General features: G+C 69.5%; 52 protein-coding genes, 1 tRNA gene, 2 rRNA genes and 1 pseudogene (1 of these 56 only partly in view). 31 read left to right on the forward strand and 25 right to left on the reverse strand.

The window, feature by feature from the left end:
- The 4 genes from H293_RS0131405 to H293_RS0131420 all read left to right on the forward strand — a co-directional run.
- Positions 1–149 (forward strand): 23S ribosomal RNA (locus H293_RS0131405); the annotation flags it as partial.
- Positions 150–219: 70 nt separating this feature from the next.
- A 5S ribosomal RNA gene (gene rrf, locus H293_RS0131410) occupies positions 220–336 on the forward strand.
- A gap of 114 nt (positions 337–450) precedes the next feature.
- The gene (locus H293_RS0131415; RefSeq protein WP_020121791.1) at positions 451–1,113 is read left to right on the forward strand and encodes a DegT/DnrJ/EryC1/StrS family aminotransferase; all 663 of its coding nucleotides are present in this window, start codon (positions 451–453) and stop codon (positions 1,111–1,113) included.
- 74 nt (positions 1,114–1,187) lie between these two features.
- Positions 1,188–1,263: transfer RNA gene (locus tag H293_RS0131420), tRNA-Thr, on the forward strand.
- 47 nt (positions 1,264–1,310) lie between these two features.
- Here the strand turns inward: H293_RS0131420 and H293_RS0131425 are convergent.
- Positions 1,311–4,064, reverse strand: a complete 2,754-nt coding sequence (locus H293_RS0131425; RefSeq protein WP_020121792.1) for a SpoIIE family protein phosphatase — start codon at positions 4,062–4,064, stop codon at positions 1,311–1,313.
- Positions 4,065–4,460: 396 nt separating this feature from the next.
- On the opposite strand from H293_RS0131425, the gene H293_RS0131430 reads away from it, so the two are divergent.
- The 8 genes from H293_RS0131430 to H293_RS0131465 all read left to right on the forward strand — a co-directional run bounded on the left by H293_RS0131430 (position 4,461) and on the right by H293_RS0131465 (position 18,245).
- Positions 4,461–9,932 carry a HAMP domain-containing protein gene (locus H293_RS0131430; RefSeq protein ID WP_106968453.1) on the forward strand — a complete coding sequence of 1,824 codons (5,472 nt, stop codon included), beginning with the start codon at positions 4,461–4,463 and terminating at the stop codon, positions 9,930–9,932.
- Positions 9,933–10,176: 244 nt separating this feature from the next.
- Positions 10,177–10,863, forward strand: coding sequence for a response regulator (locus tag H293_RS0131435; protein ID WP_020121794.1), 687 nt, complete (start codon positions 10,177–10,179; stop codon positions 10,861–10,863).
- Positions 10,864–10,981: 118 nt separating this feature from the next.
- On the forward strand, positions 10,982–13,705 hold the full coding sequence (locus H293_RS0131440; RefSeq protein ID WP_051138186.1) for a DNA translocase FtsK: 2,724 nt from the start codon (positions 10,982–10,984) through the stop codon (positions 13,703–13,705).
- 245 nt (positions 13,706–13,950) lie between these two features.
- On the forward strand, positions 13,951–14,787 hold the full coding sequence (locus H293_RS0131445; protein ID WP_020121796.1) for a helix-turn-helix domain-containing protein: 837 nt from the start codon (positions 13,951–13,953) through the stop codon (positions 14,785–14,787).
- A gap of 93 nt (positions 14,788–14,880) precedes the next feature.
- Entirely contained in the window at positions 14,881–16,377 is a 1,497-nt protein-coding gene (gene rimO, locus H293_RS0131450) for a 30S ribosomal protein S12 methylthiotransferase RimO (protein ID WP_020121797.1), read from the forward strand.
- Positions 16,374–17,213: a CDP-diacylglycerol--glycerol-3-phosphate 3-phosphatidyltransferase gene (gene pgsA / locus H293_RS0131455; RefSeq protein ID WP_020121798.1), complete on the forward strand. Its 840-nt coding sequence runs from the start codon at positions 16,374–16,376 to the stop codon at positions 17,211–17,213. The genes rimO and pgsA overlap by 4 nt, the downstream gene beginning before the upstream one ends.
- On the forward strand, positions 17,210–17,755 hold the full coding sequence (locus H293_RS0131460; RefSeq protein ID WP_028808359.1) for a CinA family protein: 546 nt from the start codon (positions 17,210–17,212) through the stop codon (positions 17,753–17,755). Before pgsA ends, H293_RS0131460 begins: the two co-directional genes overlap by 4 nt.
- Before the next feature lie 109 nt (positions 17,756–17,864).
- Entirely contained in the window at positions 17,865–18,245 is a 381-nt protein-coding gene (locus H293_RS0131465; RefSeq protein ID WP_007385114.1) for a helix-turn-helix domain-containing protein, read from the forward strand.
- 479 nt (positions 18,246–18,724) lie between these two features.
- On the opposite strand, the gene H293_RS0131470 is transcribed toward H293_RS0131465, so the two are convergent.
- The 4 genes from H293_RS0131470 to H293_RS58545 all read right to left on the reverse strand — a co-directional run bounded on the left by H293_RS0131470 (position 18,725) and on the right by H293_RS58545 (position 26,710).
- A complete protein-coding gene (locus H293_RS0131470) occupies positions 18,725–19,489 on the reverse strand; it encodes an SDR family NAD(P)-dependent oxidoreductase (protein ID WP_020121800.1) in 765 nt (254 codons plus the stop codon).
- Positions 19,490–19,521: 32 nt separating this feature from the next.
- Positions 19,522–20,385, reverse strand: a complete 864-nt coding sequence (locus tag H293_RS0131475) for an Fpg/Nei family DNA glycosylase (RefSeq protein WP_020121801.1) — start codon at positions 20,383–20,385, stop codon at positions 19,522–19,524.
- A gap of 110 nt (positions 20,386–20,495) precedes the next feature.
- Positions 20,496–25,463, reverse strand: a complete 4,968-nt coding sequence (locus tag H293_RS0131480) for an ATP-dependent helicase (RefSeq protein ID WP_020121802.1) — start codon at positions 25,461–25,463, stop codon at positions 20,496–20,498.
- 329 nt (positions 25,464–25,792) lie between these two features.
- Complete coding sequence (locus tag H293_RS58545) at positions 25,793–26,710, reverse strand: hypothetical protein (RefSeq protein WP_020121803.1); 918 nt, start codon at positions 26,708–26,710, stop codon at positions 25,793–25,795.
- A 79-nt stretch (positions 26,711–26,789) separates the two neighbouring features.
- Between H293_RS58545 and H293_RS0131490 the strand changes: the two genes are divergently transcribed.
- Positions 26,790–26,984, forward strand: coding sequence for a DUF3046 domain-containing protein (locus tag H293_RS0131490; RefSeq protein ID WP_028808360.1), 195 nt, complete (start codon positions 26,790–26,792; stop codon positions 26,982–26,984).
- A gap of 124 nt (positions 26,985–27,108) precedes the next feature.
- Positions 27,109–28,368, forward strand: coding sequence for an AI-2E family transporter (locus tag H293_RS0131495; protein ID WP_078612716.1), 1,260 nt, complete (start codon positions 27,109–27,111; stop codon positions 28,366–28,368).
- A gap of 11 nt (positions 28,369–28,379) precedes the next feature.
- On the opposite strand, the gene H293_RS0131500 is transcribed toward H293_RS0131495, so the two are convergent.
- Both H293_RS0131500 and H293_RS0131505 read right to left on the reverse strand, forming a co-directional pair.
- Positions 28,380–29,183 (reverse strand): hypothetical protein, encoded by an 804-nt coding sequence (locus H293_RS0131500; protein WP_020121806.1) that lies wholly within the window; start codon positions 29,181–29,183, stop codon positions 28,380–28,382.
- Positions 29,180–29,596 (reverse strand): hypothetical protein, encoded by a 417-nt coding sequence (locus tag H293_RS0131505; protein ID WP_020121807.1) that lies wholly within the window; start codon positions 29,594–29,596, stop codon positions 29,180–29,182. The genes H293_RS0131500 and H293_RS0131505 overlap by 4 nt, the downstream gene beginning before the upstream one ends.
- A 331-nt stretch (positions 29,597–29,927) precedes the next feature.
- Between H293_RS0131505 and recA the strand changes: the two genes are divergently transcribed.
- Complete coding sequence (gene recA / locus H293_RS0131510; RefSeq protein WP_020121808.1) at positions 29,928–31,052, forward strand: recombinase RecA; 1,125 nt, start codon at positions 29,928–29,930, stop codon at positions 31,050–31,052.
- Positions 31,053–31,715: 663 nt separating this feature from the next.
- Here the strand turns inward: recA and H293_RS0131515 are convergent.
- The 4 genes from H293_RS0131515 to H293_RS0131530 all read right to left on the reverse strand — a co-directional run bounded on the left by H293_RS0131515 (position 31,716) and on the right by H293_RS0131530 (position 34,980).
- Positions 31,716–32,102 (reverse strand): hypothetical protein, encoded by a 387-nt coding sequence (locus H293_RS0131515; protein ID WP_020121809.1) that lies wholly within the window; start codon positions 32,100–32,102, stop codon positions 31,716–31,718.
- Positions 32,068–32,868 carry a hypothetical protein gene (locus H293_RS0131520; RefSeq protein ID WP_020121810.1) on the reverse strand — a complete coding sequence of 267 codons (801 nt, stop codon included), beginning with the start codon at positions 32,866–32,868 and terminating at the stop codon, positions 32,068–32,070. The genes H293_RS0131515 and H293_RS0131520 overlap by 35 nt, the downstream gene beginning before the upstream one ends.
- A gap of 199 nt (positions 32,869–33,067) precedes the next feature.
- Positions 33,068–34,738 (reverse strand): AAA family ATPase, encoded by a 1,671-nt coding sequence (locus tag H293_RS0131525; protein WP_078612707.1) that lies wholly within the window; start codon positions 34,736–34,738, stop codon positions 33,068–33,070.
- Positions 34,735–34,980, reverse strand: coding sequence for a hypothetical protein (locus H293_RS0131530; RefSeq protein ID WP_158694455.1), 246 nt, complete (start codon positions 34,978–34,980; stop codon positions 34,735–34,737). Before H293_RS0131530 ends, H293_RS0131525 begins: the two co-directional genes overlap by 4 nt.
- 299 nt (positions 34,981–35,279) lie before the next feature.
- Here H293_RS0131530 and H293_RS53830 point away from each other — a divergent pair, with 299 nt between their 5' ends.
- From H293_RS53830 to H293_RS50325, 8 genes are all read left to right on the forward strand, one after another.
- Entirely contained in the window at positions 35,280–36,218 is a 939-nt protein-coding gene (locus H293_RS53830) for an NlpC/P60 family protein (RefSeq protein ID WP_020121813.1), read from the forward strand.
- A 2-nt stretch (positions 36,219–36,220) separates the two neighbouring features.
- Positions 36,221–36,394: a hypothetical protein gene (locus H293_RS58550; RefSeq protein WP_020121814.1), complete on the forward strand. Its 174-nt coding sequence runs from the start codon at positions 36,221–36,223 to the stop codon at positions 36,392–36,394.
- Positions 36,395–36,456: 62 nt separating this feature from the next.
- The gene (locus H293_RS61730) at positions 36,457–36,594 is read left to right on the forward strand and encodes a hypothetical protein (protein WP_397895595.1); all 138 of its coding nucleotides are present in this window, start codon (positions 36,457–36,459) and stop codon (positions 36,592–36,594) included.
- The gene (locus tag H293_RS53840; RefSeq protein WP_020121816.1) at positions 36,591–36,809 is read left to right on the forward strand and encodes a hypothetical protein; all 219 of its coding nucleotides are present in this window, start codon (positions 36,591–36,593) and stop codon (positions 36,807–36,809) included. Before H293_RS61730 ends, H293_RS53840 begins: the two co-directional genes overlap by 4 nt.
- Entirely contained in the window at positions 36,802–37,104 is a 303-nt protein-coding gene (locus H293_RS0131555; protein ID WP_020121817.1) for a hypothetical protein, read from the forward strand. Before H293_RS53840 ends, H293_RS0131555 begins: the two co-directional genes overlap by 8 nt.
- A complete protein-coding gene (locus tag H293_RS0131560) occupies positions 37,104–37,310 on the forward strand; it encodes a hypothetical protein (protein ID WP_158694456.1) in 207 nt (68 codons plus the stop codon). The genes H293_RS0131555 and H293_RS0131560 overlap by 1 nt, the downstream gene beginning before the upstream one ends.
- Before the next feature lie 84 nt (positions 37,311–37,394).
- Positions 37,395–38,438 (forward strand): helix-turn-helix domain-containing protein, encoded by a 1,044-nt coding sequence (locus H293_RS0131565; RefSeq protein ID WP_158694457.1) that lies wholly within the window; start codon positions 37,395–37,397, stop codon positions 38,436–38,438.
- Positions 38,439–38,495: 57 nt separating this feature from the next.
- The gene (locus H293_RS50325; RefSeq protein WP_020121820.1) at positions 38,496–38,933 is read left to right on the forward strand and encodes an ASCH domain-containing protein; all 438 of its coding nucleotides are present in this window, start codon (positions 38,496–38,498) and stop codon (positions 38,931–38,933) included.
- A gap of 74 nt (positions 38,934–39,007) precedes the next feature.
- On the opposite strand, the gene H293_RS0131575 is transcribed toward H293_RS50325, so the two are convergent.
- The 3 genes from H293_RS0131575 to H293_RS0131585 all read right to left on the reverse strand — a co-directional run bounded on the left by H293_RS0131575 (position 39,008) and on the right by H293_RS0131585 (position 41,281).
- On the reverse strand, positions 39,008–39,448 hold the full coding sequence (locus H293_RS0131575; protein ID WP_020121821.1) for a hypothetical protein: 441 nt from the start codon (positions 39,446–39,448) through the stop codon (positions 39,008–39,010).
- Positions 39,449–39,666: 218 nt separating this feature from the next.
- Positions 39,667–40,518 (reverse strand): helix-turn-helix domain-containing protein, encoded by an 852-nt coding sequence (locus H293_RS0131580; RefSeq protein WP_020121822.1) that lies wholly within the window; start codon positions 40,516–40,518, stop codon positions 39,667–39,669.
- Between the two features lie 19 nt (positions 40,519–40,537).
- Complete coding sequence (locus H293_RS0131585; RefSeq protein ID WP_020121823.1) at positions 40,538–41,281, reverse strand: DUF6879 family protein; 744 nt, start codon at positions 41,279–41,281, stop codon at positions 40,538–40,540.
- A 173-nt stretch (positions 41,282–41,454) separates the two neighbouring features.
- On the opposite strand from H293_RS0131585, the gene H293_RS0131590 reads away from it, so the two are divergent.
- From H293_RS0131590 to H293_RS0131610, 5 genes are all read left to right on the forward strand, one after another.
- Entirely contained in the window at positions 41,455–41,658 is a 204-nt protein-coding gene (locus tag H293_RS0131590) for a hypothetical protein (RefSeq protein ID WP_020121824.1), read from the forward strand.
- Positions 41,655–41,876 (forward strand): hypothetical protein, encoded by a 222-nt coding sequence (locus H293_RS60450; protein ID WP_020121825.1) that lies wholly within the window; start codon positions 41,655–41,657, stop codon positions 41,874–41,876. The genes H293_RS0131590 and H293_RS60450 overlap by 4 nt, the downstream gene beginning before the upstream one ends.
- Positions 41,873–42,058 (forward strand): hypothetical protein, encoded by a 186-nt coding sequence (locus tag H293_RS0131600; protein WP_020121826.1) that lies wholly within the window; start codon positions 41,873–41,875, stop codon positions 42,056–42,058. The genes H293_RS60450 and H293_RS0131600 overlap by 4 nt, the downstream gene beginning before the upstream one ends.
- On the forward strand, positions 42,055–42,267 hold the full coding sequence (locus tag H293_RS0131605; RefSeq protein ID WP_020121827.1) for a hypothetical protein: 213 nt from the start codon (positions 42,055–42,057) through the stop codon (positions 42,265–42,267). The genes H293_RS0131600 and H293_RS0131605 overlap by 4 nt, the downstream gene beginning before the upstream one ends.
- Before the next feature lie 96 nt (positions 42,268–42,363).
- Entirely contained in the window at positions 42,364–43,161 is a 798-nt protein-coding gene (locus tag H293_RS0131610; protein ID WP_028808362.1) for a DUF559 domain-containing protein, read from the forward strand.
- Positions 43,162–43,252: 91 nt separating this feature from the next.
- Here the strand turns inward: H293_RS0131610 and H293_RS0131615 are convergent, their stop codons facing one another.
- Complete coding sequence (locus H293_RS0131615) at positions 43,253–44,749, reverse strand: recombinase family protein (RefSeq protein ID WP_020121829.1); 1,497 nt, start codon at positions 44,747–44,749, stop codon at positions 43,253–43,255.
- A 55-nt stretch (positions 44,750–44,804) separates the two neighbouring features.
- Here H293_RS0131615 and recX point away from each other — a divergent pair.
- Positions 44,805–45,332: pseudogene (recX, locus tag H293_RS0131620) on the forward strand (recombination regulator RecX); the annotation flags it as partial.
- Between the two features lie 115 nt (positions 45,333–45,447).
- Here the strand turns inward: recX and H293_RS0131625 are convergent.
- The 7 genes from H293_RS0131625 to H293_RS0131650 all read right to left on the reverse strand — a co-directional run bounded on the left by H293_RS0131625 (position 45,448) and on the right by H293_RS0131650 (position 51,413).
- On the reverse strand, positions 45,448–45,981 hold the full coding sequence (locus H293_RS0131625) for a cupin domain-containing protein (RefSeq protein WP_020121831.1): 534 nt from the start codon (positions 45,979–45,981) through the stop codon (positions 45,448–45,450).
- A gap of 77 nt (positions 45,982–46,058) precedes the next feature.
- Complete coding sequence (locus H293_RS61735; RefSeq protein ID WP_309506048.1) at positions 46,059–46,106, reverse strand: hypothetical protein; 48 nt, start codon at positions 46,104–46,106, stop codon at positions 46,059–46,061.
- Between the two features lie 116 nt (positions 46,107–46,222).
- Positions 46,223–47,827: an FAD-dependent monooxygenase gene (locus H293_RS0131630; protein ID WP_020121832.1), complete on the reverse strand. Its 1,605-nt coding sequence runs from the start codon at positions 47,825–47,827 to the stop codon at positions 46,223–46,225.
- 188 nt (positions 47,828–48,015) lie between these two features.
- Positions 48,016–48,927, reverse strand: coding sequence for an amino acid ABC transporter permease (locus H293_RS0131635; protein ID WP_020121833.1), 912 nt, complete (start codon positions 48,925–48,927; stop codon positions 48,016–48,018).
- A complete protein-coding gene (locus H293_RS0131640; protein ID WP_028808363.1) occupies positions 48,924–49,592 on the reverse strand; it encodes an amino acid ABC transporter permease in 669 nt (222 codons plus the stop codon). The genes H293_RS0131635 and H293_RS0131640 overlap by 4 nt, the downstream gene beginning before the upstream one ends.
- Positions 49,593–49,700: 108 nt before the next feature.
- Positions 49,701–50,546, reverse strand: a complete 846-nt coding sequence (locus H293_RS0131645) for a glutamate ABC transporter substrate-binding protein (RefSeq protein ID WP_020121835.1) — start codon at positions 50,544–50,546, stop codon at positions 49,701–49,703.
- 90 nt (positions 50,547–50,636) lie between these two features.
- Complete coding sequence (locus tag H293_RS0131650) at positions 50,637–51,413, reverse strand: amino acid ABC transporter ATP-binding protein (RefSeq protein WP_020121836.1); 777 nt, start codon at positions 51,411–51,413, stop codon at positions 50,637–50,639.
- A gap of 312 nt (positions 51,414–51,725) precedes the next feature.
- Between H293_RS0131650 and H293_RS0131655 the strand changes: the two genes are divergently transcribed.
- A complete protein-coding gene (locus H293_RS0131655; RefSeq protein ID WP_020121837.1) occupies positions 51,726–52,412 on the forward strand; it encodes a response regulator transcription factor in 687 nt (228 codons plus the stop codon).
- 380 nt (positions 52,413–52,792) lie between these two features.
- Complete coding sequence (locus H293_RS0131660) at positions 52,793–54,175, forward strand: sensor histidine kinase (protein WP_020121838.1); 1,383 nt, start codon at positions 52,793–52,795, stop codon at positions 54,173–54,175.
- A 14-nt stretch (positions 54,176–54,189) separates the two neighbouring features.
- Here H293_RS0131660 and H293_RS0131665 read toward each other — a convergent pair whose 3' ends face one another.
- From H293_RS0131665 to H293_RS0131675, 3 genes are all read right to left on the reverse strand, one after another.
- The gene (locus tag H293_RS0131665; RefSeq protein ID WP_020121839.1) at positions 54,190–55,185 is read right to left on the reverse strand and encodes a TAXI family TRAP transporter solute-binding subunit; all 996 of its coding nucleotides are present in this window, start codon (positions 55,183–55,185) and stop codon (positions 54,190–54,192) included.
- Positions 55,186–55,529: 344 nt separating this feature from the next.
- Complete coding sequence (locus tag H293_RS0131670; RefSeq protein ID WP_020121840.1) at positions 55,530–56,741, reverse strand: cation:proton antiporter; 1,212 nt, start codon at positions 56,739–56,741, stop codon at positions 55,530–55,532.
- Between the two features lie 5 nt (positions 56,742–56,746).
- Positions 56,747–56,763: the 3' portion of a cation:proton antiporter regulatory subunit gene (locus H293_RS0131675; protein ID WP_020121841.1), read on the reverse strand. The gene runs 469 nt beyond the window's last position; only the last 17 of its 486 coding nucleotides appear in the window; its start codon lies off the right edge, out of view; the stop codon is at positions 56,747–56,749.

Raw genomic sequence — 56,763 nt, forward strand, 5'->3', positions numbered from 1 at the left:
CATCTAAGCGGGAAGCCTGCTTCGAGATGAGGACTCCCACCCCCTTGAGGGGTTAAGGCTCCCAGTAGACGACTGGGTTGATAGGCCGGATCTGGAAGCCCAGTAATGGGTGGAGGTGACCGGTACTAATAGGCCGAGGGCTTGTCCTCAGTTGCTCGCGTCCACTGTGTTAGTTCTGAGGCAACGACTGTGTCTTTTTCCGGTCGAACTTCATAGTGTTTCGGTGGTCATAGCGTGAGGGAAACGCCCGGTTACATTCCGAACCCGGAAGCTAAGCCTTACAGCGCCGATGGTACTGCAGGGGGGACCCTGTGGGAGAGTAGGACACCGCCGAACAATTCTTCAAAGGGTTGGATCCTGAACTTCGGTTCGGGGTCCAACCCTTTTTTGTTGGGCGTCACTTGAAGTTCACGTTGCGCAACCACCATCCCCAGCATGGGTACTGCTGCAATGCTCAGGGCCGCCGGCGTCGGAGTCGGTGACGAGGTCGTCGTACCGGCCTTCGGGAACGTCGAGGTCGCCGAGGCGGTGACACTCGCGGGTGCGCTCCCGGTGTTCGCGGACATACATCCGGTCAGCTACTGCCTGGACGCGTCCGCTGTCGAAGCGGCCGTGACTCCGCGGACGGCGGCCGTCGTTGTCGTGCACCGATTCGGAAGGCCGGCCGACATGACGCGCCTGCTCGAGGTCGGGCGGCGGCACGGGCTGCTGGTACTGCAGGAAGGCGAGTCCGAGGCACCGTACGACGAGACCGCTCAGCGGCGGGAGCGGGCCTGCTATCTCGATGGGAAGCTGCGCGGTGTGCGCACGCCCGACGGTGGGGACGGGCACACCTACCAGCAGTACGTCGTGCGGGTTCCCGGCAACGGGCGGCCCGACCGGGACGCGTTCGCCCGGGCCCTGCGGAGCAAGGGAGTTGAGTGCAGGGTGCCGGTGAAGACGCCCGTGCACCGGCTTCCCGAGTTCCGGCGTTGTGTGTCGCTGCCGGAGACCGAACTGGCCGCCGACGAGACGCTTGCGTTGCCGGTCGATGCCTCGCTGACCAAGCGGGACATGCAGCGAGTGGTGGCCGCGTGCAATGCCCTCGGCGGACTGCTTCAGCCTGCTTTCTGAGCGAGTTGGGAGCACGGGTCTGCTCGGGGTATGATCTATTCCGTTGCCGCGAGGGAAACCTCGGAAAGCAACAGGCCCCCTTAGCTCAGTCGGCAGAGCGTCTCCATGGTAAGGAGAAGGTCAACGGTTCGATTCCGTTAGGGGGCTCCAGCCAAAAGGCCCTGCCCATTCGGGCGGGGCCTTTTTCGTGTTCTCTCTCAGTCCGTGTGCAGGCCCGGGACGCGCATTGCCAGGATCGCCATGTCGTCGGACGGGGCGTCGGAGGCGAAGCGTTCGACCGCGCGCATGATGCGGGCCGCTACAGCGCCGGCCGTCAGGCCCGTACAGGTGGTGAGGACGTCGGCGAGACCGTCGTCGCCCAGCATGCGGGTGCCTTCCCGGCGTTCTGTGACGCCGTCCGTGACACAGAGCAGGACGTCGCCCGGGTCGAGGGTGACCGTCTGCTCGTAGAGCTCCAGGTCCTCCATCACGCCGAGGAGCGGCTGGGGTTCGGCGGCCGGCTCCACGGTGCCGTCCTGGCGCAGGCGGAGGGGGAGCGGGTGGCCGGCGCAGACGACCTTCAGGCGGGCGCTGCCGTCCTCCTGCGGCCACAACTCGCCGTAGAGCAGGGTCAGGAAGCGGCTGCGGGCGCCCTCGTCGAGGATCGCGGAGTTGAGGCGCTCCAGGACCGCCGGGCCGCTCAGGCCCTCCCTGGCCAGGAGACGCAGGGCGTGCCGCGCGAGGCCCGTCACCGCCGCCGCGTTCGGGCCCGTGCCGCAGACGTCGCCGATGGCGAAGCCGTACGCGCCGTCACTGATGGGGAAGAGGTCGTAGAAGTCGCCGCCGACCTCGTTGCCCTCGCCGGCCGCGCGGTAGATGACCTCGACCTCGACGCCGTCGATCTGAGGCAGCTCGGGCGGCAGGAGGCTGCGCTGGAGGGACTGGCTGATGGCCGTGCGCTCGGAGTAGAGGCGGGCGTTGTCGAGGGCGAGGGCGGCCCGGCGGGACAGGTCCTCGGCCAGTTCCAGGATCTCCTGGCGGAAGTGTTCGTCGGCGGGCTTGCCGAGGGTCAGCATGCCGATGACGCGGTTGCGGGCGACCAGGGGGAGGACGACGGTCTCGCCGCCCACCGCGGAGGCCGTGGCGAGCGTGGGGCCGATCCCGGAGGCGAGCTGGTGGGTCTGGCCGCCGGTGAGTCCGAGGCTGCGCATGGAGCTGCGCAGGGCCGCCTGGTGGGCCGCCTCGCCGGGGGCCGACCAGACGCGGGCGCCGGGGGTGGGGACCGGGTCAGGGGGCTGGATCTTCGACAGCAACGACTTGATGCCGTCGATGAGTTCCTCGTCCTCGTGCAGGACGTACGACAGATAGGGATCCGACGCCTGGTCGGCGATCGTGTACACGGCACACCAGGTGGCCAGGGTGGGGACGGTCATCTGGGCCATGAGGGCCAGCGTCTGGTCGCGGTCCAGGGTGCCGGCCAGGAGGTCCGAGGCTTCGACGAGGAAGCTCAGGGAGCCGCGGCGCAGGCGTTCGAGTTCGCCCAGGCGGGCCGACTCGACGGCCAACGCGATGCGGTCGGCGGCGAACTGGAGCCGCAGGGCCTCTTCGTTCGAGTATCTGCCGGGACCCTCCGCGGCCACGCCCAGGGAGCCCGTGAGGCGTCCCTCGACCTTCAGCGGGACCGTGACGACCGAGCGCATGCCCGTGCCGCTCAGGAGCGGTACGGCACCCGGTACGGCCGACAGGTCGTCATGGACGGCCGGCATGCGGGCGGAGCCGTAGCGCCCTGGGCCCGCTTCGACCGGCACGCGCGCGAAGCGCTGACGTGCGGAGGGCAGGCCGGTGGAGGCGCGGACCTCCAGCTCCGTCTCGTCGTCGGTCGCGAGGAGCAGGAAGGCGGAGTCACCGTCGAGCATGTCGCGCGCGCGTTCGACGGTGCGTTGGAGCAGCCCGTCGAGGTCGTCCGGGGCCGGGGAGCCGATGAACACCTCGAAGGGGTCGGTGCTCTGGCCGTCGGCGGAGGTGGTCGTGTCGGAGGAGGGGACGCGCAACGGCGTCTGGAGTACGGCCCGTTCGTGGTCGCGGACCAGGAGGCAGACGGTGGAGGGCTCGCCGCCGGTGTCGCGGACGCGCAGGTGGGAGGCGTAGACCGAGGTGACGCGGCCGTTGGCGGCCCTTATGCCGTAGCTGCCCTCCCAGCGTGAGAGCTGGAGTGCCTCGGCGATGCCGGTGCCGGTGCCCGGGGTGTGCGGCCAGGCCGCGAGGTCGGTCAGGGGCTTGCCGAGGACCTGGTCGGCGCCGTAGCCGAAGAGTTCCTCGGCGTCCTCGTTCCACGAGGTGATGGCGCCCGTACGGTCGATCTGGACGACGGCGACGCGGACCCGGCCGTCGGCCAGCGGGAGGAGGTCCGCGGGCAGCGACGGGCCGGCGGTGCGGGTGCCCACCGGGCGCTCGGGCAGGTCGAGTTGGAACCAGACCTGCTTGTGGGCGGGGGTGTACTCGACGCCCCACCGGCCGGCGAGCGCGGCGCAGAGCTGGAGGCCGCGGCCGCCCTCGCGGTCGAGGTTGCCCATGTTGACGGCCTGGCCCTGGAGGGGGATCTCACGTTCGGGGTAGTGGTCGGCCACCTCGATCCGTACACCGTCGTCACTGCGCAGGCACAGAACGTCGGCGGACGTGCCCGCGTGGACCACGGCATTGGTGACGAGTTCGCTGGTGAGGACCACCGCGTCGTCGACGATGTCGGCGAAGCCCCAGCCCTGGAGGGTGTCGCGGACGAAGGACCGGGCGGTCGCCACCGATCGTCCGACGGGCTCGAAGCTGGCTGCCGCGCGCGCGGTGATCACGGAACTCCTCGACCGGTTGTCGACGTGCAGGGCTGCCTGGCCGACCGGCTCGTGCCGCTGCTGCGGCAGACCGCCCGTCGGCCGGGGATCCGGGTTCTGTCCCCCGGGGATCAGTCCGGTGGTCATGTGTGCGGCCGCCCTCCGATGCCCGCTCGTGCTCGTGCCACCGCCCAGGCCGGACGGACCGGCTCGGCTGGACAGCCGCATGCAAGGTTACTTACCTTCGACGGCCATGCGGATGCCGGTCTGCAGTGTTTCCGTCCGGACGGTGTGCGGACGATGTGCGAAGCTGCCGAACTGTTATGGCCGGGTTCAACCGGGGTGAAACACTGGGCAAGCTCTTGAAGAAGGTTCGGGCAGGCCGAGTGGCTTGCTCGTACGGCGGGCAGCAGCCCGTGGTGCGGGTTCGCACGCCTGGTTGAAATATCGCTGTAGTAAGCAGAAGCGCGCGGCAGCAACCGGTGTGCCGCGCGGTACCACCCGAGCACAGCAGTAACGGTCGACCCCTGCGGGAGGGACACAGTGGAGTCTGGCGCAGCGACGCGGGGCACTAGGACGCGCGCGAAGAGCGGACAGTCCCCGAGCGGCCAGCGCAAACCGCGCGGTGGGACCACCGCGGTGGACACGGCTGCCCTGGACCGGCTGATGTCCGCGCTGGTCTCGATGCGTGACGGGAACTTCCGCAAGCGGCTCACGGTGTCCGGCGACGGCGTGATGTCGGAGATCGCGGCCGTTTTCAACGAGGTGGCCGACCGCAATCTGCATCTGACGGGTGAGCTGTCACGGGTGCGGCGCATGGTGGGCCGTGAGGGCAAGCTCACAGAACGGCTGGAAACAGGCGCCTGCGAGGGCTCCTGGGCATCCGCCATCGATGCCTCCAACGCGCTCGTGGACGATCTCGTGCGGCCCGTCTCCGAGGTCGGCCGGGTGCTGTCCGCGGTCGCGGAGGGCGATCTGTCGCCCCGTATGGAGCTCAGGACCCAGGCTCCGGACGGGACGGGGCATCCGCTGCGCGGGGAGTTCCTGAAGGTCGGGCGGACTGTAAACAACCTTGTCGATCAGCTGTCCACCTTCACCGACGAGGTCACGCGCGTGGCCAGCGAGGTCGGCACCGAGGGCAAGCTCGGCGGGCAGGCACGCGTGCGTGGCATGTCGGGTTCGTGGAAGGACCTGACCGAGTCCGTCAACACGATGGCGTACCGGCTGACGGCCCAGGTGCGGGACATCGCGCTGGTGACCACGGCCGTCGCCAAGGGTGACCTGTCCCGGAAGGTCACCGTCCACGTGGCCGGCGAGATGCTGGAGCTGAAGAACACCGTCAACACGATGGTGGACCAGCTCTCCTCGTTCTCCTCCGAGGTGACCCGCGTCGCGCGCGAAGTGGGTGTCGAGGGCGAGCTCGGCGGTCAGGCGCAGGTGCCGGGTGTGGCCGGGGTATGGAAGGACCTCACCGATTCGGTGAACCTCATGGCCGGCAATCTGACGGCCCAGGTGCGCGGGATCGCCCAGGTGACGACGGCGGTCGCCAGTGGTGACCTGTCGCAGAAGGTGACTGTCTCCGCACGCGGCGAGGTCGCGCAGCTCGCCGACACGATCAACCAGATGACCGAGACGCTGCGGATCTTCGCGGACGAGGTCACGCGCGTGGCCAACGAGGTCGGTGCCGAGGGGCAGCTCGGCGGGCAGGCGAACGTGCCGGGTGCGGCGGGGACGTGGAAGGACCTCACCGATTCGGTGAACACGGTCTTCCGGAACCTCACCACCCAGGTGCGCGACATCGCAGCCGTGACGACGGCGGTGGCCAACGGTGACCTGTCGCAGAAGGTCACCGTGGACGTGGCCGGCGAGATGCTGGAGCTGAAGAACACCGTCAACGGGATGGTGGACCAGCTGTCGGCGTTCGGTGCCGAGGTCACGCGTGTGGCGCGCGAGATCGGTGTGGAGGGTGAGCTGGGCGGCCAGGCGCAGGTGCCCGGGGCCGCCGGTACGTGGAAGGACCTGACCGACTCCGTCAACACCGCGTTCAGGAACCTCACCGGACAGGTGAGGAACATCGCCCAGGTGACGACGGCGGTGGCCAACGGCGATCTGTCGCAGAAGGTCACCGTGGACGTCTCCGGCGAGATGCTCCAGCTGAAGAACACCGTGAACACGATGGTGGACCAGCTCTCGGCCTTCGCCGACCAGGTGACGCGGATGGCCCGGGACGTGGGCACCGAGGGCCGCCTCGGCGGTCAGGCCGTCGTGCCCGGTGTCTCCGGGACCTGGAAGGAGCTCACCGACTCCGTCAACTTCATGGGTGGCAACCTCACCTCTCAGGTGCGGCAGATCGCCCAGGTGACGACGGCGGTGGCCCGGGGTGACCTGTCGCAGAAGATCGACGTGGACGCGCGCGGCGAGATCCTGGAGCTGAAGAACACCATCAACACGATGGTCGACCAGCTGTCCGCCTTCGCGGACCAGGTGACCCGGGTGGCCCGCGAGGTGGGCACCGAGGGCCGCCTCGGCGGTCAGGCGCAGGTGCCCGGCGTCGCCGGGGTGTGGCGGGACCTGACCGACTCCGTGAACGGAATGGCAGGAAACCTTACTGCCCAGGTGCGCAACATCGCCCAGGTGGCCACCGCGGTGGCCCGGGGTGACCTGTCACAGAAGATCGACGTGGACGCGCGCGGCGAGATCCTGGAGCTGAAGAACACCCTCAACACGATGGTCGACCAGCTCTCCAGCTTCGCCGACCAGGTGACGCGGGTGGCCCGTGAGGTGGGCACCGAGGGCATCCTGGGCGGTCAGGCCGAGGTGCAGGGTGTCTCCGGCACCTGGAAGGACCTCACGCAGTCCGTGAACTTCATGGCGAACAACCTGACGATCCAGGTGCGCAACATCGCCGAGGTCACCACGGCGGTCGCCAAGGGTGATCTCTCCAAGAAGATCACCGTCGACGCGAAGGGCGAGATCCTGGAGCTCGTCACCACGGTCAACACGATGGTCGACCAGCTCTCGTCCTTCGCCGAGCAGGTGACCCGGGTGGCCCGTGAGGTGGGCACCGAGGGGCAGCTGGGCGGTCAGGCGCGGGTTCCGGGTGTCACGGGCATCTGGAAGGACCTCAGCGACAACGTGAACCTGATGGCCAACAACCTGACCATGCAGGTGCGCAACATCTCCCAGGTCGCGAACGCGGTCGCCAACGGCGACCTCACGCGGACGGTGACGATCGAGGCGCGCGGTGAGGTCGCGCAGCTCGCCGACACCTTCAACACCATGGTGAAGACGCTGAGTTCGTTCGCAGACCAGGTCACCAAGGTGGCCCGTGAGGTGGGCACGGACGGCATCCTGGGCGGCCAGGCGCGGGTGCCCGGCGTGGCCGGCACCTGGAAGGACCTCACCGAGTCCGTGAACCAGATGGCGTCCAACCTGACCGGTCAGGTGCGGAACATCGCCATGGTGACCACGGCCATCGCCAAGGGCGACCTGACCAAGAAGATCGACATCGACGCGCGCGGCGAGATCCTGGAGCTGAAGACAACCATCAACACGATGGTCGACCAGCTGTCGTCCTTCGCCGAGGAGGTCACCCGGGTCGCCCGCGAGGTGGGTACCGAAGGACAGCTCGGCGGCCAGGCACGCGTGCGTGACGTCGACGGCACCTGGCGGGACCTGACCGAGTCCGTGAACGAAATGGCAGGAAACCTTACTCGGCAGGTCCGCGCCATCGCGCGCGTGGCGACCGCGGTGACCCGGGGCGACCTGAACCTGAAGATCGACGTGGACGCGTCCGGTGAGATCCAGGAGCTCCAGGACTACATCAACAAGATGATCGCCAACCTGCGCGACACCACGATCGCCAACAAGGAGCAGGACTGGCTCAAGGGCAACCTGGCCCGTATCTCGGCGCTCATGCAGGGCCGCCGGGACCTGGAGGACGTGGCCTCGCTGATCATGAGCGAGCTGACACCGGTGGTGACCGCGCAGCACGGCGCGTTCTTCGTCGCGATGCCGCTCCTGGACGGCAAGGACATGAGCGCCGAGGCGGAGGAGCAGTACGAGCTGCGGATGCTCGGGTCGTACGGCTACTCGATGGGCTCCATGCCGACGTCGTTCCGGCCGGGGGAGGCGCTGATCGGGACGGCGGCCGAGGAGAAGCGCACGATCCTGGTGGAGAACGCGCCCAGTGGCTATCTGAAGATCTCCTCCGGTCTCGGAGAGGCGCCGCCCGCGCAAGTGATCGTCCTCCCGGTGCTGTTCGAGGGCAAGGTGCTCGGTGTCATCGAGCTCGCGTCCTTCACACCCTTCACGCAGATCCAGAAGGATTTCCTCAACCAGATCGCCGAGATGATCGCGACCAGCGTCAACACCATCTCCGTCAACACCAAGACGGAGGTGCTGCTGAAGCAGTCGCAGGAGCTGACCGAGCAACTGCGGGAGCGGTCGGCCGAGTTGGAGAACCGGCAGAAGGCCCTCCAGGCGTCCAACGCCGAGCTGGAGGAGAAGGCCGAGCTGCTGGCCCAGCAGAACCGCGACATCGAGGTCAAGAACACCGAGATCGAGGAGGCGCGGCAGGTCCTGGAGGAACGCGCCGAGCAGCTCGCCGTGTCGATGCGCTACAAGAGCGAGTTCCTGGCCAACATGTCGCACGAGCTGCGGACGCCGCTGAACTCGCTGCTGATCCTCGCCAAGCTGCTCGCCGACAACGCGGACTCCAACCTCACCCCCAAGCAGGTCGAGTTCGCCGAGACCATCCATGGCGCGGGGTCCGACCTGCTCCAGCTGATCAACGACATCCTCGACCTGTCGAAGGTCGAGGCGGGCAAGATGGACGTCTCACCGACGCGTATCGCGCTCGTGCAGCTCGTGGACTACGTGGAGGCCACCTTCCGTCCGCTGACCGCGGAGAAGGGCCTGGACCTGTCCGTACGGGTCTCGCCCGAGCTGCCCGCCACCCTGCACACCGATGAACAGCGTTTGCTCCAGGTGCTGCGGAACCTGCTGTCCAACGCGGTGAAGTTCACCGACTCCGGGGCCGTCGAGCTGGTCATCCGGCCCGCCGGGCGGGATGTGCCGGTGGCGATCCGGGAGCAGTTGCTGGAGGCCGGTTCGCTGCGTGACCCGGGTGCCGACCTGATCGCGTTCTCGGTGACCGACACCGGTATCGGCATCGCGGCCAGCAAGATGCGGGTGATCTTCGAGGCCTTCAAGCAGGCCGACGGCACGACCAGCCGCAAGTACGGCGGCACGGGCCTCGGTCTGTCGATCTCGCGGGAGATCGCACAACTGCTCGGCGGCGAGATCCACGCGCAGAGCGAGCCGGGACGCGGATCGACGTTCACGCTGTATTTGCCGCTGCACCCCAGCGAACTGCCGCCGCAGGGATATCAGCAGTCCATGCCCGCCCTGGAGGCCGGCGACCTGGTGGCGTCCACGTCGGAAAACGGGAGGGCCGGGGTCGAGGTCGAGACGCCGGCCGAGGTGAGGTCGTACCAGGAGACGCAGAACGGGGCCGCGGCGCTCTTCAGGCGCCGTCGCAGGACCGCACCGTCCCTCGAACAGCGGATCGGGCAGCCGGACCAGTGGTCGGCGGTGGAGCACCAGTCCGCGCCGCAGCCGCGCCGGGGCATCCGGTTCGGCGGGGAGAAGGTGCTGATCGTCGACGACGACATCCGCAACGTCTTCGCGCTCACCAGCGTCCTCGAACAGCACGGACTCTCGGTCCTCTACGCGGAGAACGGCCGTGAGGGCATCGAGGTGCTGGAGCAGCACGAGGACGTGGCGGTCGTCCTGATGGACATCATGATGCCCGAGATGGACGGGTACGCGACGACCAACGCGATCCGCAGGATGCCGCAGTTCGCCGGGCTCCCGATCATCGCGCTGACCGCCAAGGCGATGAAGGGCGACCGGGAGAAGGCGATCGAGTCGGGCGCCTCCGACTACGTGACCAAGCCGGTCGATCCCGATCATCTGCTGTCGGTGATGGAACAGTGGATGCGGGGGGAGTGATGGGAATCGGTGGAGTTCACGCGGAGTTGCTGACTGAGTGTGCCCGACGCCGTGTAGAAGTACGGGATTCGGGGAACCTTCTGGTCTCCCGCTACGTTTCTGCTACGTGCACAGTGACATCACGGTGACAGGGTGTGGCGACAGACAGGGTGCGGCTACGATGACCGGCACAAGGACGGGCGGCGAAAGGGAGTCGTCCCCAGGGGCGGCACCCGGTGCACATCCGGGGCGAGGAGGGCGGGCCATGGTGCAGAAGGCCAAGATCCTCCTGGTCGATGACCGGCCGGAGAATCTGCTGGCGCTGGAGGCCATCCTCTCCGCGCTCGATCAGACACTGGTGCGGGCATCGTCCGGGGAGGAAGCGCTCAAGGCGCTGCTCACGGACGACTTCGCGGTGATTCTGCTGGACGTCCAGATGCCTGGCATGGACGGTTTCGAGACCGCTGCGCACATCAAACGGCGGGAGCGGACCCGGGACATCCCGATCATCTTCCTCACCGCCATCAACCACGGGCCGCATCACACCTTCCGGGGGTACGCGGCGGGTGCGGTGGACTACATCTCCAAGCCGTTCGACCCGTGGGTGCTGCGCGCGAAGGTCTCGGTGTTCGTCGAGCTCTACATGAAGAACTGCCAGCTGCGGGAGCAGGCGGCGCTGCTGCGGCTCCAGTTGGAGGGCGGCGGCGCAGGCAAGGCGGCGATCGGGGACGCGAAGGAGCCGGCGGGTCTGCTCGCCGAGCTGTCCGCGCGGCTCGCCGCGGTCGAGGAGCAGGCCGAGGCGCTCTCCAAGCAGTTGGACGACGAGTCCGCGGACGCGGCCGCGGTGGCCACGGCCGCCCATCTCGAACGCAAACTCACGGGGTTGCGGCGGGCGCTGGACGCCCTGGAGCCGGGCACCGGGAGTTCCCCGTCGGTCCCCTCGCAGAACTGACGCTCGCCGAGGGAGCCCTTGAGCCCGCGTCAGTTCGGCACCCCACCAGAAGCGACACGAACGGGTGAAGCAGCGGGCACACGTGTCCGCGGTCGTCTCCACCGGTAACCTCACACTCATGGCCTCACGTCCCTCCGCAGCCAAGAAGCAGCCCGCCAAGAAGGCTGCCGCTCCCGCGAAGGGGCCGGCGAGGAAGGCGCCTGCGAAGAAAGCACCGGCGAAGAAGGCGCCCGCCAGGAAGGCCGCGGCGAAAAAGGCCGCGCCGCCGAGGCCGGCGCCCAGCCCGACCGGAGGTGTTCTCCGGCTCATCCGCGCCCTCTGGCTCGGCGTCGCCCATGCGGTGGGCGCGGTGTTCCGGGGGATAGGGCAGGGTGCGAAGAACCTCGACCCCGCGCACCGGAAGGACGGCGTGGCACTCCTGCTGCTCGGCCTCGGCCTGATCGTGGCCGCCGGTACCTGGTCGAACCTGCGCGGGCCCGTCGGCGACCTCGTCGAGATCATCGTGACCGGCGCCTTCGGCCGGCTCGACCTGCTCGTGCCGATACTGCTCGGGGTCATCGCCGTACGGTTCATCCGCCACCCCGAGCAGCCCGAGGCCAACGGCCGGATCGTGATCGGCCTGTCGGCGCTCGTCATCGGCGTCCTCGGTCAGGTCCACATCGCCTGCGGCGCACCGGCCCGCAGCGACGGCATGCAGGCGATAAGGGACGCCGGCGGCCTCATCGGCTGGGGAGCGGCGACCCCGCTGACGTACACCATGGGCGAGGTCCTCGCCGTACCGCTGCTCGTGCTGCTGACGGTCTTCGGGCTGCTCGTCGTCACGGCCACGCCGGTCAACGCCATTCCGCGACGGCTGCGGGAGCTCGGTGTGCGGCTCGGGATCCTCCCAGACCCGGCGGAGGACGAGTTCGGCGAGGACGACGAGCGCTACGACGAGCAGTGGCGCGAGGCGCTGCCCGCGCGCGGACGCAAGCGAGGTCCCGCGCCCGAGTCGTACGACCCCGACGGAGCGGAGCAGGAGGCCCTCTCGCAGCGCCGCGGGCGCCCCCGGCGCTCCGCTGTGCCGCAGCCCGCGATGGACCGGCGGATGGACGCCGTGGACATCGCCGCGGCCGCCGCCGCCGATCTGGACGGCGTCGTCATGCACGGCCTGCCGCCCTCGCCGCTGGTCGCCGACCTCACCCAGGGCGTCAGCGTGGGCGACCGGGTGGAGACGACCCCGGTACCCACTCCGGTCCCGGCCGCGCGGCCCAAGCAGGAGGCGCGTCCGAAGCAGGAGAAGCTCAAGGTCGAGGTCGCCGACCTCACCAAGCCCGCTCCCGAGGCTCCGAGCGAGCTGCCCCCGCGCGCGGAGCAGCTCCAGCTGTCAGGCGACGTCACCTACGCGCTGCCCTCCCTCGACCTCCTGGAGCGCGGTGGCCCGGGCAAGGCGCGCAGTGCGGCCAACGACGCCATAGTCGCCTCGCTGACGACCGTCTTCACGGAGTTCAAGGTCGACGCCGCCGTCACCGGCTTCACGCGCGGACCGACGGTCACGCGCTACGAGGTCGAGCTCGGGCCCGCCGTGAAGGTCGAGCGGATCACCGCGCTGGCCAAGAACATCGCGTACGCCGTCGCCAGTCCGGACGTGCGGATCATCAGCCCGATCCCCGGCAAGTCCGCGGTCGGCATCGAGATCCCCAACACCGACCGGGAGATGGTCAACCTCGGTGACGTGCTGCGGCTCGCGGCGGCCGCCGAGGACGATCACCCCATGCTGGTCGCGCTGGGCAAGGACGTCGAGGGCGGCTATGTGATGGCCAACCTGGCGAAGATGCCGCACGTGCTCGTCGCCGGAGCCACCGGTTCCGGTAAGTCGTCGTGCATTAACTGCTTGATCACTTCCATCATGGTCCGCGCGACCCCCGAGGACGTGCGCATGGTCCTCGTGGACCCCAAGCGCGTGGAGCTGACGGCCTATGAGGGCATCCCGCACCTGATCACGCCGATCATCACCAACCCGAAGCGGGCCGCCGAGGCGCTCCAGTGGGTCGTACGGGAGATGGACCTCCGCTACGACGACCTGGCGGCCTACGGCTTCCGGCACATCGACGACTTCAATGAGGCCATCAGGAACGGCAAGGTCAAACTGCCCGAGGGCAGCGAGCGCGAGCTCCAGCCGTACCCGTATCTGCTGGTGATCGTCGACGAGCTCGCCGACCTGATGATGGTCGCCCCGCGGGACGTCGAGGACGCGATCGTGCGGATCACGCAGCTCGCGCGCGCGGCCGGCATCCACCTGGTGCTCGCCACCCAGCGGCCGTCGGTGGACGTCGTCACCGGTCTGATCAAGGCGAACGTGCCCTCGCGGCTCGCCTTCGCCACGTCCTCGCTCGCCGACTCCCGGGTCATCCTCGACCAGCCGGGTGCCGAGAAGCTGATCGGCAAGGGCGACGGGCTGTTCCTGCCGATGGGTGCCAACAAGCCCACCCGTATGCAGGGTGCCTTCGTGACCGAGGAAGAGGTCGCGGCGATCGTCCAGCACTGCAAGGACCAGATGGCGCCGGTCTTCCGGGACGACGTCGTCGTGGGCACCAAGCAGAAGAAGGAGATCGACGAGGAGATCGGCGACGACCTCGACCTGCTGTGCCAGGCGGCCGAGCTGGTCGTCTCCACGCAGTTCGGCTCGACCTCCATGCTCCAGCGCAAGCTGCGGGTCGGGTTCGCGAAGGCGGGCCGGCTGATGGACCTGATGGAGTCCCGGGGCATCGTCGGACCCAGCGAGGGCTCCAAGGCTCGTGATGTTCTTGTGAAGGCTGACGAACTCGACGGCGTGCTCGCGGTGATCCGCGGGGAGGCTTAGAGGGAGCCCGACGCGGGTGCGGCCACCGATGTTCGATCGTGACTCACCCGTAAGGGATCATTGAGCAACCGTTTCCCTTCGGCGTACGTCAAGTTGAGGGAAGCGAAAAGCTTGCTGCCCCACCATCGGCGTGTTCGGCCATTCCGATGGCGTACAAAGTCCCACCGCCCGGTTGCCCCACCCTTTCGCACCCCCCCTAGACTGAACCTCCAGCACAGGTGGCTAAACGCTCGAAAGGCGCCCCCGTGTCCATCGGCAACTCCCCTGAAGACGAGCGTCCGTTCGAAGACGACCCGCAGGAAGCCCACCTCTCCGTCGGCCACGCCCTGAAACAGGCGCGGATCGCGGCCGGGCTGACCGTCGACGACGTCAGCAACGCCACCAGGGTTCGCATCGCCATCGTGCACGCCATCGAGGCGGACGACTTCGCCCCCTGCGGTGGCGATGTGTACGCCCGGGGCCACATCCGGACCCTGGCCAAGGCCGTCCATCTGGACCCGGCCCCCCTTCTGGACCAGTACGCCGCCGATCACGGCGGCGGGCGTCCGGCCCCGACCCCGGCCGCCCCGCTGTTCGAGGCGGAACGCATCCGTCCCGAGCGGCGCGGACCGAACTGGACCGCGGCCATGGTCGCCGCGATCGTCGCCGTGGTCGGCTTCGTCGGGTTCACCGCCTTCAAGGGCGGCGACGACGGCGGGACGACACAGGTGGCCGACGGCACCACGCCCGCCACCAGCAAGTCCCCGACGCCCAAGTCCGACAAGACCCCCAAGGACACGAAGCCCACGCCGTCCGACAGCGCCATCGCGGCAGCGCCCCAGGACAAGGTGACCGTGCAGGTCAGCGCCGCCGACGGCAAGAGCTGGATCCTCGCCAAGGACCACAACGGCCGGACCCTCTTCGACGGACTGCTCAAGCAGGGCGACTCCAAGACCTTCCAGGACAGCGACAAGATCAACCTCGTCCTCGGTGACGCCGGAGCCATCCAGCTGTACGTGAACGGCAAGAAGATCGACGACGACTGGCAGCCCGGCGCCGTGGAGCGCCTGACGTACACGAAGGGCGACCCTCAGGTCGGCTAGGCAGCTGTTGGGTTTCTCGCTCCGAAGGGGTTGGCCGGCATCGGCCAACCCCTTCGACGTGGGGTGTCAGTGGGACGAAGTAGTCTTGAGCCCATGCCTGAACGCCGTACCGTCGCACTGGTCACTCTTGGCTGCGCCCGCAACGAGGTGGACTCGGAGGAGCTCGCAGGCCGTTTGGAGGCGGACGGCTGGGATCTCGTGGAGGACGCCGCGGACGCGGATGTCGCCGTCGTCAACACCTGTGGCTTCGTCGAGGCCGCCAAGAAGGACTCCGTCGACGCCCTCCTGGAGGCCAACGACCTCAAGGGGCACGGCAGAACCCAGGCCGTCGTGGCGGTGGGCTGCATGGCCGAGCGGTACGGCAAGGACCTCGCCGAGGCGCTGCCGGAAGCGGACGGGGTGCTCGGCTTCGACGACTACGCCGACATCTCCGACCGGCTCCAGACCATCCTCAGCGGTGGCATCCACGCCGCCCACACCCCGCGCGACCGGCGCAAGCTGCTGCCGATCAGCCCGGCCGAACGGCAGGACTCGGCGGCGTCCGTCGCGCTGCCCGGACACGGCCCGGCCGCCGAGGCCCCCGAGGCGGCGCCCGCAGACCTTCCGGAGGGGCTCGCTCCGGCCTCCGGCCCCCGTGCGCCCCTGCGCCGCCGTCTGGATGGCTCCCCGGTCGCCTCGGTCAAGCTCGCCTCCGGCTGCGACCGGCGCTGCTCCTTCTGCGCCATCCCGTCCTTCCGCGGCTCCTTCATCTCCCGCCGCCCCTCGGACGTCCTCAACGAGACGCGCTGGCTGGCCGAGCAGGGCGTCAAGGAGATCATGCTGGTCTCCGAGAACAACACCTCGTACGGCAAGGACCTCGGCGACATCCGCCTCCTGGAGTCCCTGCTGCCCGAACTCGCCGAGGTGGACGGCCTCGAGCGGGTGCGCGTCAGCTACCTGCAGCCCGCCGAGATGCGGCCCGGCCTGATCGACGTGCTCACCTCCACGCCCAAGGTCGTGCCCTACTTCGACCTGTCCTTCCAGCACTCCGCCCCCGGCGTGCTGCGCGCGATGCGCCGCTTCGGTGACACCGACCGCTTCCTGGAGCTCCTCGACACCATCCGGGGCAAGGCCCCCGAGGCCGGCGTGCGCTCCAACTTCATCGTGGGCTTCCCCGGCGAGACCGAGGCCGACCTCGCCGAGCTGGAGCGGTTCCTGAACGGCGCGCGACTGGACGCCATCGGTGTCTTCGGGTACTCCGACGAGGAGGGCACCGAAGCGGCGACGTACGAGAACAAGCTGGACGAGGACGTCGTCGCGGAGCGGCTGGCCCACATCTCCCGGCTCGCCGAGGAACTCGTCTCGCAGCGCGCCGAGGAGCGCGTCGGCGAGACCGTGCACGTGCTGGTCGAGTCCGTCGACGAGGAGGGCGTGTATGGCCGCGGCGCGCACCAGGCCCCCGAGACCGACGGCCAGGTGCTGCTCACGAGCGGCGAAGGTCTGAGTGTCGGTCGTATGGTCGAGGCGAAGGTGGTCGGTACGGAAGGTGTCGACCTGGTGGCCGAGCCGCTCGACGGCTCGCTCGCGTGTAGTGAGGAGGCGGGCAGATGACCGGAGTACCGGCGTCCGCTGCGGGTGGCCCCTCCGCCGCGAAGGGCGGACCGGCGGGCGCGGTCTCGGGCGCCGCGTCCGGCGTGGCACCGAGCGCTCCCTCGGACGCGGTCTCCGGTACGGCCGCAGCGATGCACGCCAGTGCCGTCCCCGCGGTGGGTGTCGTTTCCGAAGCGGCGTCGGAGGTCGGCGGCGACTCCGGTGCGAAGCCCGCGCGTGGGGGGAAGATCGCGGCCGCGGCCGTCAACCAGGCCAGCGTCTGGAACATCGCCAATCTGCTGACCATGCTCCGGCTGCTCCTCGTGCCCGGTTTCGTCGCGCTGATGCTGGCCGACGGTGGGCACGACCCCGCGTGGCGCTCGTTCGCCTGGGCGGCCTTCGCCATCGCCATGATCACCGACCTGTTCGACGGGCACCTGGCGCGCACCTACAACCTCGTCACGGACTTCGGGAAGATCGCCGACCCCATCGCCGACAAGGCGATCATGGGAGCGGCGCTGATCTGTCTGTCCGGCCTCGGCGACCTGCCCTGGTGGGTGACGATCGTCATCCTCGGCAGGGAACTCGGGATCACCCTCCTGCGTTTCCTCGTCATCCGGTACGGCGTGATCCCGGCGAGCCGGGGCGGCAAGCTCAAGACCCTCAGCCAGGGCATCGCCGTAGGGATGTACATCCTGGCGCTGACGGGGTGGCTGGCCACCGCGAGGTTCTGGGTGATGGCTGTGGCGGTCGTCCTGACCGTCGTGACCGGGCTCGACTATGTGAGACAGGCCATTGTGCTGCGCAGGCAGGGAATCGCCGAGCGCCGAGCGGCGTTGGAGGAGTCGGAAGCGTGAATTCCTCGGCCGCCCAAGTGGTGCGACTACTCACCGTGAAGGGTTGGACGCTCGCGGTCGCCGAGTCGCTCACGGGCGGACTGGTTGCGGCGGAAATCACAGCGGTACCCGGCGCGTCCCAGGCGTTCCGGGGTTCGGTGACCGCCTACGCCACCGAACTGAAGCAGGAGCTGCTGGGGGTCGACGCCACCCTGCTGGACCAGCGAGGTGCGGTGGACCCGCAGGTCGCGGCCCAGATGGCGGCCGGAGTGCGCAAGGCGCTCGGCGCCGACTGGGGCATCGCGACCACCGGGGTCGCGGGCCCGGAACCGCAGGACGGCAAGCCCGTCGGAACGGTATTCGTGGCTGTCGACGGACCCTTCGAGGGCGCTTCCGAGGCAGTCAGTGGCGGGAAAGTGACCGCGCTGCGGTTGAACGGCGACCGTGCGGAAATTCGTATGGAGAGTGTACGGAGCGTACTCGCACTCCTCCTTGAGGAGCTTGCGAGCGAACAGACCGGGAATGAGCGGGCACAGGATACGGAACGGAACGGGGGGTTTTGATGTTTGCAGCCCTGAGTGAACACGACATCGCTCCCCGCACGGCCGCGGCGCAAGGCGGTACGGTGGGGCGTGAAGGATGCGGCTACGCGGTCCGAGGAGGGAGCCACCGATGATTCTGCTCCGTCGCCTGCTGGGTGACGTGCTGCGTCGGCAGCGCCAGCGCCAGGGCCGTACTCTGCGCGAGGTCTCCTCCTCCGCCCGAGTCTCACTCGGCTATCTCTCCGAGGTGGAGCGGGGGCAGAAGGAGGCTTCCTCCGAGCTGCTCTCCGCGATCTGCGACGCGTTGGACGTACGGATGTCCGAGCTCATGCGGGAAGTGAGCGACGAGCTCGCCCTCGCCGAGCTGGCCCAGTCTGCTGCGGCCACCCCCAGCGAGCCCGTACCGGCGCCCGTGCGCCCGATGCTGGGTTCCGTGTCGGTGAAGGGTGTGCCACCGGAACGAGTGACCATCAAGGCGCCGAGCGAAGCGGTGGACGTCGTAGCGGCGTGACGCTCGCGCTCGGTGTGCCGTGAATCGATGGCTCACCGCGAGGAAGTCTGCGAGGCCCCGGACGGGTTTCTCCAGCTGGTCTGGAGAGGCGCCGGTCGGGGTTTTCGTGCATCTTGGAGCGACGGCCGCGTCGGTGCGTCCGTGTGCCCTTGATGCGCCCTCCCCGCGGATCGGGCGGCCGTCTAGCGTCCGGGCTGGAGGTGGCTGCATGGCGGGGCCGACAGTACGCCGGGGGATGGCGCTCGGGCTCGGGGCGCTGTGGTGGTGTGCCGTGGCGCGACTGGTGCTGGCGCCGGACGCCGGGGTGCTCGAAGGGGCGGTCGCGGCGGGTGGGTGGGGGCTGAGCCTGCTGCCGGTGCACTGTGTGCCGAAGGCGCGGGCCGCGGGAGCCGTAGCCGCTGGGCGGTGGGCTCAGGCGTGGCGGGCGGGCAAGCCTGCCGGCGCGGGGCCGGCCGGGCAGCCCGCGGAGCCGGGAGCGGTTACCACGGCATCGCCACGCCGCCGTTCGGGCGGAGGATCTGGCCCGTCGTGAAGGACGAGGCGTCGGACGCCAGATAGAGCACGGCGTGGGCGATGTCCTCCGGTGCGCCCACGCGCTTGAGCGGTGACATGCGGGACATGAGCGCTTCGGTGTGGGCCTGGGCGTCTTCGTCGTGGCGGTCGGTCATGGGGGTGCGGATCCATCCGGGTGCGACGGCGTTGACCCGGATGCCGTACGGGCCGACCTCGGTGGCCAGGGTCTTCGTGAGTTGTACGACGGCCGCCTTGGCCGCGCCGTAGCAGAGCAGGCCGGCGCCGCCCGTGTCCACGGCGCCGGAGGCCATCGTGACGATGCTGCCCCTCGTCTGCCGGTCGAGCATCAGACGGGCCGCCTCCTGGCAGGCGTGAAGCACGCCCTTGAAGTTGACGTTCAGGACGCGGTCGAGGTCCTCGTCCCGCGTGTCCAGGACCGGGCTGCTGTGCATGATCCCGGCGACCGCGGCCAGCACGTCCAGGCGCTCGCAGGAGGTGACGGCCTGGTGGAGCTGTCCCCGGTCGGTGACGTCGAGGGGGTGGGTGCGGGCGGTGCCGCCGGCGTCTTTGATCAGCGTCGCGGTCTCGTGCAGTCCGGCCGCGTCGAGGTCGGCGCAGTGGACGGTGGCACCCGCCTCGGCGAGCAGGACGGCGGTCGCGCGGCCGATGCCGCTCGCGGCGCCGGTGACGAACGCGGTGCGTCCGGTGAGGTCGTACGCGCTGACGGCCATGGAGCGACGGTACGAGCATTTCTGACGGGTCGTCAATTAGTCGTACGGCGTGAGGTTCTGGAGTGTGTTCCACCCGGTCCACCCGGTGCCCTGCGGTGTGGGCTCGGGGTCGGGCCGATCTGGCAGGTCGGGCACCAGTACGTGGGGCGTTCGCGGGAGCCGTCGCCCTGGTCGGCGACCCGGAGAGAGGTGCGGCAGCGGAGGCAGGGGCGGGGGGCGCGGCCGTAGACGAACAGGTCCTGGCCGCGGCGGCCGGTCGTGCTGCGGACCGGGCGGTCGCGGTTGGCCTCCAGGAGCTTCTTGGCGAGTGCGGGAAGCTGTGCGGCGCGGTCCGCGGGGAGGGCGCCGACGGGGAGCCAGGGAGTGGCGCCGAGCAGGAAGCAGAGCTCGCTCTTGTAGACGTTGCCGATGCCGGCGAGATTGCGCTGGTCGAGGAGGGCCTCGCCGAGGGGGCGGGCCGGGTCCCGGAGGAGGTTGGCGAGGGCGCGCTCGGGGTCCCAGTCCGGGCCGAGGAGGTCGGGGCCGAGATGGCCGACGGCCTTGTGCTCGTCCGCGGTGCGGAGCAGTTCGAGGACGGGGAGGCGGTAGCCGACGGCTGTGCGGTCGGTGTTGGCCAGGATCGCGCGGATCTGGTGGGTGGGGCCGCCGGTCCAGCGCTGGTTCTCCGCGTACACCTTCCAGGAGCCGTCCATGCGGAGGTGGGAGTGGAGCGTCAGGCCGCCTTCGATGCGGGTGAGGAGGTGTTTGCCGCGAGGGGTGACGTCCAGGACCCTGCGGCCTGTGAGGTCGGCTGTGGCGTATTTCGGCACCCTCAGGTCGCTGCGGGTCAGCACCTTGTCCGTGAGGGCGGTGTGCAGGCGCTTCGCGGCTTGCCAGACGGTGTCTCCTTCGGGCATGGGTCAAGGGTGGCATGGGGGGAGGGCGGAGGGGTGCGGGTGGCTCCTGTGGTGCTTGATCGCCGTCGGCGGCTGCGGGAGCGCCGACGGCGGCTGTGTGGCGTGTGGGGTCAGGCGCGTAGGCGTAGGCCCCGTGGGGTGGCGATGAAGCCTGCTGTTTCCAGGAGGGTGCCCAAAGGGGAGGTCAGGGCTGAGGTGCCGTTGATGCGTTCCACTGTGACCGTGCCCAGGGAGCCGGCCTTGGCCGCTGCTGCGAGGGCTTCGGAGGCCGTGCGCAGGCGGGGGTCGTCGGTGGCGGTGGTGTCGGGGGCGGAGGGCCAGGCCAGGAGGGTCTTGCCGCCCCGCTCCATGTAGAGCGTGAGCTCGCCGTCCACGAGGACCACCAGGGAGCCCGCCTTGCGACCGGGCTTGTGGCCTGCCTCGGTCGGGGGGTCGGGCCAGGAGAGGGCGGCGCCGTAGGCGTTGGCGGGGTCGGCGGCCGCCAGGACCACGGCTCGGGAGGCGTCCGAGGCGTTCTGCCCGCGGTTGCCGAAGCCGGAACCGTACGCGGGAGTGCCTTGCCAGTGCTGGGGGGTGGGTTGGGGTGGGTAGTCGCGCGGTGAGATGTACTCGTCGCGGGAAGCGGGGGAGACGGGGGAGACGGAAGACCTGGGCCCCACGGATCCGGATGTGAAGTCCGGGCCGGTTTCCGGGCCGGGGGCGTCCGGGTTGTCGAAGGCCTTGGTCCAGTCCCAGTCCTCCGCTGCTGGATCGGCCTGTGCGGGGCCGTGGGACCCGTCGGGTGTCCAGGCGGGCTCCCAGCCGTCGGCAGCTGCGCTTTCGGGGACGGGCTCGCCGCGGTCGCGGGCGTTGGACACCGCGCGGAGGCGGTCGACCGCGCCGTCCATGGCGAACTGGGCGGCGCCGAGCCCCTCCACGACATAGCCGCGGCGGGCCTGGCCGCTGTCCTCGAAGGCGGAGAGGATGCGGTACGTCGCCGAGAATCCGCCCTCCACGCCCTCCGCCGACACGGCTCCCCGGGTGACCACTCCGTGCCGGTCGAGGAGGGTGCGGGCCAGGGCATGGGCGCGCACGGTCGGGTCGGCCTCGCGCGGCGGGAGCAGGGACCAGCGGCCGGCGACGGTCGGCGGACCGGTGCGGGAGGCGGTGCGGGCGGCCGCGGTGAGGGAGCCGTAGCGGCCGCGGGGGATCGTGCGTTTGGCGCGGTGGGCGGTGGCGCCTGCGGTGCGGCCGGAGCCCAGCAGGGAGCGCATCGGGGTGAGGGTGTCGTTGGTGAGCCGCCCGGACCAGGCCAGGTCCCATACGGCGTCGGCCAGTTGGGGGTCGGTGGCGTCGGGGTGGGTGGTGGCGCGGACCTGGTCGGCGATCTGGCGGAAGAACAGGCCGTAGCCGCCGTTGAGGGCGTCCAGGACGGACTGGTGGAGGGCCGTCAGCTCCAGGGGATGCGGCGGGGGCAGGAGGAGGGGCGCCGCGTCCGCCAGGTACAGGGAGACCCAGCCGTCCTTGCCCGGGAGCGCGCCCGCTCCGGCCCACACGATCTCCCCGGCGGCCGTGAGCTCGTCGAGCAGAGCCGGGGTGTAATTCGTGACGCGTGACGGCAGGACGAGCTTCTCCAGGGCGGAGGCGGGCACGGAGGCGCCCTGCAACTGCTCCACGGCACGTACCAGTCCGTCGATTCCGCGCAGGGAGTGTCCCTTGCCGATGTGCTGCCACTGCGGGAGGAACTGGGCGAGGGCCGGCGGTGGCACCGGTTCCAGTTCATGGCGCAGGGCTGCCAGGGAACGGCGGCGCAGGCGGCGGAGCACGGTCGCGTCGCACCACTCCTGGCCGATGCCCGCCGGATGGAACTCACCCTGTACGACCCGTCCGCTCGCGGCCAGCCGCTGCAAGGCACCCTCGGTGACCGCCGTGCCCAGGCCGAAGCGGGCCGCGGCCGTCGCCGAGGTGAAGGGGCCATGGGTGCGGGCGTAGCGCGCGAGGAGGTCGCCGAGGGGGTCCTTGACCGGTTCGGTGAAGGCCTCCGGGACGCCGACCGGCAGCGCTGTGCCGAGGGCGTCGCGCAGGCGGCCGGCGTCCTCGATCGCCGCCCAGTGTTCGGCGCCGCCGACCCGGACCTTGATCGTGCGGCGGGCGCGGGCGAGGTCCTGCGCCCACTGCGGCTCGGCGCCGCGCTCGACCAGCTCGGCGTCCGTGAGCGGGCCGAGGACGCGGAGGACGTCCGCGACCCCCTCGGCGTCCTTGACCCGGCGGTCCTCGGTGAGCCACTGGAGCTCCCGCTCCAGCTCGGTCAGGACCTCGGCGTCGAGCAGCTCGCGCAGCTCCGCCTGGCCCAGCAGCTCGGCCAGCAGACGCGAGTCCAGTGAGAGGGCCGCCGCCCGGCGCTCGGCGAGGGGCGAGTCGCCCTCGTACAGGAACTGGGCGACGTAGCCGAAGAGGAGGGAGCGGGCGAAGGGGGAGGGCTCGGGGGTGGTGACCTCGACCAGTCGGACCCGGCGGGACTCCAGATCACCCATCAGCTCGACGAGGCCGGGCACGTCGAAGACGTCCTGGAGGCACTCGCGGACCGCTTCCAGGACGATCGGGAACGAACCGAACTCGCTCGCCACCTGGAGCAGTTGGGAGGCACGCTGGCGCTGCTGCCACAGGGGGGTGCGCTTGCCGGGGTTGCGGCGCGGCAGCAGGAGCGCCCGGGCGGCGCATTCGCGGAAGCGGGAGGCGAACAGGGCCGAGCCGCCGACCTGGTCGGTGACGACCTGGTCGACCTCGCCCTTGTCGAAGACGACGTCCGCCGCACCCACCGGAGCCTGTTCGGCGTCGTACTCGGTGCCGGCCCTGGTCGGTTCCCGGTCGAGGAGATCCAGGCTCATCAGGTCGGCGTCGGGCAGCCGTAGGACGATGCCGTCGTCGGCGTGCATGACCTGGGCGTCCATGCCGTAGCGCTCGGAGAGCTTGGCGCCGAGGGCCAGCGCCCAGGGGGCGTGGACCTGGGCGCCGAAGGGGGAGTGGACGACGACCCGCCAGTCGCCGAGCTCGTCCCGGAAGCGCTCCACGACGATCGTCCGGTCGTCGGGGACATGGCCGCAGGCCTCGCGCTGTTCGTCCAGGTAGGACAGGACATTGTCCGCCGCCCACGCGTCCAGGCCCGCGGTGAGCAGGCGCAGGCGGGCGTCCTCCTTGGACAGGGAGCCCACCTCGCGGAGGAACGCGCCCACCGCACGGCCCAGTTCGAGGGGGCGGCCCAGCTGGTCGCCCTTCCAGAACGGGAGCCTGCCGGGGACGCCGGGGGCGGGGGAGACCAGGACACGGTCGCGGGTGATGTCCTCGATGCGCCAGGAACTGGTGCCGAGCGTGAAGACGTCCCCGACGCGTGACTCGTAGACCATCTCCTCGTCGAGCTCGCCGACCCGCCCGCCGCCCTTCTTGGGGTCGGACCCGGCGAGGAAGACACCGAAGAGGCCGCGGTCGGGAATGGTGCCGCCGGAGGTGACGGCGAGACGCTGGGCGCCGGGGCGGCCGGTGATCGTGCCGGCGATGCGGTCCCAGACCACGCGCGGGCGCAGCTCGGCGAAGGCGTCGGAGGGATAGCGGCCCGCGAGCATGTCGAGGACCGCGGTGAAGGCGGACTCGGGGAGGGAGGCGAAGGGGGCCGCCCTACGGACCGTGGCCAGGAGGTCGTCGAGCTGCCAGGTGTCCATCGAGGTCATCGCGACGACCTGCTGGGCGAGGACGTCCAAGGGGTTCGCGGGGACCTTCAGGGACTCGATGGAACCGGTCCGCATGCGTTCCGTGACGACCGCTGCCTGGACCAGGTCGCCTCGGTACTTCGGGAAGACCACACCGGTGGAGACCGCGCCGACCTGGTGGCCCGCGCGGCCGACGCGCTGCAGGCCGGAGGCCACGGAAGGGGGCGACTCGACCTGGATCACCAGGTCCACCGCGCCCATGTCGATGCCGAGTTCGAGGCTGGACGTCGCCACCACAGCGGGGAGACGGCCTGCCTTGAGGTCCTCCTCGACCAGGGCGCGCTGCTCCTTGGAGACCGAGCCGTGGTGGGCCCTGGCGATGACCGGGGGCGCTCCCTGAGCCGCGCCTGAGCCGCCCATGAGTTCGGCCGGGGCGTGGTGTTCGTCCAGGGGCTCGCCGGTCGCCCGCTCGTAGGCGATCTCGTTGAGACGGTTGCAGAGGCGTTCCGCGAGGCGGCGGGAGTTCGCGAAGACGATCGTGGAGCGGTGGGACTGGACGAGGTCGGCGATGCGCTCCTCCACGTGCGGCCAGATGGAGGGACGCTCCGCGCCTTCGTTGCCCTCGGCGACCGGGGAGCCGCCGAGCTCGCCGAGGTCTTCCACCGGGACCACGACCGAGAGGTCGAACTCCTTGCCGGACTTCGGCTGAACGATCTCCACCCTGCGCTGGGGGGAGAGGTAGCGGGCGATCTCGTCGACCGGGCGGACCGTGGCGGACAGGCCGATGCGGCGGGCCGGCTTCGGGAGGAGTTCGTCCAGGCGCTCCAGGGAGAGGGCCAGGTGGGCGCCGCGCTTGGTGCCGGCCACGGCATGGACCTCGTCGAGGATCACTGTCTCGATGCCGGTGAGCGCGTCCCGGGTCGCCGACGTCAGCATCAGGAACAGGGATTCCGGGGTGGTGATCAGGATGTCCGGGGGGCGGGTGGACAGGGCCCGGCGCTCGGCCGGAGGGGTGTCGCCGGAGCGGATGCCCACCTTGACCTCGGGCTCGGGGAGGCCCAGGCGGACGGACTCCTGGCGGATGCCGGTGAGGGGACTGCGGAGGTTGCGCTCCACGTCGACGGCGAGGGCCTTGAGGGGGGAGACGTACAGGACTCGGCAGCGCTTCTTGGGGTCCGCGGGCGGGGGTGTGGAGGCCAGCTGGTCCAGAGCGGCGAGGAAGGCGGCCAGGGTCTTGCCGGAGCCGGTGGGGGCGACGACGAGTACGTCCGAGCCCTCCGCGATGGCCTGCCACGCGCCGGCCTGGGCGGTGGTGGGTGCGTCGAACGCACCTGTGAACCAGCCGCGGGTGGCGGGGGAGAAGCCGTTCAGGGCTCGGTGTGCTGGGCTGACCATGCGTCCATCCTGCACCCGGCCACTGACAATGCCTGCGGCGGTTGGGCGGGTGGGGGTGGTGCGTTTGGCTGCGGGTGCGTGGGGGCGGGTGTTTTTGCGCAGTTCCCCGCGCCCCTGATGCCTGCGGCGGCCTGTGCGGCCTCGGTGGGGGCGTGTGTAGCGCGTGCGGTGTGGTGGGTGGGTCGGGGACGGGGTGGGGGGTGTCCGTCCTCGGTCCGGCGGCTCGGCTGCTTTAGCTGTGCTCGGTGACGGACGCCGGCCGCTGCGGGCGGACACCCCCCACCCCGTCCCCTTGCCGCCGTACGCGGCTATCGGTCCACCGAGGCTGTTCAGCCCACCTCGCGGCCGTATGCGCGCAGGGTCTGCAGGGCCTCGATGGTTGCCGTGGGGCGGGCCTCCAGGGCGGTGGTGGGGGCCCACTGGCGTCGGCGGGACGGCCAGCCGCCGTCCTCCTGCTGTTCGGCCGCGAGGAAGTCCAGGGCACGGGACATCTCGTCGTCCGTGAACCATGCGCGCGCGAGGGAGGCCGGTGTCTTCGCGTAGTCGTGGGGGAAGTGGTGCTCGTCCGGGGTGTGGCCCGAGGGGTCCAGTGCGACCAGGCGGCGGTCGCGCACCAGGCGGCCCAGGCGGTCGGCGGTCGCCTGTGCGCGTGAGCGGTCGGGGGCGGAGTCCAGGAAGGTCAGGGCGGCCTGGATCTCGTCCGGGTGGGACACCTGGAGGGACTCCACCACCTGCCAGCAGAAGTCCGTGGCCCGGAACAGCCAGGCGTGCCACACCTCGTTGCGATGCAGCAGACCGACCACGGGGCCGGTGGTCAGCAGTTCGCTCGGCGGGGTGTCCACGACCGGCAGGAAGGGGGCCGTCGGATAGCCGCGCTGGGCGGGAGTGACCGCGGGGAGGGCGCCGTCCGGGGTGGACACCGAGGTGAGATAGCGGCACACCCGCTCCACGCGCTGTCCGCCGCAGCGTCCGACGGCGTCCAGCACGCGCAGGGCATGAGCGGTGTGCAGGGGCTGACTGACCGGACCGCGCAGATCGGGCTCCAGGGCGTGGCCGTAGCCGCCGTCCGCGTTGCGGTAGGCGTCCAGGGCCGTCTCCACCGGGTCGGGACCGCCGTTCAGGAAGTGGTACGCGAACAGACGCTGTTCCAGCACACGCGCGGTGAGCCAGACGAAGTGCTCGGCGCGGAAGAGCGGGGAGTGCGCCGGTGGCGTCTGGGGGAGTGGGGAGGCTCCTGTTTCGGGCATGCGTCAGACCGTAGGACGGAAAGCGGTCTCGGCAGGCGGTCCCGGCCGAGGCCACCCCCAGGGGCGGGATACTGGAGTCATGCGGTTGACGGTTTTCTGGCAGCGGATGGCGGAACACTTCGGTCCGGGGTACGCCGACACCTTCGCGCGCGATCATGTGATGACGGAGCTCGGTGGGCGCACGGTACACGAGGCGCTGGACGCCGGCTGGGACGCCAAGGACGTGTGGCGCGTGGTCTGCACCGTGATGAGCGTTCCGGGCGAGCGGCACTGAGACGGCGTGGACGTTCCGGGGAGAAGTGCCGATTCGGCGTGAACATCTCACGCAAGAGGCACTTACCGGTCACGAAGATCGCAGGACGGCAGCCATTGTCACTCGCGTGGGCGAGACTTGCTCCGTGGCACCCACTGACGAGTCCGGGCAGGCAGCCCAGCACGCATCTCCGCTCGGTACTGCGCCCCTCACCCGGCCCCCGGCCGAAGGCGCCGAGCCGAACGCCCGCATGCCGCGCTGGCTGCCGCGTGCCATGGTGCTGGCGCTCGCCCTCATCGCCGTGTTCCAGCTCGGCAGTTGGGCCTTCCATCAGCTGATAGGTCTGCTGACCAACATCCTCATCGCGTTCTTCCTGGCCCTGGCCATCGAACCCGCGGTGAGCAAGATGGCCGCGCGCGGCATGCGCAGGGGACTCGCCACCTTCCTCGTCTTCTTCGGCGTGCTGATCGTGACGGCGGGTTTCGTCACACTGCTCGGGTCGATGCTCGCGGGCCAGATCATCAAGATCGTCGAGGACTTCCCGAACTACCTCGACTCCGTCATCGCCTGGGTCAACGGGCATTTCCACACCGAACTCAAGCGGGTGGACGTCCAGGAGGGGCTGCTGCGCTCCGACTGGCTGCGCAACTACGTGCGGAACAGCGCCACCGGTGTCCTGGACGTCTCCGCCCAGGTTCTCGGTGGCCTCTTCCAGCTGCTGACGATCGTGCTGTTCTCGTTCTACTTCGCCGCGGACGGCCCGCGGCTGCGCCGCACGATCTGCTCCGTCCTGCCGCCCGCGCGCCAGGCAGAGGTGCTGCGCGCGTGGGAGATCGCCGTGGACAAGACCGGCGGCTACATCTACTCGCGCGGTCTGATGGCGCTCATCTCCGGAGTCGCGCACTTCATCCTGCTCCAGGCCCTGGACGTCCCGTACGCGCCCGTGCTCGCCGTGTGGGTCGGCCTGGTCTCGCAGTTCATCCCGACCATCGGCACCTATCTGGCGGGCGCCCTGCCCATGCTGGTCGCCTTCACGGTCGATCCCTGGTACGCGCTGTGGGTGCTGGTCTTCGTGGTGATCTACCAGCAGTTCGAGAACTACGTGCTCCAGCCCAAGCTGACCTCGAAGACCGTCGACATCCACCCCGCGGTCGCCTTCGGCTCGGTCATCGCGGGCACCGCCCTCCTCGGCGCGGTCGGTGCTCTGATCGCCATTCCCGCGGTCGCCACGCTGCAGGCGTTCCTGGGGGCCTATGTGAAGCGGTACGCCGTCACCGACGACCCGCGTGTGCACGGGCACCGCAAGCGGGGCGAGGGGCCCTCGCCGGTCATACGCGCGCGTGCGCTGTGGGAGCGGCGGCGGCCGGGCGCGCGGGACTCCGGCGATGGCGACAGCTCGTCCTGAGGCCGCCGGATTCAGTAGGTGAGGACGGCCCACACCGCGGCGCCGACGACGGCCGCGACATAGGAGCCGATCGCCGCGTACAGGAGCCGTCGCCGTAGCGGCTCGCTCCAGGGCGTGTGCGACAGCAGCCAGGCCAGTGCGGGCAGGACCAGGACCGCGTGCAGGCTCACGCCGTGCAGCGGCTTGAGCGGGGCGGTCGAGTGGTAGGCCGCCTCCTGGTGGCCGGTGCGGGTGAGGACGACACCGCGCGCGATCATCGCGGCGCCCGAGACGAGGGCGACCAGCAGGATCGCGAACCCCGACCGCACCGCGAGGTCCATCCCCGCCGGCCCCGAGGGCCGGTGCCGGAAGGAGGCGACCGCGAACACCGTCAGCAGCAACACCAGGACCCCGCCGCCCACCGCGAGTGTCATGGACACCGCCGTGTCGAAGGGCGTCTCCATGTCGAGGTGCGAGGGCACCCCGCGCCACGCCTGGAGGGTGATGCCGCCGACCTCCACCGCGCAGTCCGCTGCGAACACCGCGAGGAGCAGGGCTCGTGGCCGCGGGCCGACCCGCAGATACGACGTGACCCAGGTGACCGCGATCAGGGTCACTCCGAAGGACACCCCGAACGTCACCGGCTTGCGCCAGGAGACCGGCCCGTCCCAGGGGCCGCCGTCCACGGCGAACACCACCAGGTGCGCGAGCCCGGAGAGGAGCAGGAGGAGACCGGTGGCGTGACAGAGGCGCTCCACGCGGCGTGCGTCGACGGCCCGCGGCCCCGGTGTCCTGGCCGGCGCCGCGGGAGCATCGCTCAGGACCGGGTCCGTCACGCTCGCGCTCCCTTCCGGGTCAGGCAGGCCGCGGCTCCGGCGATCACGAGGGCGGCGAGGGCGACGAGTTCGGCGACCGTCGAGGCGATGAGCGCGGTGTCACCCGAGGGGAGATGTGCGCCGGTGTTCGGGGTCAGAAGCGCGCCCACCCCGATGGACAGGCCGACACCGAGGGCGAGCCCGGTCGTCCAGCCGTTCGTGCGCCGGATCAGCAGACCCGCCACCACGAGGGGGATGACGGGACCGGGCGGCATGGCGGGACAGTCCGCGCCGGCCGCGATCCGCCCGGCGACGGACGCGGTCGGCAGGAGCAGCGCGGACAGGGGCGCGATCACGGCGGAGTGTCGGGCCGTCTCGCTGTCGCGCCGGAGGGTGGTCGAGGTCGTTTCCCGGGGGCTCGTCGTGGTCCGCATGGCACAAGACTCGCGGGAACGGCCCGTCCGGTCGTCGTACCGCCGAAGGCACCTGGAGTACGCCGCGGGAAGTAGCCGAAGGGGCCGGAGGAGGCCGCCGGAGCGGGCCTCAGGAAGTGTCCCGGGTGCCGCGTGGTGCGCTTGACACGAAAATCGAACATCCATTCATATGGAAGCTCCGGCGAAGTCAACGACGGGCGTTTCGACATGGTTTCCATGGAGAGGTCCCCGAGTTATCCACAGGCTGGACGGGCGTCGGGGCGCATTGTCAGTGGCAGGCGTTAGCGTCTTTGACGTGAAGCGATCGACTCAAGCAAATCGGGTGGAACCCATGGCAGGAACCGACCGCGAGAAGGCCCTGGACGCCGCTCTCGCACAGATTGAACGGCAGTTCGGCAAGGGCGCGGTCATGCGCATGGGCGAGCGGCCGAACGAGCCCATCGAGGTCATCCCCACCGGGTCGACCGCACTCGACGTCGCGCTCGGCGTCGGCGGCATCCCGCGCGGCCGTGTGGTGGAGGTGTACGGCCCGGAGTCCTCCGGCAAGACGACCCTGACGCTGCACGCGGTGGCGAACGCGCAGAAGGCGGGCGGCCAGGTCGCCTTCATCGACGCGGAGCACGCCCTCGACCCCGAGTACGCGAAGAAGCTCGGCGTCGACATCGACAACCTGATCCTGTCCCAGCCGGACAACGGCGAGCAGGCCCTGGAGATCGTGGACATGCTGGTCCGCTCCGGTGCCCTCGACCTGATCGTCATCGACTCCGTCGCCGCGCTCGTCCCGCGCGCGGAGATCGAGGGCGAGATGGGCGACAGCCACGTGGGTCTGCAGGCCCGTCTGATGAGCCAGGCCCTGCGGAAGATCACCAGCGCGCTCAACCAGTCCAAGACCACCGCGATCTTCATCAACCAGCTCCGCGAGAAGATCGGTGTGATGTTCGGCTCCCCGGAGACCACGACCGGTGGCCGGGCGCTGAAGTTCTACGCCTCGGTGCGCATGGACATCCGCCGCATCGAGACCCTCAAGGACGGCACGGACGCGGTCGGCAACCGCACCCGGGTCAAGGTCGTCAAGAACAAGGTCGCGCCGCCCTTCAAGCAGGCCGAGTTCGACATCCTCTACGGCCAGGGCATCAGCCGCGAGGGCGGCCTGATCGACATGGGCGTGGAGAACGGCTTCGTCCGCAAGGCCGGCGCCTGGTACACGTACGAGGGCGACCAGCTCGGCCAGGGCAAGGAGAACGCGCGCAACTTCCTGAAGGACAACCCCGACCTGGCCAACGAGATCGAGAAGAAGATCAAGGAGAAGCTGGGCGTCGGTGTGCGGCCCGAGCAGCCTGCCGCGGAGCCGGGTGCGGACGCTGCGGTGAGCGCTGTCGCGGACGACGCCGCGAAGGTGCCGGCTCCGGCGGCCGCGAAGGCGACGAAGGCCAAGGCTCCGGCCGCCAAGAGCTGATCCCGTGACACGGCGAACCGACTGGGCCGAGTACGAGGACGCTTTGCGAGGGCAGGGCGGAAGAGGCGACGGGGGTTCTGCCGGGCCGGGCGGCGACGGGCACGGAGACGGTGCGGCGCAGGGAACGGACGGGGGACACGGCCGTTCGGTGTCGTACGGCGCCGAGGGAGCGTTCGGCGACGACTTCGCGCACGGCACCGGTCCGTCCTACGGCGGCGGGCGTTCCCACAGTGACGGTGGGACGTTCGGCGACGGTGGGCCGAGCGGCGACGAACCCGGTGACGGGACCATGCGTGGTTCCGGTGCGTTCGGCCGGAGCTCGCGTCGAGGCGGCGGAGCACCCGGCGCGGGCGGTCCCCGTGGGCGTCGGCAGCGCCGGCGCGGCTTCGGGGAATCGCCCGGCGAGGACGGAGGCGGCCCCTCCTTGTCGAGGGTCAAATTTCCTTAGGAGTGCTACGCGGAGTGACTGCATGCGATCAAGGGACCCGCAGCTCAGAGACGCATAATGGCTATACATCGACCACGGGTTGACGATCTCCTCCGTTTAGCTCGGTGCGACGCAGAGTGATCAAAATCGTTGCACTGCCGTGACTCAAGGCGAGATCGGCTACGCCGCCGAAGGATCGGCCTCGGTCCACTGGACCGAGGCTCTGCGGAGGATCGTCAACTCCAGTGCGGGTACCGCCGGAGGTCGTTCCTCGCGCCCCAGCCGTTCGGATCGTCACCGCCGCTGAGCGGACGACTGAGGCTCGATCGCCGGAGCTGCGCACGGAGCGGCGACGGCCATGTCGCGACCGCCGCACGATCGGCGTCGGTCAGCTCCACCCTCACCGACGCCGGGAAGTCGTCCGGCGCGGTGTCGGCGTCTCGGTCGCGTTCTTGCCCAGGACGGCTCCTGCGAGCGGCTGGGCTCTGCATGTCGGCGACGTCACGCGCCTGCACCGCCCTGGCGAGTTCGCCGCGCAGGCGCTGAGCCTCGGCAGTCGCGCCCGGCTGGCCCGGATCAGTGCGGAGCTCACGAAGCCGCTTCTTGATCGCCTTCAGGTCCATCGTCCTCGGCCTCCTCCAAGATCTCTGCGTACTCGGTCTCGATCAGATCGAGCTCTTCAATGATCGCGTCAGCAGGCGCCTCGTCCTCGGCGGTGCGCGCAGGCGGCAGCGCGGCGCGGTCCACGGCCTCCCCCGGCTGGTTCTCGACCGACGCGATCCGGTAGCGCAGGCCGCCGGGCCCGTCGATGAACATCGCGCCGTTGTCGATGTACGGCGCGGCGGTGCTCCCGGAGGACATCGTCTCGGGCGCCACGAACGGCTCACCGGCGCCCGCCGCTTCAAGGAAGCCGACCGCCGCGCTGATCGCGTGCTGCGCCCGGTCCGGTGGCAGCGCGATCGCGTCGAGGGCGGCCTTCACCGCCCCCACGGCCGCCTCGGAGGCGAGATCGAGTTGTTTGGTCAGCGTGACCTCCATCGCCTCGGGAGCGTCGGCGCCGCGCAGTCTGCGGCGTGACTCGTTGATCCGTCGGCACGTCTCGACCGCCTTCAGCCGGTCGGCGACGGTGGTCGCGTTGACGGCGTCGCGGTAGCTGATCCGCCACAGCCCGACCAGTTCGGCCTCGCGCTGATTGGCGTACTCCTCGGCCACCGGCCCTATCCGGCGGGCGATCTCCTGGGCGATGATCGTGTTCACGCGCGACTGGCTGAGGCCGACCTCCCGGCCGATCTCGCGCTCCGGCACACCAGCGATCTTCAGTGCGAAAATCTTCGCGTCACGCTCTGCGCGGCGCGCGCCGTTGCCCCGGCGCTGGGGTGGTGCGGTCATGTGATCACTCCTCTGTGATCTGTTCCCGGTCGGGGCGATTGATCATTTAGTGAGACTGCACCACAGTCGGTGAGAAAGATCGACTTCTCATCTCACCTGCTTCTCACCGCTTCTCATTGCGCAGGTCAGGAGGCTTCTCGCGGCCTTCTCATCCCTTCTCGCAGGGGTGGTGAGAAGGTGAGAAACCTCCTGGGGGTTCTCACTCCTTCTCACCCCCGGCCGTGCGCCTGATCCGGAACTTCTCGGTTGGATGACCAGTGCTCACGTGGGGGACAGGCTCGATGAATTGATCTTCGATCAGCTTGTCCCACATGCGGTAGGCGGTGGCCTGCGCCATCGAGCCGTGCTGCACGAACATCCGGCAGGCTTCGGCCTTGCTGAACTTGCCGAACGGCCAGATCTGCTCGGTGATCTGTCGGGCCTTGGTGCGGTTGTCGTCGGTGTCGGACACGACGGGAATCACGTCCTCGGCGGAGTCGTCCTCCTCGTGCACGAGCACGACCGACGTCATCGGTTCGTCAAGGTCGTACGGATCTTCATCGCCGACGCTGTAGACCTTGAGCCTGAGAAGGATCTTCCGGCCGTCCTCTTCGTCCTTCTCCTTGGTGTTCTCCAGAGTCATGATCGATGAGAGGCCGCGCCCCTTCTTGACCATCTGGAATTCGGTGTTGATCGCGCCCGACATCGCTCCGGCGCCGCGTCCGCCCTCGCCGCCCTTGGGCGTGTGGTGGGCGAGCAGCACGCAGGCGCCGGTCAGCCGTCGCATGGCCTCAAGGCGGGCGACGATCACACCCATCTCGGTGTTGGAGTTCTCCTCGACGCCGACGGTCACCCGGCTCTGGGTGTCGAGCACGATCAACACGGGCTTGATCTTCTTGCACACCTCGGCGAGCGTCACCCACTGATCGACAGCCTGCGGGCTGTCCGGCTTCTTGATCTGGATCGGCTCCGGGTAGAAGAGCACCCCGGACATGGCCTTGCCGTAGTGCTTGACCCATGCGCGCTTGCGCTTCTTGAAGCCGCGCACACCCTCGGCGATCACATAGAGAGCCGTGCCCTTCTCGGTCGCGCAGCCGTGCCAGGGAGTACCGGTGCCGACGCACCCGGCCCAATCGAGGGCGACCAGCGACTTGCCAGTGTTGGGCTCCCCGTTGATCCGCGCGAGCGTATCCCGCGTCAGCCAACCCTTGATCAGCCACTCGGGATCCGGGATGTCTTCGAGGCCGTCGGCGTCCAGGAGCTGGGACATCATCGCGTCGACGGCCGTGTCCTTTGCCTCCTCAGCCGCAACCTTCGCCGCCAGTTCGGGTTCGTCGAGCACCGGGTCATACTGCGTGGCGGCGGACCGCTTCTCGGCCTCGGGGATCGCGTCCCACTCCCGGAAGTCCGGCCGGGGCTCGCTTGGGTCCCACCGCCTGATGATCTCAATGCCGTTCGGCTCGACCTCCGCGAAGGTGGTCGGGAACTCCAGCCCGATGTGCTGGACGAGAGGCATGCCCCCGCATCCCTGGACGATCTCCCAGCCCAAACCCGCATCACACAGCTCCCGGGCGATCTCCCGTGCCCGCTGCTGACTGGCCGGGTTTCCAGACTGGAAGATCTCGACGCAGCTGAATTGCTTCAACGTCTGCGTGAACTCCGGCGTCAGAGCGCCTTCCGGGGCCACGGTGGCCGGGTCATTGGGGTGCACGTGCCGGAATGCGTCGAGGTCGTCACCGCGTTCGACGAGCCAGAATGGATCACTAAATTCATCTGGCTGCACAAACGAATTAGGCGAGGTATTCTGGTCGTAGTCCCTGACCTTCTCCTCGGTCTGGTCCTTGCCCCCCGGTCCGGTGCCCTTCGGCCGGGGGGTTTCTCCTGCATTCATCGATCTGGCCCCCCGAACAGCCTGCGGATCTCGGCGAGCGTCTCGGGTGACGGCTTCGCGTCCCCGTTCGGCTCGCTGCGGACGACAATGCCGAGCAGCCGGTCACGCTCTTCGAGGGTGAGCTCGCGATCTTCGAGCTTGCCGATCAGGCGGTCAGTCGACTCGCGCGCGGCGCGTGCGTGGGCGGCAGTGCGCTCCAGCGCTGTCCGGCCTTCGGGGCTCAGGCGGTACTGACGGGGCATCGGGACTCTCCCGGGCTCCCACTGCGACGGGCGCCGCAGGGCCGTGCGATCTCCTTTCTCCTGAACGAAGCCCAGCCGCCACATTCCGGCCGTCTGACGCAATGCTATCTAGGAATTCATGGTTTAGCAGTCTTTAATTATCCGACAGCCGGCCTGCCGCTCGAATTCCTGAGAGGCTATCTGAAGTTCTGCGATGACAAAGGGCCGGTCCCCCGTAGTCCCGGCCCTTCGTGACGTGATCCACCACGTAATTGAATGCTAGCCTCTTTCGAAGGCATTCGAAACCGGGGTGAATTTTGATGAGTGAATATCTCACGATTGCCGAGGCGGCGCATTCCCTCGGCGTTTCTGAGCCGACGGTCCGCACATGGATACGGCAGCACAGCCTCACCGCCTCGCCTGGCGCGCGCGGGCTGCGGATCGAGTGGGCCGAGGTCATGCGTGTGATCAAGGAGCGCCGCGACGAGGCGCTCGGTCGTCTGCCGTACGACGCCGAAGGGGTCGCGAGCTTCGCCGCCCAGATGCTCTGGCCGCTGGAAGACCACGAAGAGCGGACGCCGCGCGGCCGGATCACTATCGAGAAGCGGCGGTCGACCGACGTCCAGCACGCCAAGGAGGCGCTGGGCGGCCTCCTCGTCGGCGACAGCGCCGCAGTCCTCGGACATGCGTCCCTGCATGCCGCTGCCCGGCCGTCGGCCGACGGCTGCCGGTGGTGCGCGGCCCGCGCGATCGCCTACCGCCTCCGAGCACTGCCCCCGGCCGACAAGCCCGAGTACCGCACCCTCTTCGGCTCCGAGCCCTGCGAGGCGGATCGCCGGGCATGGGCCCGGCAAGCTCAGCTCACCGCTCGCGATCGCCGCGAGCGCGAGGCAACCAGCTCGGCGGGCAAGTCACTCCGCCTTCAGGCGCTCAACCTCGCGGAGCTGAAGATCGGGGCGCCGTTCAAGCTCAACGCGGCAGGGCCAACAGCCTTTGATTGCAGTGGACTTGTCCATTGGGCGTTCGCGCAGGCGGCCGGGGTCGATGTTCCGCGCACCCGGACGGCGCTGCTCGCCTTCGGCCGACGTATCGCCGTCGAGGAGGCCCAGCCCGGCGATCTCGTCCTCGCCGACGGAGCGCCCAACCACGTGGCGATAGTCGCCGACGGCGGACACGTCATCCACGCCGACCACGGAGGCGTGCAGTACGGCGACCTCACCGACCGGCGTTGGTCCACGGCCCTCCGGATAGGGAGCTGATCATGCCCGACGTCCCGCTCGACAAGAGGACGACCGCCGTCACTGCCTCCGAGGGCGAGCCGGCGATCGAGAACACCCTCGATCACATCCGTGAGGACCACGCCCGGCACGTCACCCCGCCCCCGTCGCCGTTGCTGAAGGACGCCGACCTTCCGAACAGGGGACACACGTCATGAGGCCCGCTGTCCGGACCCGCGAAGAGAAGATCACAGACGCTTTCCGGGCGGAACTCGGGCCGATGTCCGTCGACGCTCTGGCGAGGGCAACCGGCCTCACCGCCGGAGTCACGAGGAAGACCCTCTGCGCGATGGAGCGTGGGGGCTGCGTCCGCCGGAACGGCTCCGGCGCCTGGTCGCTGACGGCAGGTGCGGCATGAACCGCAGCCGCCCGTGGGAGCGAGCGCTCGATCTGCTGGCTGAGAACAACGGCCACGGCCTCACGGTCGAGTCCGTCGGCGTCTTCCTCCACATTTCGCCGCGTCGGGCGCAGATCATGCTCGACGGCTTGGTCAGCCGGGGCAAGGTCAGGCGGCACGGCGGTCTCTATCGGGCCGTGCCGGTTGAGGAGAGAGGAGAGACCGATCATGGATGACCTCGAACGTGCGCGGCGCGCAGGCGAAGCGATCGCCGATCTCGCGGTCGATCCCGCCGGACGGCTCTTCCTCCTTGAGGTCGCCGCACGGCTCAAGCCGTCGGTGATGGACGCGAGCCGTGATCAGTTCGAGGAGGCGGCAGCGCGGGCACGTCACGCGGTGGCCGCAGCCGACGAGATCGCCCGCTTCCACTGGTCGGACGAGTGGCCGACCTTGGGCGAGTTCGTCGCGGCTCTGCCCGAGGACGTTCGCGAACGGGTCGGCGACCATCTGTGGCGGGCGGGGCTGTCGTGATGGGCCATCAGAAGATCTATCTCAACCGGACCCAGCTCGACCACCTGACGCGCCTCGTCGTCGACCACCCCGGCCGGACGATCGATGAGCACCTGGTGGAGGCCGGGAAGGTCATCGAGCGGCAGTTGATCGCGGCCGGACTCGTCGCGCTGGTCCGCCGGTGCGCCGTCCACCGTGACGAACAGGGCCGACTCTGGCCCACCTGACGATCAAACGGCGAGCCGCACGGGATCACAGCCCGGCGGCTCGCCTTGACCGAGGGAGAGGACCCCTCAGCCATGACGATCAGCATGCCCGCCGACGACGGCACCCGTACCGTGCGGATCTCCGCTCAGTCGTCCGACTTGTCTTGTCCGATCGAAACCCACCCATTGGGCAACCGGTCGCCCGGACCGGACTCTGAATCCGCAGGTCAAGAGGGGGCTCGGTCAGCGCTCCGGACTGCGTTGAAAACGGCCGGACAAGCCGCTGACCGGTCGCTGACGGCCGCGCGTACGGCCGCCCGCTGGCTGCATGATCGCTGCACCGGCGATGCGATGGACGCCGACGACCATGAGCTTCACCGGATCGTCTACCGGCTCAGCCGGTACGAGGAATGGGCCCCGGCGCGGGGACTGTCCGGCCTGCGGCCGGTGAACGGTGGCTTCAGCTTCGAGGGCATCGACGGCCTGACCTTGATCCGCATCCGCGTCCGGCTGGACGGCGCGCTGACCTTCGGCGCCCTCGTCGACCACGCCGACCGGCTGCTGGCCTATCTCGCCCTCAGCCGGGGGTCGGTCGCGAACGTCAAGGACGGCCACGCGATCAATCCCTACCGCCTGGACCGCGAAATGATCGCGAGGGGGATGCTGGCCGTCCACCGCCGCCGGGGCAGTGGCAGCGTCCTCATGATCCAGGCCGGACACCGCGCCGACGAGGCGATGGTATGGATCGGGCAGGCCGGTGAACTCCGGCGCGTCTCCCGGCAGATCGACGCCATCCAGGCTGAGCAGGCGGCCCAGGAGCAGGCCGAGGAAGCCGCGAAACAAGCTCGGCGCACTGCTGAGCGCGCGGCTGGCGGCGCCGCACGTCGGTCCGCGTCTCTGTGCACGCTGGAGCCACCAGGGCCCGCCACAGCCGCGCTGAGCGGCTCAGTGCCGAAGCCCGCGACCGTCCCGAGCCTAATCGTGGACGCGCTGAAGGAGGGACCGGCGACCGGCGCCGCGCTGGTGAAGCGGATCAGCCGGAGTCGCAGCGAGGTCTACCGGGCGCTTGGACAACTCGCCGCCCGGGGCACGGTCGTCCAGGATGAGCGCGGCGGCCCCTACCGGCTGATCTTGGACAGTCGGACATGATCTTGGACACTCTGAGGTGACTGCCCGTCAGGTGATTTCGGACACGAGGACAGGGGTGTGATCTTGTCCGAGCTGGATGTCCGAGCCCTGACGATCCGCCAGCCTTGGGCGGCGCTGATCGCGTGCGGCGTCAAGCCGGTGGAGAACCGGTCGTGGCCGCTGCCCGCGTCCTTCTCTGGCCCGCTGCTGATCCACGCGGGCATGCGGGACGATGCCGATGGCTGGCGCGCACTTCGTGCTGAGCCTCGGTCCACGGACCGCACCACGGCTCAGGTGGACTACGGCGCCATCATCGCCGTCGCGATGAACGTCACCTGCCACCGGGACACCGGCTGCTGCCGCGACCGCTGGGGCGAACCCGGCGTCTGGCACTGGGTGCTGGACGATGTCCGCAGACTGCCGGAGCCGATCAGCGCGACCGGACGGCTGAAGCTGTGGACGCCGGAGCCGGAAGCCGCCAGCGCGGCTCTGGCGGTGCCGCAGAGCACCGGCTGACACGTCGTACCGGAGACGGGGTGAGGTGCCGCCAGGCGCCAACCTCGCGGTGCCTCGGACGCGTTGGGGAAGACTCACCGGCCGTGGGTGTGACGCTCCAGGGCGTTGAGCCGGTCGATGGCGATCTCGACGTCGATCTGTGCCGTGTGCGCCACCTCGGTCATTTTCTGGAACCTGTCAAGATCGGCTGCTGCGCGTTCGGCGTCCTCGCGGCGGTAGCGGGTCTCTTCGATCCCGCCGAGGAACCGCACCCGCATCCGAGGAGCAGGTGCGAGCGCGAAGATCTCGTCCCATGCGTCGGCGACGCGCGTCATGGCCAGCTTGAGCGTTTCGTCGTCCCGACGTGCGGCGGAGTCGCGCAGGGCACGGGCGACCTCGCGCCGGTCCTCGTGCAGGAACCAGTCTGTGTATTGATGGGTGGTCGTCACCTCTTCCAAAAGGGTGCGGAACTCAACGAGCTGATCGCGGAGTTCCTTGGCCTCGGGGCCAAGCGCCAGCTTGAAGCGGTTTCGCACCCACCACCGCCAGCCACCGGTCAGGAGAGTGACGGCGAAGGCAGCCCAGCCCGCGAGTTTGGGCCAGTCGGCGTACCAGGGTTCAGCACAAGAAGCAGCCATGCGCGAGATTCTGGCGGTAATCAGGTGAGCTGTGCGGCCCTTGCCTAAATGTGATGTTCGCGAGGCTGCTGTGCTCGCCGGCTCGGGGCAGACATGCTGCCCAGCAGGTCCAGCCGTCAGGTGACGGTGAGCTCTCGGCGGGCGCGGCTGATCAGGTTCTGAGCGTCGGTGCCGAACACGGCCGACTCCCGCAGGGTGCGCCAGGTCCGCAGGTACAGCGCGATCGAGTCGCTGTCGTCGATCCACAGTTCGGCGTGCCAGACCTCGACCATGACGAGTCGCTCGTCATGCACCCAGAAGCCGCCGGTCGGAGGGATCTTCAGCGATGCCGTGAAGGGGATGACCCCCAGCCGGACGGTGTCGAGGCCGACCAGACCGGTGAGCCGGTCGAGTTGCGCGGCAAGCACCGAGGGCGGGCAGATCAGCGACCGCAGCGCGGTCTCGCCGATCAGGATCTCGAAGCGCCTGCCCGCGTCGTACAGGAGCTCTTGCCGCTTCAGGCGGGCACGCACGGCTGCCTCGGTGTCGCGGGGCGAGCGTTGGAGTTCCGCGTACCGGTTGAAGACATGGCGGGCGTAGTCGGCCGTCTGGAGGATGCCAGGCACGGTGACGCTCTCGAAGCCGTGCACGACGGCGGAACGCTCGTACTCGGCGGCGATCGTCTGCTGTACCGGCTGATGCCCGGCGGAGAGCTGGCGCCGCCAGGAGCGGATGTGCGACTCGAACCCCCGCAGCCGGGCGAGGAGTTCGCCGTACGCGTCGGGCTGGCCGGTCGCCTCCGCCCAGGCCCGCAGGTCTTCAGGGGTGGCGGTCTGCTTGCCGTTCTCCAGCTTCGAGATCCTGGGCTGTGGCCAGCCGAGGATCTCCGCGAGGCGGGTACCGGTGAGACGTCCGTCGGGGGCGGACATGCGGAGCTCGCGCAGACGCACTCCGAGCGCCTCGCGGGCTTGCTGATAGTCCGTCGTCACCGGTACCCGGTCCGCCCTTCTAGCTGGTGGCCGCTGCGAGTTGCTGGAACGGCACGGCGTGATGCCAGGCGGCGTCACGGAGCATCGCGTACCTGATCACCTCGGCCGGTTCGGTGATCAGCTCAACGTCGGTCAGCTCGTCGGCGTCGGTGAAGTTGAGCCGGGCGACCAAGCGCGAGTCGAAGATCCAGAAGTCTTCGTTGCCGAGCCGCAGCCGCTCGGCGTCCTCACGGCGCAGGGTGCGGATGTCCTCCCCGAGCTCCGTGTTCCGCTCAGCGTTGACCATGAGGTAACGCTGACCGGTGGTCGGCGGGTCGTCGACCAACCGGACGCGGGCGACGCTCTTCCCGGCCGCCGTCTGGCTGCTGATCGTGTGGCAGTACCAAGAGCTCATGTCCCAGTCGACACGGCCCTCGGCGAGGAACTGTGCGTAGGTCTCGGTCGACTCGTCGGAGGCATACCGGCGGCGGGTCTCCAGCCGCCAGGCGGTGTGCTCGAAGATCTCGAAGAGCCGGTTGAAGGCGGCCAGGTCGATGACCTTCGCCTGCCTCGTCGCGTCCTTGGGCGCCCAGTCGGTGATCAGCTCACGCGGGACGACGATCGCGACTTCGTCCGTCCCGAGGTGCTGAAGCTGGGCGACGTCCGCCGGATCGGTGAGCGGCGGGCCGTGGACGATCACCTGGCCGGTGTCGACGTCCTCGTGAATCGACGGGCAGCCGGTGTCACCGCTGCCGGTGCCGTTGAAGCGGATGTTGCGCGTCATGTGCCCTCCCGTGTCGAGCCGTGCTCCGTGCTCTGATCTTGTCGCCGGAGCGCCCACCCGGCTATGGCCTCCCTGACGCTTCGTGAGAATCCTCGGGCATAAGTCGTAGCTACCCGAGAATAACGGCGCATATCCGATACCGCCCCCAACTGCCGCAGGCCAACGCTGAGTTCATGACCACTGCACAGAAGTCGGGCACGACCGAAGCCATTGAGGCGGTCGAAGTGCTGCGTGGAGCGCTGACGGCGGCGGGGATCGTCTTGCCGTCCCTGGGAGCCGACACGGCCTCCCCTGCCCTGAACCTGATCAACTTGGGGCGGGTGCGCGCCGACGTCGCGCTGAGGCTCGCCGACGTCATCCGGCGGGGGTGCGCATGAACGCGTACACACCCGACGTCGGCGATCTCGTGTTCGACGAGGCGACGCGCAAGGTCGGCGTGGTGATGGGACGTGAGGGCCCGCGCTATCAGCTCCGGCCGCCCGGAGGCGGTCGGGAGTGGGACGCATACGGCCCTCTGCGACCTCCGACGGCTGGGGAGAAGCTGTCGGCGGGTGTCGCCTTGGCCAACGCACGGAGCCGGGGTGAGACGCCGTGAGCGCCGCGACGGAAGAGGTGACGATGTCGGCCGAGTGCACGTTGGGCCAGCGGCCGGACTACCGGGACGTGCACGGGCTGTGCCGCCAGACCAAGGATGTGCCGCTGCCGTACTCGGGCGGGAGCGTTCTCCTGGTTCGCCGCTGCCGCTGCGCGTGCCACGGCCGGGGAGGTGCGAAGTGAGCGGGGGGACGCTGCACGTCTGCCGTGCGCGCGACAGCCTGATCACCGACCCCGAGGACGGCGTGATCGTCGCTCATGAGCTCGGCAACTCGGGGCCCGGCTGGGACGTCTGGGCGCACCGTGATCACGCCGACGACGTCGATCTGATCGACCCTGACCTACTGAGGATCATGACGCGTATCTGGGCGGCGAAGGCGGCGGCCACGTAGCCCGCCTCAACAGAACGGCCAGGGTGCTGTGTTCACCCTGGCCGTCCTGATGCTTGCGCCCTTCCGTTGTCGGCGGCGCCTGTCACAATCCCGTTCATGAGTGATGAGCTGGCCTCGCCCGACATGTCCCTCGCCCTCGACGCCCCGCAGAACACCGCCACCGTCAGTGAGTGGCTGCTCGGCACGAGCGCACTGCTCATGCAGCACCAGGGCGACACGGAGACTGCTGAGTTGATCGCAGACGTGACCTCGCTTGAGGTAAGGCTTTGGAACACAGAGTTCGATCAAGAGGGCTACAGAATCGTGCTCGTGGTGGAGCCCCATCTGTACCCCCGCTACGACGAGGCCGCGCTAAAGAGCATCGAGAAGGCCATGAGCAACGTGCTCAAGCCAGCGGGCAAGGAGATCGACGAGTTCCACGTCCGCCCGCAGATCCCACGGCTCGCGCCTCGCTGGCGCGATCAGGTGAAGACTGCGAACGGCCCGAAGCCCAGCAATCAGGGCCGTAAGGTCCGGCTTGAGCCTGATCACCGGGTAGAGGATCAGCTCTACTTCACGAACGAGTACGAGCGCGAGCTGTATCAGGTGCTCAAGAAGCGGCAGGCGGCCCTGCCGGACAGTGAAACCATCGGGATTATGCCGCTTGGCGGTATGCGCGTCCGTCGTCGCGTCCTCGAACCGGATTTCCTGATCACGTATCGCGGGCGAGTCGCCGTCATCGAGCTGGACGGCCCACACCACAAGGGCCGTGCCGCCTCGGACCACAGCCGGGATCGGCAGCTCCGACATGCCGGAGTGGCGTTCGTCGAGCGTCTGAACGTGGAGGAAGTGAATACCCTCGCCGAGGTCGAGAAGTTCGTGGACGACTTCCTGACTCAGCTCGGTCGGCAGTAGACAGCACGGAGCCCGGCCATCCCCCGGCCGGGCTCCGTCGTGTGCGGTTGTTGATCAGCCGGCTCGTTGATCGTCAGGCGATCCTGCGGCGCTACGCGATGGTTGCCCACTTGATGCGGTCGGAGACGGATCCTCGCTTGGTCGCCTTCATGATCCGGACTTCGCCGAGTACGTCGGGCCGGAGCAGCAGCGCCGCGATCTGCCGCTTGATCGCAACCGGCTTGGCCTCCCACCGCTTCTCGACGTCGGGGCCGTAGTCGAAGAGCGCGGCCAGCGGGGACGGGCCGGGCGTCAGCTCGCTCTCGCGCTGCTCAAGGTCGGTGATCTCGATCTCCAGCTTCTCGATCTTCCGCGCGATCAGACGTGCCTCTGCGGGGGTCTCGGGGTCCTCGTTCTCGAACGCCTCCAACTGCGCCCGCTTCACGGTGAGCTGGGAGCGCACCTGGTCGAGCTCGGCGCCGCCGTCCTCGGGAACGACCGCGTGGTAGACCTCCGGCCGGGCCAGGTAGCGGACGATCTCGGGAGTGATGATCTTGTCTGTCTCCTCCTTGTCGATCTTTGTGCAGCCGCCCTCGCGGCAGGTGTACTCAGCACGGCCGCCGGTGGCTACGTAGGTCACGGCCTCACCAGCGCCGCACTCGCCGCACTTGATCGTCCGGCTGTAGGCGTGCTGCGCACCGCCCGGCCTGGTGGTCTGGCGCTTGGGGTCGGCGAGGATCACCTGAACCTCCCGGAACAAGGTCACGAACTCATCCGGCGTCATGGGCGAGCCCTGGAAGTCGGCGACCACGGGCCAGTCGCCGGGGGTCGTCTTGCCCTTGTGGATGCGCTCGCCGATGTAGAGCACCTTGGTCGCCATGGAGCGCAGGTTCGCGGCCTTGAACGGTGCACCACTGCGCGTGAAGATCTCCCGCACCTCCCAGTCGCGGGCGATCGCCAGGAATGGGTCGCCTGCCTTGATCCGCTGGAAGAGCTCGATCACGTGCACGGCCTCGGTCGGGTCGGGCATCTGGCCGACCGGGCGCATCGCGGACTTGCCGCGCGCGTTCCTCATCTGCGCGTACTCGCGCCGATAGCCGAAGGGGATCCGGCCGTGGGGCTTGCCCGTCGCCACGTTCGCGTTCATGGCCCGTATGACCCTCTCCCTGATCTTCCAGCTTTCGTACTCGCTGTCCGACGCGTCGTCGATCAGGCTCTTGCGGTCGCGACCGTGTCCGGGGTCGTAGAGCCTCTCGTGTGTGCTCACGAAGATCTTGACTCCGCGTTCCTCGCAGAGCTCGATCAGTGTGATCCACTCGCCGGTGCGGCGCGATCCACGGGAAGACTCCCAGATGACCAGGACGTCGGCGCCGAAGGTGTCGTTCTTGAGGTCGTCGATCAGTCGGTCGAAGCCCTTGCGGGCCTTGGTCGCATGACGACTCGCGCTGCCCACATCCCGGTACGGTTCTTCCAGGAGGACGATGCCCGCCTCGGCGGTAGCGATCACGTTTTCGTCGTGCTGCTCCTCGGGTGAGCGTTCGTCGCCGCTCTTGTCCTTGGAAACCCTCAAGTACTCGCGGCCGGTCAGTGTCGCAGTGGATGTGATCATGGTCCCTCCGTCCGAAATGCCTCCCTTTGATGAAACGTACTCCGAAGGAAATTTCTCCAGGGCCGAGCAGGGGGAGCCTCCGGCGGACCCGGTGGAGCGGGCGCGGGCGATCTGTCTGCGCCTGCTCACCGGGACCCCGCGTACGCGGAAGCAGCTCGCCGACGCCCTGCGCAAGCGGGAGATCCCGGACGACGTCGCCGAGGAGGTGCTGTCGCGGTTCGAGGAGGTCGGACTGATCAACGACAGCGCGTTCGCGGACGCCTGGGTGGAATCCCGGCACCATGGCCGAGGGCTCGCCCGGCGGGCACTCGCCCAGGAACTGCGCACCAAGGGCGTCGACTCCACACTGATCGACGCGGCCGTCTCGCAGCTCGACTCCGAGCAGGAGGAGGAGACGGCCCGAGAACTGGTCGACCGCAAGCTGCGCGCGACGCGTGGGCTCGACCGCGACAAGCGACTGCGCCGCCTCGCCGGCATGCTCGCCCGCAAGGGCTACTCCGAGGGCATGGCCCTGCGGGTGGTCCGGCAGGCGCTGGAGGAGGAGGGGGAGGAAACGGAGTTCCTCGGCGACGAGGGGTTCTGAAACGGGGGGTTCCGGAACGGGGAGTTCTTGCGAGCCGAGGCGCCGGGCCCGAAGGAAGGGCACTCGGCATGGGGGACGTCGTCCACCAGTGGCCGCAGACCGGCAGTCGGGACGCTCACTGCCAGTCCTCCGGCCGCTCCACGTGCTCCAGTCGCAGGATCTGCCCCGCGCGGCTGTAGCGGCGGATCTGGGGGAGGGGCGGGTAGTAGGCGTGCACGGAGATCGCGTGGGCGTCGGTGGACTCGTTGAGGACCTCGTGGACGTGGTGCTGCCCGAAGGAACGGCCCTTGCCGGCCGGCAGCCGGCGCTCATGGTCCACGTTGTCGGAGAGTTCGAGGGTTTTCCAGCCGTCGGCGGGCAGCCGGGCGCCGAGGGAGTTCTCCTTGAGCTCGCCGGCGGCGGTGATGAAGGCGCCGACCGACTCGGCGTGGTCGTGCCATCCGGTGCCGGTGCCGGGCGGCCAGCCGATCAGCCAGGCCTCGCTGCCGCCGGGCCCCTCCAGGCGGACCCAGGTGCGGCCCTCGGGGTCGAGCGGGAGCGAGTCGATCAGCTCGGCGTCGGCGGCGGTGCGCCGTACGAAGTCGAAGAGTTCGGCCTGGGTGGGCGGCGCGACGGAGGAGACCGAGGGGAGGGCGGGGGAGACAGACACGGGTACCGTCCTGAGAAGAGTTCGCGACAGCGTGCCGTCGCACGGGGCGCGGCACGCGGGGAAGTGGAGAGGCGAATTCAGCAGGACGGGCGACACACGCAGCCCGCATAGCGGACGAGGTCCATATGGACCCTCCGCCACAGGCGCACACAGGTGTCGGTCACGATCCGGAGTACACCATGGGGGCGCAGACCGTTTCAACTCACTGTCACTATGTGGACGCACAGTGACAGTGAGCACGTCAACGCGAGCCGGCCCCCGCGTTCGCCTCGGTCTTCGTCGGAGGGCCGCCGAGCGCCGTCTCGGCCGCCGAGTACAGGTCGGCCGGGCGGACCCCGCTCAGCGCCGTGACGAGGTGACCGTCGGGCCGTACGAGAAGGACCGTGTGCGGGGCCGCGCCCGGGTACTCCTCGGCGACCAGGAGCTCGGCGGAGTGGGGCAGCGCGGTCACCGCCGCGGCCAGCCGGGGCATGATTCCGGCGGTCACCCAGTGCTTGCGTTCCCACACCCCGGTGCCCGGCGCGACCAGGAGGACGATCAGTGCGCCGCGACCGAGGCGCTCGCGCAGCCGTACGAACGAGCCGTCCTCGGCGGTGACCCGCACATCCGTGACCGACGCCCCCGGGGGTGTGTCGACGGGCACCTCTCCTTCGAGGTGCCGGGGTGCGAGCGGCGAGTCGGCGTACGCCCCCGGCGCGCCGAGCGGGCCGCGCCCCAAGTGGCCGTCCGTGAGCAACGCGTCGTGGCCGCGGGCCGAGCCGGGTACCACCGAGCGCAGGCCCCCGCCGCCACGCAGCAGCGGCAGCGCCTGGTCGGCGGCGCGCAGCCGACCGGCGACGATCGCGCGCCGCTCCGCCTGATAGCTGTCGAGAAGTGCCTCATGGGGGCCGTGGTGCCAGGCCAGGGCCAGTTTCCAGGCGAGGTTGTCGGCGTCCCGGAGGCCCTCGTCGAGCCCCTGTGTGCCGAGCGCCCCGAGGCAGTGCGCCGCGTCCCCGGCGAGAAAGACCCGGTCGGCGCGCCAGCGGCGGGCCAACCGGTGGTGGACGGTGTGGACGCCGGTGTCGAGGAGTTCGTACGGCGGTGTCGCGCCGCCCGTCCAGCCCGCGAGGGTCTCCCGGACGCGGGCCACCAGGAGCTCGGGCGTGACGAGGTCCTTGCCCGGCGGCAGCAGCCAGTCCAGGCGCCACACGCCCTCGGGGAGGGGGCGGGCCGTGATCTCCCCGGCCGACGGACCGGACGTCCGCCACGGCGGCATCCGGTGGAGCAACGCCCGGTCCTCCCAGGGGAGTTCCGCGCGCAGGGCGGCGACCGCGTGGCGTTCCACGGCCGTACGGCCCGGGAAGCGGATGTCCTGGAGCTTGCGCACGGTGGAGCGCGTGCCGTCGCAGCCGACGAGGTAACTGCCGCGCCACCACGTGCCCTTGGAGCCGCGGGTGTGGGCGGTGACGCCCGAGGGCTCCTGCTCGATGGTGTCGAGACGGCTGTCGGTGATGAGCTTGACCAGCCGCTCCTCGGCGAGGGCGGTGCGCAGGGCGCCGGTCAGGACGTGCTGGGCGAGGTGCAGGGGGGCGTCCCCGGCCTCCTCGAAGTCGACCTCTCGCATCACCTGCTTGCGGCGCATCGACCGCCATCCGGCCCAGTGCACCCCCAGCTCGGTGACCGGCACCCCGGTCAGCCGTGCCATGAGGGCGGCGGTGTCCTCGTGCAGTACGGCGGTGCGGGCCAGGCGGGAGTCGTCCTTGCCCGGGCCCTCGTCGAGAACCACGGAGGGGACCTCCTGACGCGCCAGCGCCAGGGCGAGCGTGAGCCCGACGGGCCCCGCTCCGACGATGATCACCGGGTCCACGACGCGGCGCCCCCTGCCCGCAGCGCAGTAGCGGAAGACGTACGTGAACAGGAGGGTGGGGCAGGGTGCACGATCACAGAACGTATGCAACCCATTGCCGGTGCTTGCGTCAAGTGACGGAGGCAGTGGCGATCATGCCACTGCCTCCGTGTCGTTCGCACTTGCGGTTCAGGTCACCTGACCGACTGTCAGAATCCGCCGCCGGCGTTCTCACCGGTTCCGTAGGTGCCGCGCACGGCGGCCGGGTTGACCTCCACCGTGTCCTCGCCCAGCACCGCGCCCGTGCTCTTCTTGCTGCGCCGCAGCCGCTTCTCCAGCCAGCTCGCGAAACTGGTGAGGAGGAAGTTGACGACGATGTAGATGATGCCGACGACGATGAAGCTCGGAATGACGTTGGCGTAGTTGGCCGCCAGCGTGCTGCGGGAGTTGAGGAGCTCCGTGAAGCCGAGCATCACGCCGCCCAGCGCGGTGTCCTTCACGATGACGACCAGCTGGCTGACGATGGCCGGCAGCATCGCGGTGACCGCCTGCGGGAGCAGGATGCTGGACATCGTCTGGCCCTTGCGCAGGCCGACCGCGTAGGCCGCCTCCGTCTGTCCCTTGGGCAGCGAGAGGATGCCGGCCCGGACGATCTCGGCGAGGACCGAGGCGTTGTAGAGCACCAGGCCGGTGACGACGGCGTACAGGGGCCGCTGTTCGCTGCTGATGTCCGTGGAGCGGACGTAGAACTCGTTCGCGAACAGCATCAGCAGCAGCACCGGGATCGCCCGGAAGAACTCGACCACGGTGCCGGCCACGCCCCGTACCCAGGCGTGGTCGGACATGCGGGCGATGCCGAAGACCGCGCCCAGCGGAAGGGCGATCACCATGGAGATCGCCGCTGCCTTGAGAGTGTTGCCGAGGCCGGGCAGGAGGTACGTCGTCCAGGCCTCACCGGTGGTGAAGGGCTCCCAGAGATTCCACTCCAGCTGGTTCTTGTCGTCCATCTTGAGCCACACCCACCACAGCAGGAGGGCGAGGAGGAGGGTGAAGACGACCGACAGGAGGACGTTGCGCCGTTTGGCGCGGGGTCCCGGAGTGTCGTAGAGGACCGAACTCATCGCTTCACCGCCAGTCGCTTGGCGAGCCAGCCGAGGAGGAGGCCGGTCGGCAGGGTCAGTACCACGAAGCCGAACGCGAAGACCGCGCCGATGGCGAGCGTCTGGGCTTCGTTCTCGATCATGGTCTTCATCAGGGTGGCGGCCTCGGCCACGCCGATCGCGGCCGCCACGGTGGTGTTCTTGGTCAGCGCGATCAGCACGTTGGCCAGTGGGCCGATGACCGAGCGGAAGGCCTGCGGGAGCACGATGAGGCGTAGGGTCTGGCCGAAGTTCAGCCCGATCGCGCGGGCCGCCTCGGCTTGGCCGAGCGGCACCGTGTTGATGCCGGAACGGATCGCCTCGCAGACGAACGCCGCGGTGTAGACGACGAACCCGAGCACCGCCAGCCGGAAGCCCTGGACGTCGAAGTTGTCCGCCGCGCCCATGGTCACACCGAAGATGTCGGCGAGACCGAGCGAGGCGAAGACGATGATGACCGTCAGGGGGATGTTCCGGACGATGTTGACGTAGGCGGTGCCGAAGCCGCGCATCAACGGGACTGGGCTGACCCGCATCGCGGCCAGCAGAGTGCCCCAGATCAAGGAGCCGACGGCGGACAGGGCGGTGAGTTTCACCGTCATCCAGAACGCCCCGAGGACGTCATAACCTTCTAGAAAGTCGAACACGATCTCCCGCGCTTCCGGGTGTGTGGCGTGCGTGTGGCGTACGTGGACGGGCGCGGCGCGCCGCCGCCCTGATCGCGGCGGGCGGCGGCGCGCCGGTGGGTCCCTGCGTTACTTGACGATGACGCCGACCTTCGGGGCGGGCTCGTTCTTGTAGCCGGCCGGGCCGAAGTTCTTGTCGACCGCCTTCTGCCAGGAGCCGTCGCTGACCATCTTCTCCAGGGCGGCGTTGACCTTGTTCACGGTCGCGGTGTCGCCCTTCTTCACACCGATGCCGTAGTTCTCGTTGCTCAGCTTGAGGCCGGCGAGCTTGAACTGGCCCTTGTACTTGTCCTGGGCCGCGAAGCCCGCGAGGATCGAGTCGTCCGTGGTCACCGCGTCGACGGCGCCGCTCTGCAGGCCGGCGATGCACTCCGAGTAGCCGCCGTACTGCTTCAGCTGGGCCTTCGGGGCGAAGTCGTCGTGGACGTTCTGCGCCGAGGTGGAGCCGGTCACGGAACACAGCTTCTCGCCGTTGAGGTCCGTGGCCTGGCTGATCTTGGAGTCCTTCTTGACCAGCAGGTCCTGGTGGGCCAGCAGGTACGGGCCGGCGAAGTCGACCTTCTTCTTGCGTTCGTCGTTGATCGAGTAGGTGGCCGCGATGATCTTCACGTCGCCACGGGCGAGCGCGTTCTCACGGTCGGCGCTCTTGGTCTCGACGAACTCGATCTGGTCGGGCTTGTAGCCGAGCTGCTTGGCCACGTAGGTCGCCACGTCCACGTCGAAGCCGGAGAAGGAGCCGTCGGGCTCCTTGAGGCCGAGACCGGGCTGGTCGTACTTGATACCGATCTTGATCTTGCCGCCGCCGCCGGAACCCGAGCCGGAGCCCTCGTCCTTGCTGTCGCCGCCGCAGGCGGTCGCGGACAGGGCGAGGGCGAGGACGGCGGCCGAGGCGGCGGTGACCTTGCGGAGCTTCATGGTGAACATCCTTTGGGTGGTGAAGAGAGAGCCGTCGGTGGTCGATCCGGGTGGCACGTCAGCGGCGCGACACGTCAACGGTGTGACACGTCAGTGGTGAAGGATCTTCGACAGGAAGTCCTTGGCGCGGTCGCTGCGCGGATTGCTGAAGAACTGGTCGGGCGCAGCCTCCTCGACGATCCGTCCGTCCGCCATGAACACCACGCGGTTTGCGGCCGATCGTGCGAAACCCATTTCGTGCGTGACGACGATCATTGTCATGCCGTCGCGGGCGAGCTGCTGCATGACCTCCAGCACCTCGTTGATCATCTCAGGGTCGAGCGCCGACGTGGGCTCGTCGAAGAGCATGACCTTGGGGTCCATCGCCAGGGCGCGGGCGATGGCGACACGCTGCTGCTGACCGCCGGACAGCTGGGCGGGGTACTTGTCCGCCTGCGTGGCGACGCCGACCCGGTCGAGCAGGGCGCGCGCCTTCTCCTCGGCCTGCTTCTTGTCGGCCTTACGGACCTTGATCTGGCCCAGCATCACGTTCTCGAGCACGGTCTTGTGCGCGAAGAGGTTGAAGGACTGGAAGACCATGCCGACGTCGGCGCGCAGCCGCGCCAGTTCCTTGCCCTCCTGGGGCAGCGGCTTGCCGTCGATGGTGATCGAACCCGTGTCGATCGTCTCCAGGCGGTTGATGGTGCGGCAAAGGGTGGACTTCCCGGACCCGGAGGGTCCGATGACCACGACGACCTCGCCGCGGGCGATCGTCAGGTCGACGTCCTGGAGTACGTGCAACGCGCCGAAGTGCTTGTTGACGCTCTTCAGGACGACCAGCTCGCCGGTCGCGGCCACATCTTCCTTGGCCACCGATACTTCGGTCATCGCTCTCTGGCTCCGTCCTCCTCGGTTTCGGAGGACAGTAGTAACCCCACGCGACCAGCGTCATTAGTCTTGAGGGGAATCTGAGGATCACGATCCGATAGCAAACGGACACATGTCGTAGCACTTGTCACCAGTACGCATCCGGTGTGCGTATCGGCCGGGTAACGGAAGCCCGGCGCAACCGGAACGCTCTTGACGCCGTCCTCATCCATCAGCATGACTGCACGGAGCGCACGCGCGCGTGTGTACGCACAGTTGTACCTGTTCATTGCATATTCGGATAGTACGTCCGATGGACCAAAGGGGGCCGGGGTGAGACTTCTCCTCGTCGAGGACGACAACCACGTGGCCGCCGCGCTGTCCGCGGTGCTCGCCCGGCACGGTTTCGACGTCACGCACGCGCGCAGCGGCGAGGAGGCACTCCAGGCGCTGGTCCCGGAGAGCGACGGCTTCGGGGTCGTGCTCCTGGACCTCGGGCTGCCCGACCAGGACGGCTACGAGGTGTGCGGCAAGATCCGCAAGCGCACCAGCACGCCGGTGATCATGGTCACCGCGCGGTCCGACGTACGTTCCCGCATCCACGGGCTGAACCTCGGCGCCGACGACTATGTGGTCAAGCCGTACGACACGGGGGAGCTCCTCGCCCGCATCCATGCCGTGAGCCGGCGCACCGCCCACGAGGACGTGCTCGGCGGCGGGGACACCGCGCTGGTTCTCGGCGCCGTGCGCATCGAACTGCCGACGCGTCAGGTCACCGTGGACGGCACGGTCGTCCAGCTCACCCGCAAGGAGTTCGACCTCCTCGCGCTGCTCGCCCAGCGGCCCGGCGTGGTCTTCCGGCGCGAGCAGATCATCAGCGAGGTCTGGCGCACCAGCTGGGAAGGCACCGGCCGCACGCTGGAGGTCCATGTGGCGTCCCTGCGCGCGAAGTTGCGGATGCCGGCGCTGATCGAGACGGTGCGGGGGGTCGGGTATCGGTTGGTGGCGCCGGGGGCGTAGGGCCCACCGGGGCTCGGCGGGGCTCAGCGGGCGAAGAAGCTTCCGGAGGAAACCGTGGGCCCCAGAGCTGTGCGAGGCTCGGGGGGAGGAATGTGGGTCGGGTGAGGGACGGTGGCTGTGGACGCGGGTGAGTGCGGCGGTGCGGGTGCCCGTGTGTGCGGTGGTGGTCGTGAATCGCTTGACGCGGGGGCCCGGGGTGGAACGGGGGCGGGTGTCCGGCCGAGCCGGGGGGCGGTGCTCGGCGTGGGCGCGGCGCCTGGGCAGGTGAGCGCCCCCTTCCGCGGGGGGCGTGCCGTCGCGGTGCGTCAGTGCCCGGGTATGCTCAGCGGTGCCCGTGTGCGTCGGAGCGCGCGGCTTCGGGGCGGGGTGTAGGCGGGGTCGTGCGTACACGTCTTCTTCCGCTTCTCATCGTTCTCATGGCCGCCATGCTGCTGGCCCTGGGCGTGCCGCTCGCCATCGGTATGGCCTCCGCGCAGCAGCAGAAAGTCGTCGTCGACCGGATCGACGACACCGCCCACTTCGCCGCGCTCGCCCAGTTCGTCACCGACGCCTCCGACGAGCGCCTGGAGACCCTGGAGAGCGAACTCGCCAGCTACTACAGGGTCTACGGCATCCGCGTCGGTGTCTTCTATGACGGCGACGTACCCATGGCCACGGCGCCCCGCGGGTGGTTCCTCCCCCGCACGGGCGAGGTGCGCGACGCGTTCGGCGAGGCCCTGCTCAGCCGCCGCAGCCAGGACCCCAAGCAGGTGTGGCCCTGGCAGCGGGGCCGGCTGGTCGTCGCCTCTCCGGTGATCCGGGACGGCGACGTCGTCGCGGTCGTCGTCACCGACTCGCCCACCGGACCGATGCGTTCACGGATCCTGCAGGACTGGCTCGTCATCTTCGCGGGCGAACTCGCCGCCATGCTGCTGGCCGTCGGCGCCGCCCTGCGGCTGACCGGCTGGGTGCTCAGGCCCGTACGGGTCCTCGACGCCACCACCCACGACATCGCCACCGGGCGGCTCAAGTCCCGGGTGGCGGTGGCCGGTGGACCGCCCGAACTCAGGCGCCTGGCACGGTCGTTCAACGAAATGGTGGACAACGTCGAGGACGTGTTGGAGCAGCAGCGGGCCTTCGTCGCCGACGCCTCGCACCAGTTGAGGAATCCGCTCGCCGCACTGCTGCTGCGCATCGAGCTGCTCGCCTTCGAACTTCCCGAGGGGAACGCCGAGATCGCCTCCGTGCAGACGGAGGGCAAACGCCTCGCCCAAGTCCTCGACGGCCTCCTCGACCTCGCGCTCGCCGAGCACACCGAGGCGGACCTGAGCATCACCGACATCGGCGAACTCACTGCCGAACGGGTCGCCGCCTGGACCCCCACCGCCGAGGCCAAGGGAGTGCGGCTGGTGGGGAGTTGTCCGCCCACCACCGCCTGGGCCGACCCCGTGACCCTCTCCAGCGCCCTGGACGCGGTCATCGACAACGCGCTCAAGTTCACGCCGCAGGAGGAGACCGTCGAGGTCACGGTCGCCGCGGACGGGAACACCTCCACGGTCGTCGTCGCCGACCGCGGACCCGGGCTCACCGACGAGGAACTCGCGCGCGTCGGCGACCGGTTCTGGCGCAGCGGGCAGCATCAGAACGTCAAGGGGTCAGGTCTCGGACTGTCCATCTCGCGGGCGCTCCTGGCCGCGGGGGGCGGGGTGATCTCGTACGGCCACCACGAGCCGCACGGGCTGGTGGTCACCGTGTCCGTGCCCCGTAGCCGCCCTACGGTATGACCGAGGTAGTCGTCCTACGGCTTGACCGAGCGGTAATAGCGGCGGGCGCCCTCGTGGAGGGGGACCGGGTCGGTGTAGATCGCCGTGCGTACGTCCACCAGCTGGGCGGAGTGCACGTCCCGGCCGATGCCGTCCCTGCTCTTGATCACGGTCCGGGTGAGCCACTCGGTGAGCTCGGGGTCCATGTCCTTGCGGGTGATCAGCAGGTTGGAGACGGCCATCGTCGGGACGGTCCTGTTGTTCTGGACGGACGGGTACGCCGACGCCGGCATGTTGGTGGCCCGGTAGTAGCGGGTGGGCTCGCCCTCGGCGTGCAGCGTCGCCACGAGGGAGGGTTCGATCGGGACGAAGCGGAACGCGGAGCGTTCGGCCAGCTGCTTCAGCCCGTCGGTGGGCAGGCCGCCGGACCAGAAGAACGCGTCCAGGCCGTGGCCGAGGAGCTTGGGGCCGGTGTCGATGCCCTCGGCCCTCGGCTGGATGTCCTTGGCCGGGTCGATGCCGGCGGCGTCGAGCACGCGCTCCGCTATCAGCCGTACGCCGGAGTTGGGGACGCCGATGGAGACGCGCTTGCCCTTCAGGTCGGTGATGGTGTGGATGTCGGAGTCGGCGGGGACGACGAGCTGGACGTAGTCGTCGTAGAGGCGGGCCAGGCCGCGGAGCTGGTCGGCGCCGGGGTCGCCGTTCTGCTGGTAGGTCTCCACCGCGTCGGCCGCGGCGATGGCGAAGTCGGACTTCCCGGTCGCCACGAGTCTGACGTTCTCCTGGGAGCCCGCGCTGGTCTCCAGCTTCACCTTCAGGTCCGGCATGTCCTTGTGGATCTCCTTCTGGAGGAGTCCGCCGTACTTCTGGTAGACGCCTTGCTTCGTGCCCGTGCTGAAGGTGATCGTGCCGGTCGGGGGGTTCTCGCCCAGCGGGAGCAGCCACCACAGGAGCAGGCCGAGGGCCACGAGGGCGGCGGCCGCGGTCTGGAGCGCCTGGCGGCGGCTGAGGTGGGGGAACGGCTTGGGCATGCGGGTGATCCTGCCACGCCCTCCGGGGGTTGGGGTTGGGGTTTGGGTGCGGGTTCGGTGGGGGCGGGCGTTTTTGCGCAGTTCCCCGCGCCCCTGGATGCCTGCGGCGCAATTGCGGGCCCGGTGGGGGCTTGTGTAGCGCGTGCGGTTCGGTGGGTGGGTCGGGGCCGGGGTGGGGGGTATCCGTCCTCGGTCCGGCGGCTCGGTCCCTTGAGTAGGGCTCGGTGACGGACGCCGGCCGCTGCGGGCGGACACCCCCCACCCCGTCCCCTGCCCGCCGTACGCGGCCAACGGCCCATCGTGGCGCACGTGACCGCACCCACCCAGGGGGGCGGGGTACCCCTTCAGGCGCCGTCCCGGCCCACCGGCTCCGCCACCCGAGGTGCCGTCGGGGTGTTGGCCCGGCGGGGCGTCAGTTTTGTGGCCAGGGGCTCGGTGTAGCGGGCTGTGAGGGGGCCGAGGATGACCAGGATGAGGACGTAGGCGGTGGCCAGGGGGCCGAGGGAGGGTTCTATGCCGCCCGAGACCGCCAGGCCCGCTATGACGATCGAGAACTCGCCGCGGGCGACCAGTGCGCCGCCCGTGCGCCAGCGGCCCTTGGGGGAGATGCCGGCTCGGCGGGCCGCCCAGTAGCCCGTGGCGATCTTTGTGGCTGCCGTGACCAGGGCCAGGGCGAGGGCGGGTAGCAGGACCGGGGGAATGCTCGCCGGGTCCGTGTGGAGGCCGAAGAAGACGAAGAAGACCGCGGCGAAGAGGTCGCGCAGGGGGCTCAGGAGGGTGTGGGCGCCCTCGGCCACCTCGCCTGAGAGGGCTATGCCCACGAGGAACGCGCCGACCGCTGCCGAGACCTGGAGTTGCTGGGCGACGCCCGCCACCAAGATCGTGAGGCCGAGGACGACCAGGAGGAGCTTCTCCGGGTCGTCGCTCGAGACGAAGCGGGAGATCAGGCGGCCGTAGCGGACCGCGGTGAACAGGACCAGGCCGGCCGCTCCCAGGGCGATCGCCAGGGTCAGGCTTCCGGCCAGCAGGCCCGCTCCGGCGACGAGGGCGGTGACTATGGGCAGGTAGACCGCCATCGCCAGGTCCTCCAGGACCAGGACGCTGAGGATCACCGGGGTTTCCCTGTTGCCGACCCGGCCCAGGTCGCCCAGGACCTTCGCTATGACGCCCGAGGAGGAGATCCAGGTGACGCCCGCAAGGACCACCGCGGCCACCGGGCCCCAGCCGAGGAGGAGGGCGGCCGCTGCTCCTGGGAGGGCGTTGAGGGCGCCGTCGACCAGGCCGGAGGGGTAGTGGGCCTTGAGGTTGGTGACCAGGTCGCCGGCCGTGTACTCCAGGCCGAGCATCAGGAGGAGGAGAATGACTCCGATTTCCGCGCCTATCGAGACGAATTCCTCGCTCGCTCCCAGGGGCAGCAGGCCGCCCTCGCCGAAGGCCAGGCCGGCCAGGAGGTAGAGGGGGATGGGGGAGAGGCGGAAACGGGCGGCGAAACGGCCGAGGAGGCCCAGGCCGAGGATGATCGAGCCGAACTCGATCAGGAGGACCGCGGAGTGCATGCTTCCTACTCCCGCCCCAGGA

The organism is Streptomyces canus 299MFChir4.1, assembly GCF_000383615.1.
Taxonomy (GTDB): domain Bacteria; phylum Actinomycetota; class Actinomycetes; order Streptomycetales; family Streptomycetaceae; genus Streptomyces; species Streptomyces canus_C.

Excerpts from the sequence above, each read along its gene's own strand:
- H293_RS0131635 (WP_020121833.1), bottom strand. The coding sequence starts at position 48,927 with ATGAGTTCGGTCCTCTACGACACTCCGGGACCCCGCGCCAAACGGCGC.
- H293_RS0131585 (WP_020121823.1), bottom strand. The coding sequence starts at position 41,281 with ATGACGCGCAACATCCGCTTCAACGGCACCGGCAGCGGTGACACCGGC.
- H293_RS0131505 (WP_020121807.1), bottom strand. The coding sequence starts at position 29,596 with ATGCGGACCACGACGAGCCCCCGGGAAACGACCTCGACCACCCTCCGG.
- H293_RS0131590 (WP_020121824.1), top strand. The coding sequence starts at position 41,455 with ATGACCACTGCACAGAAGTCGGGCACGACCGAAGCCATTGAGGCGGTC.
- H293_RS0131650 (WP_020121836.1), bottom strand. The coding sequence starts at position 51,413 with ATGACCGAAGTATCGGTGGCCAAGGAAGATGTGGCCGCGACCGGCGAG.
- H293_RS58545 (WP_020121803.1), bottom strand. The coding sequence starts at position 26,710 with ATGCCCGAAACAGGAGCCTCCCCACTCCCCCAGACGCCACCGGCGCAC.
- H293_RS0131490 (WP_028808360.1), top strand. The coding sequence starts at position 26,790 with ATGCGGTTGACGGTTTTCTGGCAGCGGATGGCGGAACACTTCGGTCCG.
- H293_RS61730 (WP_397895595.1), top strand. The coding sequence starts at position 36,457 with ATGTCCGTCGACGCTCTGGCGAGGGCAACCGGCCTCACCGCCGGAGTC.
- H293_RS58550 (WP_020121814.1), top strand. The coding sequence starts at position 36,221 with ATGCCCGACGTCCCGCTCGACAAGAGGACGACCGCCGTCACTGCCTCC.
- H293_RS0131530 (WP_158694455.1), bottom strand. The coding sequence starts at position 34,980 with ATGCCCCGTCAGTACCGCCTGAGCCCCGAAGGCCGGACAGCGCTGGAG.
- H293_RS53830 (WP_020121813.1), top strand. The coding sequence starts at position 35,280 with ATGAGTGAATATCTCACGATTGCCGAGGCGGCGCATTCCCTCGGCGTT.
- H293_RS0131515 (WP_020121809.1), bottom strand. The coding sequence starts at position 32,102 with ATGGACCTGAAGGCGATCAAGAAGCGGCTTCGTGAGCTCCGCACTGAT.
- H293_RS0131525 (WP_078612707.1), bottom strand. The coding sequence starts at position 34,738 with ATGAATGCAGGAGAAACCCCCCGGCCGAAGGGCACCGGACCGGGGGGC.
- H293_RS0131435 (WP_020121794.1), top strand. The coding sequence starts at position 10,177 with ATGGTGCAGAAGGCCAAGATCCTCCTGGTCGATGACCGGCCGGAGAAT.
- rimO (WP_020121797.1), top strand. The coding sequence starts at position 14,881 with ATGCCTGAACGCCGTACCGTCGCACTGGTCACTCTTGGCTGCGCCCGC.
- H293_RS0131670 (WP_020121840.1), bottom strand. The coding sequence starts at position 56,741 with ATGCACTCCGCGGTCCTCCTGATCGAGTTCGGCTCGATCATCCTCGGC.
- H293_RS0131665 (WP_020121839.1), bottom strand. The coding sequence starts at position 55,185 with ATGCCCAAGCCGTTCCCCCACCTCAGCCGCCGCCAGGCGCTCCAGACC.
- H293_RS0131520 (WP_020121810.1), bottom strand. The coding sequence starts at position 32,868 with ATGACCGCACCACCCCAGCGCCGGGGCAACGGCGCGCGCCGCGCAGAG.
- H293_RS0131440 (WP_051138186.1), top strand. The coding sequence starts at position 10,982 with ATGGCCTCACGTCCCTCCGCAGCCAAGAAGCAGCCCGCCAAGAAGGCT.
- H293_RS0131560 (WP_158694456.1), top strand. The coding sequence starts at position 37,104 with ATGGGCCATCAGAAGATCTATCTCAACCGGACCCAGCTCGACCACCTG.
- H293_RS0131480 (WP_020121802.1), bottom strand. The coding sequence starts at position 25,463 with ATGGTCAGCCCAGCACACCGAGCCCTGAACGGCTTCTCCCCCGCCACC.
- H293_RS0131555 (WP_020121817.1), top strand. The coding sequence starts at position 36,802 with ATGGATGACCTCGAACGTGCGCGGCGCGCAGGCGAAGCGATCGCCGAT.
- H293_RS0131415 (WP_020121791.1), top strand. The coding sequence starts at position 451 with ATGCTCAGGGCCGCCGGCGTCGGAGTCGGTGACGAGGTCGTCGTACCG.
- H293_RS0131610 (WP_028808362.1), top strand. The coding sequence starts at position 42,364 with ATGAGTGATGAGCTGGCCTCGCCCGACATGTCCCTCGCCCTCGACGCC.
- H293_RS53840 (WP_020121816.1), top strand. The coding sequence starts at position 36,591 with ATGAACCGCAGCCGCCCGTGGGAGCGAGCGCTCGATCTGCTGGCTGAG.
- H293_RS0131615 (WP_020121829.1), bottom strand. The coding sequence starts at position 44,749 with ATGATCACATCCACTGCGACACTGACCGGCCGCGAGTACTTGAGGGTT.
- H293_RS0131565 (WP_158694457.1), top strand. The coding sequence starts at position 37,395 with ATGCCCGCCGACGACGGCACCCGTACCGTGCGGATCTCCGCTCAGTCG.
- H293_RS0131470 (WP_020121800.1), bottom strand. The coding sequence starts at position 19,489 with ATGGCCGTCAGCGCGTACGACCTCACCGGACGCACCGCGTTCGTCACC.
- H293_RS0131425 (WP_020121792.1), bottom strand. The coding sequence starts at position 4,064 with ATGACCACCGGACTGATCCCCGGGGGACAGAACCCGGATCCCCGGCCG.
- pgsA (WP_020121798.1), top strand. The coding sequence starts at position 16,374 with ATGACCGGAGTACCGGCGTCCGCTGCGGGTGGCCCCTCCGCCGCGAAG.
- H293_RS60450 (WP_020121825.1), top strand. The coding sequence starts at position 41,655 with ATGAACGCGTACACACCCGACGTCGGCGATCTCGTGTTCGACGAGGCG.
- H293_RS0131465 (WP_007385114.1), top strand. The coding sequence starts at position 17,865 with ATGATTCTGCTCCGTCGCCTGCTGGGTGACGTGCTGCGTCGGCAGCGC.
- recA (WP_020121808.1), top strand. The coding sequence starts at position 29,928 with ATGGCAGGAACCGACCGCGAGAAGGCCCTGGACGCCGCTCTCGCACAG.
- H293_RS0131475 (WP_020121801.1), bottom strand. The coding sequence starts at position 20,385 with ATGCCCGAAGGAGACACCGTCTGGCAAGCCGCGAAGCGCCTGCACACC.
- H293_RS0131645 (WP_020121835.1), bottom strand. The coding sequence starts at position 50,546 with ATGAAGCTCCGCAAGGTCACCGCCGCCTCGGCCGCCGTCCTCGCCCTC.